49 protein-coding genes, 1 tRNA gene and 1 rRNA gene (1 of these 51 running past the window's edge) are annotated in these 57671 nt (G+C 47.7%); 40 read left to right on the top strand and 11 right to left on the bottom strand.

Going from position 1 to position 57671, the window contains the following annotated elements; genetic code table 11:
- From rrf to BUA34_RS15110, 10 genes are all read left to right on the top strand, one after another.
- A 5S ribosomal RNA gene (rrf, locus tag BUA34_RS15060) occupies positions 1 to 90 on the top strand; the annotation flags it as partial.
- A 202-nt stretch (positions 91 to 292) separates the two neighbouring features.
- Positions 293 to 1129 carry a hypothetical protein gene (locus BUA34_RS15070; RefSeq protein WP_072831041.1) on the top strand — a complete coding sequence of 279 codons (837 nt, stop codon included), beginning with the start codon at positions 293 to 295 and terminating at the stop codon, positions 1127 to 1129.
- Between the two features lie 99 nt (positions 1130 to 1228).
- Positions 1229 to 2104, top strand: coding sequence for a hypothetical protein (locus tag BUA34_RS15075; RefSeq protein ID WP_139255964.1), 876 nt, complete (start codon positions 1229 to 1231; stop codon positions 2102 to 2104).
- Between the two features lie 22 nt (positions 2105 to 2126).
- Entirely contained in the window at positions 2127 to 3983 is a 1857-nt protein-coding gene (locus BUA34_RS15080) for a polysaccharide deacetylase family protein (RefSeq protein ID WP_072831044.1), read from the top strand.
- 3 nt (positions 3984 to 3986) lie between these two features.
- Positions 3987 to 4673 (top strand): hypothetical protein, encoded by a 687-nt coding sequence (locus BUA34_RS15085; RefSeq protein WP_072831046.1) that lies wholly within the window; start codon positions 3987 to 3989, stop codon positions 4671 to 4673.
- A 16-nt stretch (positions 4674 to 4689) separates the two neighbouring features.
- Positions 4690 to 5349, top strand: a complete 660-nt coding sequence (locus tag BUA34_RS15090; protein WP_072831048.1) for a lytic transglycosylase domain-containing protein — start codon at positions 4690 to 4692, stop codon at positions 5347 to 5349.
- Between the two features lie 71 nt (positions 5350 to 5420).
- Entirely contained in the window at positions 5421 to 6797 is a 1377-nt protein-coding gene (locus BUA34_RS15095) for a TolC family protein (RefSeq protein ID WP_254794520.1), read from the top strand.
- 18 nt (positions 6798 to 6815) lie between these two features.
- Positions 6816 to 7394: an MlaC/ttg2D family ABC transporter substrate-binding protein gene (locus tag BUA34_RS15100; RefSeq protein WP_072831052.1), complete on the top strand. Its 579-nt coding sequence runs from the start codon at positions 6816 to 6818 to the stop codon at positions 7392 to 7394.
- The gene (locus tag BUA34_RS16135) at positions 7395 to 8495 is read left to right on the top strand and encodes a hypothetical protein (RefSeq protein WP_072831054.1); all 1101 of its coding nucleotides are present in this window, start codon (positions 7395 to 7397) and stop codon (positions 8493 to 8495) included.
- Positions 8495 to 9199, top strand: coding sequence for a pseudouridine synthase (locus BUA34_RS15110; protein WP_083579817.1), 705 nt, complete (start codon positions 8495 to 8497; stop codon positions 9197 to 9199). The genes BUA34_RS16135 and BUA34_RS15110 overlap by 1 nt, the downstream gene beginning before the upstream one ends.
- Positions 9200 to 9304: 105 nt before the next feature.
- Here the strand turns inward: BUA34_RS15110 and BUA34_RS15115 are convergent, their stop codons facing one another.
- Positions 9305 to 9679, bottom strand: coding sequence for an HU family DNA-binding protein (locus BUA34_RS15115; protein WP_072831056.1), 375 nt, complete (start codon positions 9677 to 9679; stop codon positions 9305 to 9307).
- Positions 9680 to 9784: 105 nt separating this feature from the next.
- Between BUA34_RS15115 and BUA34_RS15120 the strand changes: the two genes are divergently transcribed.
- The 6 genes from BUA34_RS15120 to BUA34_RS15145 all read left to right on the top strand — a co-directional run bounded on the left by BUA34_RS15120 (position 9785) and on the right by BUA34_RS15145 (position 18116).
- Positions 9785 to 10963 carry a tRNA dihydrouridine synthase gene (locus BUA34_RS15120; RefSeq protein ID WP_072831058.1) on the top strand — a complete coding sequence of 393 codons (1179 nt, stop codon included), beginning with the start codon at positions 9785 to 9787 and terminating at the stop codon, positions 10961 to 10963.
- 274 nt (positions 10964 to 11237) lie between these two features.
- On the top strand, positions 11238 to 12065 hold the full coding sequence (locus BUA34_RS15125) for a TIGR02147 family protein (protein ID WP_072831060.1): 828 nt from the start codon (positions 11238 to 11240) through the stop codon (positions 12063 to 12065).
- A 12-nt stretch (positions 12066 to 12077) separates the two neighbouring features.
- Positions 12078 to 13034, top strand: a complete 957-nt coding sequence (locus tag BUA34_RS15130) for a hypothetical protein (RefSeq protein ID WP_175545471.1) — start codon at positions 12078 to 12080, stop codon at positions 13032 to 13034.
- 145 nt (positions 13035 to 13179) lie between these two features.
- Positions 13180 to 15066: an HD-GYP domain-containing protein gene (locus BUA34_RS15135; protein ID WP_072831064.1), complete on the top strand. Its 1887-nt coding sequence runs from the start codon at positions 13180 to 13182 to the stop codon at positions 15064 to 15066.
- A gap of 336 nt (positions 15067 to 15402) precedes the next feature.
- Complete coding sequence (locus tag BUA34_RS15140; protein ID WP_072831066.1) at positions 15403 to 16695, top strand: aminotransferase class I/II-fold pyridoxal phosphate-dependent enzyme; 1293 nt, start codon at positions 15403 to 15405, stop codon at positions 16693 to 16695.
- 131 nt (positions 16696 to 16826) lie between these two features.
- On the top strand, positions 16827 to 18116 hold the full coding sequence (locus BUA34_RS15145) for a citrate synthase (protein WP_072831068.1): 1290 nt from the start codon (positions 16827 to 16829) through the stop codon (positions 18114 to 18116).
- A gap of 107 nt (positions 18117 to 18223) precedes the next feature.
- Here the strand turns inward: BUA34_RS15145 and BUA34_RS15150 are convergent, their stop codons facing one another.
- Entirely contained in the window at positions 18224 to 20605 is a 2382-nt protein-coding gene (locus tag BUA34_RS15150; protein WP_072831070.1) for an HD domain-containing phosphohydrolase, read from the bottom strand.
- A 186-nt stretch (positions 20606 to 20791) separates the two neighbouring features.
- Positions 20792 to 21748, bottom strand: a complete 957-nt coding sequence (gene argF / locus BUA34_RS15155) for an ornithine carbamoyltransferase (RefSeq protein WP_072831072.1) — start codon at positions 21746 to 21748, stop codon at positions 20792 to 20794.
- A gap of 101 nt (positions 21749 to 21849) precedes the next feature.
- On the opposite strand from argF, the gene BUA34_RS15980 reads away from it, so the two are divergent.
- Entirely contained in the window at positions 21850 to 22038 is a 189-nt protein-coding gene (locus tag BUA34_RS15980; protein WP_173474617.1) for a hypothetical protein, read from the top strand.
- Positions 22039 to 22108: 70 nt separating this feature from the next.
- Here BUA34_RS15980 and dusA read toward each other — a convergent pair whose 3' ends face one another.
- From dusA to BUA34_RS15170, 3 genes are read right to left on the bottom strand one after another with little or no spacing between them, the layout of a single operon-like run.
- Entirely contained in the window at positions 22109 to 23137 is a 1029-nt protein-coding gene (gene dusA / locus BUA34_RS15160; RefSeq protein ID WP_072831074.1) for a tRNA dihydrouridine(20/20a) synthase DusA, read from the bottom strand.
- Positions 23138 to 23155: 18 nt separating this feature from the next.
- The gene (locus tag BUA34_RS15165; RefSeq protein ID WP_072831076.1) at positions 23156 to 24847 is read right to left on the bottom strand and encodes a sensor domain-containing diguanylate cyclase; all 1692 of its coding nucleotides are present in this window, start codon (positions 24845 to 24847) and stop codon (positions 23156 to 23158) included.
- Positions 24848 to 24895: 48 nt separating this feature from the next.
- Positions 24896 to 26446, bottom strand: coding sequence for a sugar ABC transporter substrate-binding protein (locus BUA34_RS15170; protein WP_072831078.1), 1551 nt, complete (start codon positions 26444 to 26446; stop codon positions 24896 to 24898).
- A gap of 38 nt (positions 26447 to 26484) precedes the next feature.
- Here BUA34_RS15170 and BUA34_RS15175 point away from each other — a divergent pair, with 38 nt between their 5' ends.
- The 7 genes from BUA34_RS15175 to BUA34_RS15205 all read left to right on the top strand — a co-directional run bounded on the left by BUA34_RS15175 (position 26485) and on the right by BUA34_RS15205 (position 32609).
- Positions 26485 to 26928 (top strand): NUDIX domain-containing protein, encoded by a 444-nt coding sequence (locus tag BUA34_RS15175; protein WP_254794521.1) that lies wholly within the window; start codon positions 26485 to 26487, stop codon positions 26926 to 26928.
- A 112-nt stretch (positions 26929 to 27040) separates the two neighbouring features.
- Positions 27041 to 27472, top strand: a complete 432-nt coding sequence (locus tag BUA34_RS15180; RefSeq protein WP_072831134.1) for a DUF3332 family protein — start codon at positions 27041 to 27043, stop codon at positions 27470 to 27472.
- A gap of 120 nt (positions 27473 to 27592) precedes the next feature.
- Positions 27593 to 28267, top strand: a complete 675-nt coding sequence (locus BUA34_RS15185; RefSeq protein ID WP_254794522.1) for a tetratricopeptide repeat protein — start codon at positions 27593 to 27595, stop codon at positions 28265 to 28267.
- Positions 28264 to 29436, top strand: a complete 1173-nt coding sequence (locus BUA34_RS15190; RefSeq protein WP_072831082.1) for a serine/threonine protein kinase — start codon at positions 28264 to 28266, stop codon at positions 29434 to 29436. Before BUA34_RS15185 ends, BUA34_RS15190 begins: the two co-directional genes overlap by 4 nt.
- Positions 29437 to 29460: 24 nt before the next feature.
- Positions 29461 to 30915: a sigma-54 interaction domain-containing protein gene (locus BUA34_RS15195; protein ID WP_072831084.1), complete on the top strand. Its 1455-nt coding sequence runs from the start codon at positions 29461 to 29463 to the stop codon at positions 30913 to 30915.
- 38 nt (positions 30916 to 30953) lie between these two features.
- The gene (locus BUA34_RS15200) at positions 30954 to 31454 is read left to right on the top strand and encodes a hypothetical protein (protein ID WP_083579818.1); all 501 of its coding nucleotides are present in this window, start codon (positions 30954 to 30956) and stop codon (positions 31452 to 31454) included.
- Entirely contained in the window at positions 31455 to 32609 is a 1155-nt protein-coding gene (locus tag BUA34_RS15205) for a hypothetical protein (protein WP_072831088.1), read from the top strand.
- 36 nt (positions 32610 to 32645) lie between these two features.
- On the opposite strand, the gene BUA34_RS15210 is transcribed toward BUA34_RS15205, so the two are convergent.
- Positions 32646 to 32718: transfer RNA gene (locus BUA34_RS15210), tRNA-Ala, on the bottom strand.
- Positions 32719 to 32834: 116 nt separating this feature from the next.
- Entirely contained in the window at positions 32835 to 34211 is a 1377-nt protein-coding gene (locus BUA34_RS15215) for an FISUMP domain-containing protein (protein WP_072831091.1), read from the bottom strand.
- A gap of 140 nt (positions 34212 to 34351) precedes the next feature.
- On the opposite strand from BUA34_RS15215, the gene BUA34_RS15220 reads away from it, so the two are divergent.
- The 8 genes from BUA34_RS15220 (at position 34352) to BUA34_RS15985 (ending at position 45677) form a co-directional block, all read left to right on the top strand.
- Positions 34352 to 34948 (top strand): hypothetical protein, encoded by a 597-nt coding sequence (locus BUA34_RS15220; RefSeq protein ID WP_139255965.1) that lies wholly within the window; start codon positions 34352 to 34354, stop codon positions 34946 to 34948.
- Positions 34945 to 35298, top strand: coding sequence for a hypothetical protein (locus BUA34_RS15225; protein WP_072831094.1), 354 nt, complete (start codon positions 34945 to 34947; stop codon positions 35296 to 35298). The genes BUA34_RS15220 and BUA34_RS15225 overlap by 4 nt, the downstream gene beginning before the upstream one ends.
- A gap of 49 nt (positions 35299 to 35347) precedes the next feature.
- Entirely contained in the window at positions 35348 to 35710 is a 363-nt protein-coding gene (locus BUA34_RS15230) for a hypothetical protein (protein ID WP_139255966.1), read from the top strand.
- 33 nt (positions 35711 to 35743) lie between these two features.
- Complete coding sequence (gene uvrA / locus BUA34_RS15235) at positions 35744 to 41038, top strand: excinuclease ABC subunit UvrA (RefSeq protein ID WP_072831098.1); 5295 nt, start codon at positions 35744 to 35746, stop codon at positions 41036 to 41038.
- A 63-nt stretch (positions 41039 to 41101) separates the two neighbouring features.
- On the top strand, positions 41102 to 43531 hold the full coding sequence (locus BUA34_RS15240) for a formylglycine-generating enzyme family protein (RefSeq protein WP_072831100.1): 2430 nt from the start codon (positions 41102 to 41104) through the stop codon (positions 43529 to 43531).
- A gap of 1 nt (position 43532) precedes the next feature.
- Positions 43533 to 44114: a hypothetical protein gene (locus BUA34_RS15245; protein WP_072831102.1), complete on the top strand. Its 582-nt coding sequence runs from the start codon at positions 43533 to 43535 to the stop codon at positions 44112 to 44114.
- A gap of 404 nt (positions 44115 to 44518) precedes the next feature.
- Complete coding sequence (locus tag BUA34_RS15250) at positions 44519 to 45511, top strand: hypothetical protein (RefSeq protein ID WP_072831104.1); 993 nt, start codon at positions 44519 to 44521, stop codon at positions 45509 to 45511.
- Between the two features lie 13 nt (positions 45512 to 45524).
- Positions 45525 to 45677 carry a hypothetical protein gene (locus BUA34_RS15985; protein ID WP_175545472.1) on the top strand — a complete coding sequence of 51 codons (153 nt, stop codon included), beginning with the start codon at positions 45525 to 45527 and terminating at the stop codon, positions 45675 to 45677.
- Positions 45678 to 45907: 230 nt separating this feature from the next.
- On the opposite strand, the gene ychF is transcribed toward BUA34_RS15985, so the two are convergent.
- Positions 45908 to 47005 carry a redox-regulated ATPase YchF gene (gene ychF / locus BUA34_RS15255; RefSeq protein ID WP_072831106.1) on the bottom strand — a complete coding sequence of 366 codons (1098 nt, stop codon included), beginning with the start codon at positions 47003 to 47005 and terminating at the stop codon, positions 45908 to 45910.
- A gap of 119 nt (positions 47006 to 47124) precedes the next feature.
- On the opposite strand from ychF, the gene BUA34_RS15260 reads away from it, so the two are divergent.
- Complete coding sequence (locus BUA34_RS15260; protein ID WP_072831108.1) at positions 47125 to 48483, top strand: MATE family efflux transporter; 1359 nt, start codon at positions 47125 to 47127, stop codon at positions 48481 to 48483.
- A gap of 400 nt (positions 48484 to 48883) precedes the next feature.
- Here the strand turns inward: BUA34_RS15260 and BUA34_RS15265 are convergent, their stop codons facing one another.
- On the bottom strand, positions 48884 to 50425 hold the full coding sequence (locus BUA34_RS15265; RefSeq protein ID WP_072831110.1) for a hypothetical protein: 1542 nt from the start codon (positions 50423 to 50425) through the stop codon (positions 48884 to 48886).
- A gap of 1 nt (position 50426) precedes the next feature.
- Complete coding sequence (locus BUA34_RS15270; RefSeq protein ID WP_072831112.1) at positions 50427 to 51257, bottom strand: DUF4423 domain-containing protein; 831 nt, start codon at positions 51255 to 51257, stop codon at positions 50427 to 50429.
- A gap of 151 nt (positions 51258 to 51408) precedes the next feature.
- On the opposite strand from BUA34_RS15270, the gene BUA34_RS15275 reads away from it, so the two are divergent.
- The 7 genes from BUA34_RS15275 to BUA34_RS15310 all read left to right on the top strand — a co-directional run.
- Positions 51409 to 52422 (top strand): tetratricopeptide repeat protein, encoded by a 1014-nt coding sequence (locus BUA34_RS15275; protein WP_072831114.1) that lies wholly within the window; start codon positions 51409 to 51411, stop codon positions 52420 to 52422.
- 20 nt (positions 52423 to 52442) lie between these two features.
- Positions 52443 to 53447 carry an asparaginase gene (locus BUA34_RS15280; protein WP_254794523.1) on the top strand — a complete coding sequence of 335 codons (1005 nt, stop codon included), beginning with the start codon at positions 52443 to 52445 and terminating at the stop codon, positions 53445 to 53447.
- Positions 53448 to 53686: 239 nt separating this feature from the next.
- Positions 53687 to 54124 (top strand): D-aminoacyl-tRNA deacylase, encoded by a 438-nt coding sequence (dtd, locus tag BUA34_RS15290; protein WP_072831118.1) that lies wholly within the window; start codon positions 53687 to 53689, stop codon positions 54122 to 54124.
- A 191-nt stretch (positions 54125 to 54315) separates the two neighbouring features.
- Positions 54316 to 55149 (top strand): hypothetical protein, encoded by an 834-nt coding sequence (locus BUA34_RS15295; protein ID WP_072831120.1) that lies wholly within the window; start codon positions 54316 to 54318, stop codon positions 55147 to 55149.
- A 111-nt stretch (positions 55150 to 55260) separates the two neighbouring features.
- Positions 55261 to 56115: an archaetidylserine decarboxylase gene (asd, locus tag BUA34_RS15300; RefSeq protein ID WP_072831122.1), complete on the top strand. Its 855-nt coding sequence runs from the start codon at positions 55261 to 55263 to the stop codon at positions 56113 to 56115.
- The gene (locus tag BUA34_RS15305) at positions 56116 to 56946 is read left to right on the top strand and encodes a hypothetical protein (protein ID WP_072831124.1); all 831 of its coding nucleotides are present in this window, start codon (positions 56116 to 56118) and stop codon (positions 56944 to 56946) included.
- A 3-nt stretch (positions 56947 to 56949) separates the two neighbouring features.
- Positions 56950 to 57671, top strand: partial view of a hypothetical protein gene (locus BUA34_RS15310; RefSeq protein ID WP_072831126.1) — the 5' portion only. 163 nt of this gene lie beyond the right edge of the window; the window shows 722 of its 885 coding nt (coding positions 1–722); the start codon lies at positions 56950 to 56952; the stop codon falls past the right edge of the window.

Genomic DNA, 57671 nt, shown 5'->3' on the forward strand with positions numbered 1-57671 from the left:
CACCCGTTCCCATCCCGAACACGGAAGTTAAGCCTCAGATCGCCGATGGTACCTGGCCCCCGGGCCCGGGAGAGTAGGTCGCCGCTGGATTCACGCCCCGCTTGCCGAAACACGGCGAGCGGGGCTTTTTCTTTTTGTGCGCCCGCCCGCGCGAATCTTGCGGGGACGTTTCCGCGGCGGCTTATGCAAGACTATTTTTGTATATTCCATACAAATGACTAGACTTTCCGCGTACATCCTATTTTTCTCCCTTTTCCTCTTTGCATCTTGCGACTGCGCCAAAAAGGATTTCATGACCCCGAAACAGGGGGAGGTTGTTATAGATGTCAATACCGAAGAGTATTCGTTGAACGGGATCGTTATCGGTAAGACTGCCTTCGATATTATGTTGAATGTGGATTTGCTAATTGAGCCTCTCGATAATGAATTGCAAGAGATTCGAAGGGTTGAACAAGAAGAGGCTTTAAGGAAGGGAATTCCTGCCGATGAATCAAATGCTAGGCTTCATATCGATGAAAACCTTTCGTATGACGTTTTTTATAAAGTTATCGCTACGATGGGGTTCAGTGGATATGTATCAATTCAATATGTGATCGGCTCTAATTTCAGGGAACCGCTTGATATGAATTTGCCGGAAAGAAGTTCGTACCCTTTTTCAGATGAGGACATAAATCCTTATTCATGCCAACGAGCAAAAAAACGGAGGCAAATGGATAAGTTATCAGTAATGACTCCCCAAGAATTTAAAAGGATTATAACTGATGAAAAATTTCTGTATAGGCGTACTAATAGGCGTATTAAGGATACAGAATTGCTTGTAAAGTGTGCTCAAAAATTTATTGATTTATCCTTAGCTATAAAATCCAATGGAAATGGAGTTTCCTATGTAGTAAGCTTGAATGAATCTGGTTTGATTGATGGGGCAAAATTCTATACCTATGAAAATATAGATGATGTATGGAAATTTATAGAAGACATTCGTCTTAGACGGGAATTGCAAGATAAAGAAGATTGCGATCAGATATTTGTAGTTCTTGAAAGAGACATGATGGTCAAAAATCTTGCACCAGTAGCAAAAAAATTAAAAACTTTGGGTTATAAGATTCGATTGTATTTGGATTTGGAATAGTATGAGGAATAATGCATACAAATGTCCAGACTTTCCGCATACATCCTGTTCCTCTCCCTTTTCCTCCTTGCGGCCTGCGACAGCGCGAAGAAGGACTTTATGACTCCGAATCCGAACGAACCTGTTCTGGATGTTGGTCTCGATGAATATTCGCTGAACGGAAATGTTATCGGTAAGACCGCTACCGATGTTTCCGCTAATCAAGAGCTCTTGATTGTGCCTCTTGATGATGGGCTAAAAAAGATAAGAGTGTTTGAACAAGAGGAAGCTTTAAAAAACAACCAACCGGTTGATGAATGTATTAAAGCCAAGTTACATGTCGATGAAAATCTTTCTTTCGGTGATTTTTATAAAACTTTTGCGACAATGCATTTTGCTGGTTATTCAAATATAAAGTATGCTATCGGAACAAATTTTAAAGAAATTTATGATTTGAAATTACCCACGCGTTCTCGCCCGTGTTTGCACGTTAATCCCTTTTATATTTCTCCTCCTTTAAGGTATAAGTATATGCGTAATCGTCAAAAGTTGTCACTTGATGAAATATTAGCTCGATTAAAAATCAAGGATGCTTATAAGTTAGTTTGTTTTGTAGATTATTTTAAAGATTATAATTCTCTGGACTTGATGCTAAGCTTTTATCGTGAAAATGACAACATTGTTTATGCTATTAGCTTGAATGAAGGGGCTTTGAAAGCAAATCCCTCGTTTGATGGATTTTCATTCTATTCTTTTAATAATCTAGCGGATTTGTGGAAATTCATTGCTGATATTCGTTCTAAAGAAAAATTACAAAATGATAGTAATGATGTAAAAAGCTTTGTTGCAAAATGCACCTCTGACTTATTTGGAAAACATGCTTCCTTAATTTTTGAGAACGACGAGCTGATGAAGGATATCGCTCCATTGCTCAAAGGATTAAAGGCATACGGATATAATGGGGATAGGATTGCATTTTCGGTAGCGCTTTGGTGAAAAAAAAGCTATTCTTTGTCTCATGAATCCTAGAATATCCTTTGTATTGCAGATGTCGCCATCGACCTCGTATGAAAACCTTGAGGCGGTCGCGCGTAACTTGCTCGAAGGGATGAATGTTCTTCTGAATTCGGAACAGGTAAAGTGCTCCATCTTTTTGGATGGCCCGGTAATTGAGTCGCTTTACAATGTGGCAAAGCCGTTGATGTTCGGCAAGATTCAGAATGCGATTCGCAATGGGGTTCTCGAATTTTTGGGCGGTGGCTATTATGATCCTATGTTGCCGCTTTTTCCGGAAGATTTGCAGACGATGCAGCTGGAGTTGCATCGCGACTACTTGAAGAAGGTGCTTGGCGCAGAACCGCAGGGGTATTTCAATTCCTCGCTGGTGTGGGAGCCGGGCATGGCCGATGTTCTGGAACGCTCTCGTTTTGATTATGCACTTGTGACGGAAGCGGCTGTGCAAGATGCGCTTGGTCGCTCGACGCCTGTATCTGGCTGGTTTACGCTTGAAGATCGTGGTGCGCTTATCCGCATTGTGCCTGTGTCCGAGGTGCTTTCGAAGGCGATTGCCGAAGACAATCTTGCTTGGCGCAGCATTGCTGAACCATATTGCCGCGATGGAAAGTCTGCGGTGGCTCTTTTGGATATTCCGTCGGAACCAGCCCAGATTGTAGATTTTTTTGGACGTTTTGTAGATTTTGTCGAGACGAACGAAGTTCAGACTAGAACTGTCGGTTTTGCGGTGGATCAGCTTGAAACTTGTGGAACGATTAGCTTCCTTGTTTCGGCGGGTCGCAGGCTTGGGCTTCCTTCGACGGCGCGCACTTGTCGTGAACTTTTAATCCGTCGTCCAGAAATTAATATGCACCACAAGTCTTTCCTGAATTTGTACAGGAGAGCTCGCAGTGTGCTTTCGGGCAAGAAATGGCTCGAATTTTGCCATGCGCTTTTGCCGGCGATGGCTCCGCTTTATTTTAGGGACATGTTCAATCGTTCGGGTATGCGTTCCATGATGGTTCGCAAGCGCTCGAATCGTTTGTTGCTTTCGGCTTCGCAGATTCTTGATGATCTTACCGGTTTTTCTGGGCTTCGCGTGGATGTGTGCGACTTTTTGCTCAGGGGTAAAAAAATTCTGTTCTGCGAAAATCCGGAGTCCTCTTATTTGCTGGATTATCGCTTTGGCGGTGCGCTCCGTGCCTTGAATTATAAGGGCGGAAAAATCAATTTGGTGAATACCTGGCGCGACGATGGCGAGCCTTCTTTTGCCTTCTTGGATTGCCTTTTGCCGAATGTAGACTTTACGCCGGTTAAGTTGGAACAGATGCTTTATGACCGTAAACATCTGCTTGCGGATCCTTATGATTACCGCATTCTTCGTTCGGACTCGGGTACTGAGATTATGCTTGACGAAGAACAAGGTTTTGCAAGCGAAGAACGCAAGGCTTTGTTCAAGATAAAGAAGGTATTTACGTTCCAGGGCGATGCGGCCAAGTTTACGGTTTCGTATACAATCGACAATCTTGCCTACGTGAATACGAAGGGCTTTTTCGGGACCATTCTTGAACTTGGACTTTTGTCACGAGGTGATGTCAACAAGGTCGTGATTGACGGAATGAATGTCAAGTGGAACATGGTGGAACCGCTTTTGTATCCGGATGGAAAGTTGCTTGAAATCCGCGATGAAAAGGATGGCTGTGTTTTCCGAATGGCTTTTGATCGACCGACATCTATTTTTGTCGGCTCCATTTTTGGAGCGACATCGTCGGCTGCTCCGCAGGCGTTCCAGGGCATTCGCGTGTTCCCGTTCTGGAATGCGCCGTTCAATGTGCTTGACCGCAAGGCGTTTAAAATTTCAGTGTCGGTGACCAAGAGGTAAAGAATGCGAGCCGACTTGATTGATATCCAGGTTGAAGACCGCGGCGAAGAAGTTGAAATTTCACTGTATGGTATTCTCGGTGAATACCAGCTGTCGGCTGTTCGCGAAAAGCTGGAAATGCTTGTTCGCGGTCCGGGTATCTTTTTCTTTGTGAATCTTCAAAATGCTCGCTTTACGACGGATGCATATCGCGGCTTGTTCCTCGAAATTCTGAATTTGGTGAAGCAACAGAAAGCTTCGCTTATTTTGATTTTTAACAGCGACGAATTGCACGCCTATTTTGAGCGTTACAAGAACATTTTTGAAATTTACAGGAGTCGCGAGGAGTACCGTAAGTCGGGGCTTTCTAAGCAGGCTCACTTGGTCGGCCTTCATTACGAAAAGAGGTCTATCAGTCTCTCTCCTGGCTTTGCTGTTTCGGTCGCGCTTTTCCTTATTGGTTGGGCAATTACGTTGTTTGTTATTATTGTTGGACAAGGACGTGAAATTTCGGATAAGCAAGCTCAAATTACGGTTTTGGAAAGCCAAAAGGCGCGATACATCCGCGAAATTGATCGCCTTGAATCTGCAATTGGCCCGATGCGCAAACTTGGTGTTGTTCAGGATACGACTTTGCTAAGTTCCTTTGGTGCCATTCAAGATTGGGTCTCTTATCTCGAATACCTGGAGAAAACACGGCGTGAAAAGTAGAGTTCGGCTCTCTTCAATGAGCGTTAGCGTCTTGTTTATCATTGGTTTCGCCGTCTTGTTTTTTTTTGCGAGCGAATGGTATTCTAACAGGCTGAAACTTGAAAATTTAGCCAACCGCGAGCGAATTCTTCACAATGACCTTGAACATTTGGAAGTGGTGGGCAAGTGGACGCTGGATTACTTGAAAATCGAAAAGGCGCTCACGTATATGTTGGGGGATCGCATTTCTGAGGTCAGTTCTCGCATTTTGGCGGAACACTTGTGGCAGATTTCCCAATCGTATTCGCTGGATCCTTTGATTGTTCTTGCCGTGGTTGCACAGGAAAGTCGTGGAAACCCGCTTGCACGTGGACGTTTCCAGACCGGTAAATTCTCGGGGGCGCTGGGGCTGATGCAGATTAAGCTGGAAACCGCAAAAAAAATTGGTAGCAGGTTCGGTCTTATTATTGAAGGCGAAGACGACTTGATGCGCCCGGAAGTGAACGTGGTTGTAGGTTCGGCCTACTTGATTCGCTTGATTGGAAAGTACGGTAATTTGAGGGAGGCGCTAGTGGCTTACAACTTGGGCCATACTGCTGTCGATAAGCTCCTTGAAAAGAATGCTCCGCTCCCGACTTCTTACTATGAAGGTGTTGTGAGGCGATACAAGGACTTGGTAAACCACTGTTCCTTTTAAATGCCACTTTTATAAATAGCAACCCGTTTGTTATTTATTCTTTTTTCTAAATTCTAGCTGTGATTAGGAATTTGTTTTTTATTCTTGCAATGACGGGGATCGCCTTGGCGGGCGAAGTCCGTTATGACTGTTTGCGCTTTGTGGAGCAGGGGCTTGCGAGTGACCCGCAGATGGAAGAACTGCGTTATGGCACCGAAGCCAAGAAAAATAAGATTAACGCGCTCAAGTCCGAAGTCATTTTGCCGACTTTCTACGTGTCTATGATGGTGGGGCCTGCGCCGGGTCTCAAGGAATACAACGATTACTATTTCAATGATTCCGGAGATACCTTGGGTATTGAAAAAGCTGAAAAGTATGATTTTTCCAGAATGGGACCTTTCTGGGGTGTTGAAGCCAAGTTTATCCAACCATTAAATTTGGGCCAGTACCGCACGGGTAAGCTTGCTTTGGAAGCCGATTTGCAGCAAAAGACTTTTGAAATCGAAAACTCGACGCTCAAGAAAGAAGTTGAACTCCAGAGCTATTATTACAACTATCTCCTTGCCCTTGAAATGAAGCGCATAGCCGCTGATGCCCAGAAGCAAGTGGACAAGGCGTACGACCAGCTCGAAGAGGCTTTGGACGAAGATGAACCGACGGTTTCGCAGACGGACCTTTTGAATTTGAAGGCTAAAATGCATACGGTCAAGGAAGGCGTCATCGAGGCTGACCTTGGCATGAAGCGCGTGCAACTTGCTATCCGTTTTGCGTTAGGCTTGCAGGAAGGCGAGACTTTTGCTGCCGAAGATACAATCCTTGCGATTCGACCGGAACCGCTGCCGACAGAGGAACAGGTTCGCGAATGGACCCTCATGCATAATCCGGAACTCAAACAGCTCGATGCTGGTTTACGTGCTCGTCGATTCCAGATGGATTTGGCAGAGGCAAAACTTGCTCCCGAGTTCTTTGTCATGGGACAGTTCGAATACGTGAAGAGCTGGGCCGGAAACCGCAATGTAGTCCAGAAAAACGCATTTGCACAAGATGCCGTGAACAAAATTTCGGGGCTTATCGGTGTTGGCTTAAGGTATCGTTTGAATTTCTGGAAGAGCTGGGAAGATTTCCGCCAGGCGAGAACGGAATACCGAGGTCTTAAACTGAAGGAAAATTACGCTTCGAAAGGGCTTGTGGCTAAGGCTGTTGAACAGTATTATCAGGTCGTGGCAGCCAAGGGAAAGCTCGATGCTTTGCGTGAAAGTCTGCGTGCAACGGAATCGCTTTTGAAAGATGCCGCCATGAAATATGACCTCGATAAATCCCAAACTAGCGCTCTTGTATCGGCTTATACGCAGAATATAACCATGCAAAAAGATTATTATTTCGCAGTTTGCCGATATAATGTCGAATTTGCCGGATTAGTGGCAAAGATGGGGTTGTCTCTTAGCGACTATAAAACGTATTTTAAGTAAAAAAGAGGAGATTTAAAGATGTTTAAGAAAATTTTGATCGCTATTGCCTGTGCTTCGCTCTTGTCTTTTGCTGCTGAAGATCCAGTCTCTGTTGTGAAGAGCAAGGACGTTGAACTGCAGAACATCATCAAGAAGTCCAAGCGTACCGCCAAGGAAACGGAACGCGTCAAGAACCTTTTGAATGATTCCTTTGACTTTGCGCTCTTGGCCAAGAAGTCCTTGGCTGCTAGCGATTGGAAGGCTCAGGACGAAGCTTCTCAGCAGAAGTTCGTGGCGGAATTCCAGCGCATGGTCCGCAACTCTAGTGCAAATCGCCTTGAACTTTATCGTGCCGATTCCACGATTTATGAACCGGCCAAGATGAAGGGCTCGGACGACGCTCGCGTTATCGCTCACTTGTGGAACAAGGGCAAGGAATCGGTGCTCGAATACAAGATGACGATTGTGAACGGCAAGTGGAAGGCTTGGGACTTGGTCATCGACGACCTTTCGACGGCCCGCAACTACAAGGAACAGTTCAGCAAAATCTTGAAAGACAAGAGCTTTGCCGAATTGATCGATATTATCAGTAAAAAGGCCGACGAAGCCGAAAAGTAAATGGGCTTTTTTTCCTGGCTCCTTTGTTCTATTCTCGTTGTAGCGCTTGTGCTACTGCTTTTCCCGTTTTCTGTTCGAATTGAATTTGAAGCCGGGGAGCGCGGTGCGCGGGCGCTGTTCTTTTTTTTCAAGAAAAAGGTTTACGAGTACGAAAAAAAGTGGGGGAAGGAACAAGTAGGCAGTAGGAAGTCGGAAGTAGAAAGTGAAGAAAACGTAAAGGCTTCGACGAAGGATAAAAAGTCTGAAGATACTCAGAGTAGCGCAACAACACCTGTAAAGAGCGAAACGAAATCTTCCGAAAAGAAAGAACAAACAGTTGAATCGCCTGAGAAGACTAAATCGGTCGAGGCGGGGGCTGTCGAGGCTGTCGCGAAACATCCTGAAGTAACGACCGCAGAGAAAAAGGCAATGGATCCTATCGAGGCCAAGCCTCTCCAGGATGACTATAGTGAGCCTGCCGCAAAATCGGAGCCGGAAGAAAAGAAAACAGCGGATGTTAAGGATGCTGCGAAGCCAGCGCTTGTAAGCGAACCGATTTCTACGGAACCTGCTTCGAAGTCAGAAAAAGTAAAGTCTAATGATTCGAAATCGGATGATTCGGAATTGTCGAAAGCAGAAAAGCCCGAAAAAAAGAAACCAAAAAAAGAAAAGCGCAAGCTTTCGGACCGTGAATTTTGGACCATCATTTTGACGCCGGATTTTGATGCTAGGGCCTTTAGGTATGTGTTGAAGATTCTTGGTGCAGTGTTTTCTTTGTTCCGCATTCGCTTTAAGGATTGCTTTGTCGAAGGTATCCAGACGGATTACCAGACCATGGGCTATATCGCGGCAGTGAACGGATTTTTGAAGGCTTACCCGTACGTTGGCGATTGGGACTTGAGAATGGACTGGTGTCGCGAAAAGGGACTTCGTGCGGCAGGAACAGTTCGATTGAGTATTACCTTGCTCCGCGTTTTCTGTTTTGTGCTTGAAACGCTTGTGCTTGCTGGAATTTTGGCGTTCAGCTTTTGGCGCCGTCGCGCCCGCGTGATTAAAACAAATGAACTTCCGGAACTGGGATTTGTTCGCAGAAAGATTCTGAATATTATTTTGGAGGACTGATGGCCGTTTTGACTTTGGAACGTTTACTGGCTTCGATGGGCTTTGGCAGCCGCAAGGATGCGCGCGCGTTAGTGCGCATGGGCCTTGTGGAACTGGATGGCAAGGTTCTCGATGATCCGTTTATGGAATTTAAGGTACGTCCAGAGTTTATTACGGTGAACGGCGAAGAAGCGCCGACGGTCGAGAAGTTGTATGTGATGCTTTACAAGCCGACGGATGTGGAATGCAGCCACAACGCTCGTGACCACAAGCCCGTGTACGATTTGCTGCCGGAACGCTTTACGGCAATGGGCATTCAATCCGTCGGGCGCTTGGATGCAGATTCTTCGGGACTCCTGCTGCTCTCGAATCAGGGTGACTTTATCCACAAGGTCGAAAGCCCGAAGAAGGGACTCTGGAAAAAGTATCGTGTGACACTTGCGCGACCGTTTACAGATGCGCAGAAGGCAGAACTCTTGGCGGGCGTGATGCTCAAGGACGAACGACGTCCAGTGCTGGCTCGCGAAATTGAAGTGAACGGTGATGCTGTAGATATTTCGATTGGCGAGGGACTGTACCATCAGGTCCGCCGCATGTTCGCTGCGGTCGGCAATCACGTGGAAACTTTGGAACGCGTTGCGATTGGACCGGTTGTTCTGGATCGTACGCTAGGCGAGGGCGGTTGGCGATTCCTCACCGAAGAAGAAGTCGCTTCGTTATCGTAGAAGGAGATGCCCGCTCGGAGGCGGGCATGACAAAGAAAAGCCGGCGTTCAAGCCGACTTTTTCGTATCAGGTGTGAAAGCCTGATTTTTGGGGTTCAACGTTCGTTTAGATGGAATCGTACTCGCTATTGACGTGAACGATTTCGTTTTCGGTTTCAAGTTCCGGCTGCACAGAGGCTTCGCCGAGAATGCCTTCGAGCGAATTGATCTTATCCTTAATGTCGTTGCTGAACTTGAATGTCGGGACCAAACGTTCGTCGATGATGACAGTTTCGCCGGTGCGGGGATTGCGTGCCGGTCGAGCCTTGCGAGGCTTGCACGCGAACGTGCCGAAACCGCGAATTTCAATAGTATTGCCTTCGATAAGCTTCTCGCCGAGGAGGTCAAGGAACTGTTCGACTACAATTTTAATATCATTGCGCACAAATCCGGTGGATTTGGCGATTTCTTGAATAAGAGATTGTTTAGTAATATTAGCCACGCACTAAATATAAGTTTAACATAGACTTAGAGTGATGGTTGATGTGAAATTAAATATCTTTTTCGGGTTCACATTGCGGAATATTTGTGAATAGTTGTGACTTAAATGTTGAAGATTGATAATTTGCCTAAAAAGGTCCGTTTTAGTCTCCGTGATAAGGAGATTTTCCCCAATACTATCTTGAGTCCGATGGACGGGGTGACCGATGCTCCGTTCCGGCGTCTTTGCCGAGTGCTTTCGGGTGATCGCATGGGACTTTTGGTTTCGGAGTTTGTTCCGACGGATGGCGATGCCGTATTCAACCCGGATGGTCACAAGCAACTGAAGTTTTTCCCCGAAGAGCGCCCGTTTGGCGTTCAGATTTTTGGTCGTTTCCCGGATCGCATGGCGGTGGCTGCCGGCAAGATTGCCGAGCGTTACCACCCGGAATTCATCGAAGTGAATGCGGGGTGTCCGGCGCCGAAGGTGGCGGGCAAGGGGAGCGGTTCTGGTCTTTTGCGGGACTTGCCGCGCTTGCAAGAGATTCTGCACGACGTGAAGGCGGTTTTGGACGCAAAGACGCCGGAGATTCCGCTCACGCTTAAGTGCCGTATTGGCTGGGACGACGATAGCATCAACGTGATGGAAACGCTCAAGATTGCCGAGAGCGAGGGCGTTGAAATGCTCACGGTTCACGGTCGCACGCGTTTGCAGGGCTATAACGGCCTCGCGAACTGGGACTGGATTGGCAAAGTCGCCGCTGCGGCAAAGATTCCCGTGATTGGCAATGGCGATGTGAATAGCGTCGAATGCGCACGCGAACGCATCAATACTTATGGTGTTTCGGGCGTGAGCATTGGGCGCGGGGCGATGCATAACCCGTGGATTTTCGGGCAGATTGCCGATGCGTGGGAAGGCCGTGAAAAGCATGTGATTACCGCGCAAGAAGCGCTTGATGTGTTCCCGCTCTATTACAAGTTCAAGATTGAAGATGGGGCGACAGAAATGAATGCGATGGGCCGCATGAAACAGCTCGCCGCGCGTTTATGTAAGGGATTTTGTTTGGACGTGAAATGTTGTCATCCTGGAGCCGAAGGCGATAGGATCCAAGAGAGCGATAACGTCGCGATGTCGGTGCGGCAGGCACTTTTGACATGCCAATCGGCTGCAGAAATGCTCGATTGCGTTGAAAAGCTCAAGGACGGGATTGCCCGTGAAATGGTCTTTGAGCCGGAACGCCTCGTGAACCTCAATGGCGCCAAAGAAACCGAACTCAAGTTCGGCGACCAGTTTAAAGGCCGTTGATATTATCAATAAATGCGTGAAAAAATAACTGTATAAGAAATTATTGTTAATCGTCGAGAGAATAAAGCGTCGGCCAAGGATGGGGAGGGTGCAGGGAGGGGCCCGTGCGGCCTTCGCAACTCCGAGCTGGGGCCCCGCCCGCATGACGTACTTTTATTATTAAAAAAATGATGAAGTGCTGATTCTTTCAGCATAAAAACAAGTACTCAAAAAAAATCTCAAAAATTTACATTTACCTCTTGATTTTGAGTCGAAATTTGAGTACATTTAAAACATGGAAAAAACAATCGACATATTTCAGTTTACTCATTTCCGCAAGTACCTGGATGAGTACCAGGCTGCTCGTGTGCAGACCGACCCTGAATTTACCAGGGCGGGGGCCTGCGCTTTGCTTGGCCTCCCCAAGACTCGCAGTTATTATAACGATATTGTCAAAGGCAAAAAGCTCACCGGGCGCATGATTCCCAAGTTCGTGGAGGTCCTTGGACTCAACAAAAAAGAAGCCAAGTACTTTGAAACGATGGTGAATTTTGACCAAGCGAAAACGACGACGGAACGTAATGCATTTTTTGATGAACTTATCAAGCAACATCCGGATCCGCACCACATTTTGAATGAAGATGCGTACGAGTATTACAATCACTGGTACAATAGCGTGTTGTTTACTGCGTTAGATGTGATGGATATTTCGGATGACCTTGAACCGATTCAAAAGCGCATTTTCCCCAAGGTTTCCGTGGGAACATTAAAACGTTCGCTCGAACTGTTGGAACGCATTGGCTTTGTACGCAAGAACGAAGACGGCTTTTGGAAAAGCTCGCGCGATTCGGTAAGTAGCGGGGCTTACAACAATAACGACTTGGTGCGTCAATACCAATTGCAGTGCTTTGAACTTTCGAAGCAGGCGCTGCTTGCTGATGATGACAATCCGTCGGATATGGGAACGTTCACGTTCAGCGTTTCGGATGACGCCTATAAAGAAATTGCCTTGGAAATTCAGAACTTGAAAGCCAAGGTGCGTAAAATTATTACGCAAGACAAGAAAGATGCGACTGGTGTACACCAGTTGAATATTCACTTGTTCACGAATTTAAAAAAATAAAAACGAGGAGGAATGATTATGTTTACATATAAGATTGCAAAAATGGGTGCCGCCGTGGCTATGCTTGGTCTTGGATTGCTTGCCGCTTGCAGTGGTAGCGATGTTGCGTCGTCGTACAGCGAAACGCAGACGGGAAAGCCTGTGATTATGCCAGGAACGCCTATTGCCGAACTAGATACTGCATATATCCGCAAGGTTATTGATGAAGGTCATGGTGGTTGCGGTTCACTTGCCAAGAGCGCTGCTGACGTAGAACCGGAAGTCATTGCTGACGCTGATAGCGTTGTTGAAAAAAAGCCTATTGGTTATGCCCGTTTTACTTGTAAAGCCTATGATGATATTCAATTGTATATGAATGCTCGCGTTCAGGTGGTTGATAGTGCGGGTAATCCTGTACAGGGGGCTACTGTTTATGAAGGGGCTTGTTCGTACAATAATAAAGCTTGTCAGTATACTACGGATAAGGATGGCTATATCTACATGGATAGCGTGAACTTCCTGACTTATTTGGAAACGGAATCCAAAAAAGTTGAGAATAGATATTATCCTAGTTATAAAACACTTCAGTTGCGCGTGCTTTCGGCGGATTCTAGCTTGGGTACCAATATCTATTCTAGTTTTTCGAAGGCAACGGTTGTGGAAGTTAATGGGGAGGCTGTTGCTGAATTGGAAAAGATTGTCCTAGAACCTGTGTATACGGCTAAGGTGTATTTGGATTCTCTTCACAGGTTGTCGGGAAACTTTGGTATTTGCTTGGAAATGAAATATGGAACTTCTTCGCTTTATGATGGCGAAAAACGTCCTCGTACTTTTTCTCCTTGTCAAATAGTTACTGATGAAGATAATGAAAAAGGTTATGTAATTATTTATGGCATGCCTGAGGGAACCTATGAGATTTCTTTAGGTGAGACCCAGAATGGTATTTCTGCGGGAGGCTTGTTCCCATCGTTGGTGGTGACAAAGCCATAGTCGATTGTAAGGAATACGTTAGGAGGAAAAGTTTCAGCGACTCTTCGGGGTCGCTGAAATTTTTTTACACTAGAATTGTTTTGGAAATGTATGGTAAATCACGCATTTTTTTGCAAAAAGATGAAAAATATTCTATATACAGAATGTGAAAAGTTTTATTTCTGCCCATAAGCTCATTCAGATTGTTATCCTGATTATTCTCGGTATTGTCGTCAACCGATTGCTTGCCGATTTGGTTATCCAATTAGAATTGCCGCTGTACTTGGATAGCGTGGGTACGATTGTCGTTGCTGTGATTGGTGGGTTTAGCCCTGGTGCAATTGTTGGATTCTTGACAAACTTCATTGGCGGTTTTGTCGATTCTTCGACATTTTACTACGGCACGATTAACGTGATGATTGCTGTGTGCGCGGGGATTGCAGCTAGGCGTGGAGCGTTTGATAAGATTACCCGTTTGCCGGTATTGCTTGGGATGTTGATGATTCTGAGCATTCCGTGCTCGGTGCTTTCGTATTTTCTTTTTGACTTCAATATTGCAGAAAATGTGGTAACTCCGATTGCAACGGCGCTTCATGATCGTGGGCTGCCTGTTTTGCTTTCTCAGATTTTGGCGGACTTCTGCACGGAAATTCCGGATAAGTCCATAACGATTATTATTGCGTATGTCGTGATTCGCTTGACGCCACGTTGGTTTATCAAGGCGTTTGATTCTGTTTCGGGCCGTTCGCACGAAGATCGCTACCGTTCCAAGAATGAAATCCATACGCTCAAGGCGCAGGTGACGGCGCTCTTGTTCGTGTCGAGTTTTGCGCTTGCTGTGGTTGCTACGGCCGTTGCTTACAAGACTTATTCCGAAGCTGAAATCCATGAGACAACGCTTTTGGCAGAATCGGTGAACAGGCTTGTGTCGGATGCTATCCAGAATGCGGATTCGGCTACGCTTCATGATTATATTCATGACCTTAAGGGGCGGCATCCGCGCATTTTGACGATTACGCCTGGCATGCATGAGACGGGCAAGTGGGATGTCTCGATTGTCTGTACCGAGGCTCCAAATTTGGTCTGTACCAAGTTTAGTCTTGCTGCGATTCGAATCAGCGTGGTGCTGTTCTGCACGAAGATTTTCTCGACGTTGTTTGGACTTTTGCTCGCAATTGTGTTTACGGCCATCTTGATTGCAAATCGTAGGGTGGTTTATCCGATTCATGAAATGACTCTTGAAATGGATCATTTTGCATACGACAGTAGCGAAGGGCGCCGGACATCGATTGACCAGATTAAGGGTCTTGAAGTGGTGACGGATAACGAAATCGAGAATCTACATTCGGCGATTATCAAGGCTGTCGAAGAAATTGATTTGTACATCAACAAGTCCGAACACCAGGCGGCTTCGATTGCTGCGCTCCAGACGAACATCATTACGGTGCTTGGCGACATGGTTGAAAACCGCGACGAGACGACGGGTGGACATGTGCACCGTACGGCTGCGTATGCCGAACTGATTGCTCGACAGTTGCAGCGTGATGGCAAGGAACCTGAAATTAATGATGCGTTTGTTTCGACGATCGCTGTGGCGGCTCCGCTCCATGACATTGGCAAGATTAGCATTTCTGACGTGATTTTGAATAAGCCTGGTAAGCTGACGGATGAAGAGTTTGCCCAGATGAAGTTGCACACGGTCTATGGTCGCGATATGCTCGTGCGTGCATCTAAGAACTTGGGTGAGACATCTTACCTTAAGATGGCAAAGGAAATTGCTTATTGCCACCACGAATGGTGGGATGGCTCGCGAGGCTATCCGGAACGCTTGAAAGGGACCGAAATTCCTCTTTCTGCGCGTATTATGGCGGTCGCGGACGTGTTTGACGCTTTGGTGTCGGAACGCCCTTACAAGAAGCCTTTCTCGGTGGATGAGGCTTTCCGCATTATCACTGAGGAAAGCGGCACGCACTTTGACCCGGAAATTGTCGATGCGTTCGTGAAAAACCGCGAAACCATCGAAAAAATCATGAAAACCAAGTTTGAAGATTAAAATCTTACATCTTTTTTCACAGCGTGTAGTTGTTTCAAAAAATGTATAACGATTTATCGTTGTGAGTGCAAAAGCGTCGGCCACAACCTTAAAAGGCGAACGCAGCGGGGCTGCTTGCTGCCCCATTGCTGAGTCGTAAGGTTGGCGCTTGCGCCAGGATGGGTAAAAAACTCCGAGCTGGGGCCCCGCCCGCCGCGTGACGTGCATTTTTATTTTTCAAAAAGAATTATTGGCGAAGAGCCATTATTAATTCTTTTTTGATGTCCTTTTAATCTTGCGACAGGGCCACAATTTTTCTAAATTGCCCCGCGGAAATTTCAAAACAGGACATTGAGAATGAACTACAATCCTCTCGCTCAATCTTTGAACGCAGAACTCTCCGCAAACGGTTGCTGCGTTCTTGATATGCTCTCTGAACAGGGCAAGGCCATTTTCTTCCCGCGCAAGGGTATTCTTGGCCAGGGTGCCGAAGCCAAGGGCTCCGACATCAATGCGACAATCGGTACAGCTCTCGAAGATGACGGCTCTCCGCTCGTTTTGGACTGCGTTCTCAAGTCTCTGAATCTCCCGAAGCAGTCCTTCCTCTATGCTCCGAGCTTCGGTAATCCGGACCTCCGCAAGGAATGGAAGGCTCAGGTCATTAAGAAAAACCCGACGCTTGCTTCCAAGAATTTCAGCAATCCGGTGGTGACCTGCGCTTTGACGCACGCCATTAGCTGCGCTGGTTACCTTTTCCTCGACGCTGGCGACGAAGTCATCATCCCGGACCTCTACTGGGACAACTACGAGCTCGTGTTCGAAAACGCCCGTGGCGCAAAGATCAAGACGTTCAACACCTTCAAGAACGGTGGCTTTGATACGGAAGCCTTGAAGGCCGCCCTCGCCGAAAGCAAGAGCAACAAGAAAGTCGTTCTCCTCAACTTCCCGAACAACCCGACTGGCTACACCGCAACAGAAGTGGAAGCTGTCGAAATTGCAAAGATTCTTACGGAATGCGCTGCTGCCGGCAACAAGGTCGTGGCTCTCCTCGACGATGCTTACTTTGGACTCGTCTATGAAGATGGCGTGACGAAGGAATCCCTCTTCGTGAAGCTTGTCGATGCTCACGAAAACCTCCTCGCTGTGAAGCTCGATGGCCCGACCAAGGAAGACTACGTTTGGGGCTTCCGCGTTGGCTTTATGAGCTTTGGTTTCAAGGGCGCTACCGAAGCCCAGCTCAAGGCTCTCGAAGACAAGGCTGCCGGTACGGTTCGTGGAAACATCTCTAACGGCCCGTCCATTAGCCAGAAGATTTTGCTCGCCGCTTACCAGAGTGCCGAATACGCTCAGCAGAAGGCCGAAAAGTACGCCACCTTGAAGAAGCGTTACGACATCATCAAGGAAGTCTTGGCCGCACATCCGGAATACAAGGAAGCCTTTGACCCGATGCCGTGCAACAGCGGTTACTTTATGTGCATCAAGCCGAAGGGCGTTGACGCCGAAGAACTCCGCCAGAAGCTCATCAAGGATTACAGCACGGGCACGATTATGCTCTCGGGCCTTATCCGCATTGCTTTCAGCGCAGTTCCGACCGAAAAGCTCGGCAAGCTCTTTGAAAATATCTATAATTGCATCAAGGAAATGAAATAGGTATTAGGGATTAGGTATTAGGGTTTAGTTGAAATAATCGTGGCGAAGCCACCCATAAAACGACGCACGAAGTGCGCAATACTTAATCCTAAAACCTGTAACCTATAACCTAAAACCTAACCGGAGAATCCATGTCCAATAACGCAACCTTAAACTACAACGGAAAAAGCTACGAACTCCCCGTCGTTGATGGCACTGAAGGCGAGCACGGTCTCGATATCAGCGCGCTTCGCAAGAGTTCTGGCCTTGTCACGCTGGATTACGGTTACTTGAACACCGGTAGCACTAAAAGCTCTATCACGTTCGTCGATGGCGAACATGGTGTGCTGCGCTACCGAGGATACTCCATTGAAGATCTTGCAGAAAAGGCGACTTTCCCGGAAACCGCTTGGCTCCTGATTTACGGTGAACTCCCGAATCAGGAACAGTTGAGCCATTTCCGCACGCTCTTGACCGAAAACGCTCTCTTGCACGAGAACTTGCTGCACTTCTTCCGCGAAATGCCGCCGGGAGCTCACCCGATGGGTATTCTCTCGTCTGTGGTGAATGCCGTGGGTCTTTTCACGCCGCGTTTCTATGACGATGAAAACATCGCAAGCGCATTCGAACTCACGACCGCAGGCCTCATTTCGAAGATTCGCACGATTGCCGCATTTGCTTACAAGGCAAGTATCGGTGAACCGTTCGTGTATCCGGAAGCAGAACGCAGCTACTGCAGCAACTTCCTCAACATGATGTTCAGCAGTAAGGCTCGCCCGTACCACCCGGATCCGATTATGGAAAAGGCGCTCAACACGCTCCTCATTGTCCATGCGGACCACGAACAGAACTGCTCCACTTCGACCGTTCGTATGGTGGGCAGCTCTCAGGCTAACCTTTACGCTAGCATTTGCGCCGGCATTTGCGCCTTGTGGGGCCCGCTCCACGGTGGTGCAAACCAGGCTGTGCTCGAAACGCTTCTCCGCATCCAGCAGAGCGGCATGACGATTGAACAGGTGATGGATAAGGCCAAGGACAAGAACGATCCGTTCCGTCTTTCTGGTTTTGGTCACCGTGTTTACAAGAGCTATGACCCGCGCGCCAAGGTGCTGAAAAAGCTCATGTACCAGGTGTTCGAACGCGAACATGTGCACGATCCGCTTTTGGATGTGGCAATCAAGCTCGAAGAAGCTGCCCTCAAGGACGATTACTTCATTGCACGTAAGCTCTATCCGAATGTGGACTTCTACTCTGGCATTCTCTACCGCGCCATGGGCATCCCGACGAACATGCTCACGGTGATGTTTGCGATTGGTCGTTTGCCGGGTTGGATTGCTCACTGGAAGGAAATGCACGACGATCCGCAGAGCAAGATTAACCGTCCTCGCCAGATTTACACCGGCAAGACGGAACGCCCGTGGATTGATCGCGATAAACGATAAGTTTTCAAGTCCCTGGCAACTGCGCCGGGGGCTTTTAGCTTTACGAAAAAAGCGAACCTTTTCGGGTTCGCTTTTTCTATAGAATCGAGCAGTTCTTATGGGCTGTCTTAGATAACTTTCGGGCGGCCGGACCGCATTGACAATAGGGAATCGACCATTTCGTTCCAATGTTCCAGCACAACCTTGCCGATGGCGGGGTCGTACATTTTGCCTAGATTCTTCTCGATTTCATTGCGGCAGTAGTCCAGCGACATGGCATCGCGGTAGACGCGCTTGCTTGTCATGGCGTCGATGGAGTCTGCAATGGCAATCACGCGGGCGCCTATTGGGATGTCTTCGCCTTTGAGACCTTCCGGGTAGCCGCGGCCATCATAGCGTTCATGGTGATGCAATACAATCTGCACCATTTCGTGCGTGTAGTTTGACTGCATTAGAATCTTTGCGCCAATGACCGGATGCTGTTTAATAATATCGAATTCTTCGTCGGTGAGTTTTCCCGGTTTTGTAAGTACGTTGTCCTGAATGCCTATCTTGCCGATATCATGCAAGTGTGCCGCATTTGTAATCAACGATATTGAACTTTCCGAAAGACCTAAGAAACGGGCAATCAGTTCTGAGTACGCTTTTACGCGGTCTGAATGGTGTGCCGTGTAAGAATCTTTTGCTTCTTCGACTGAAATTAGGCAAGAAATCAGGTCCTTGAGATTCTGGTTCTCGTTGCTTTCAGACGATTTGTGATAACGTACCTTGTCGCGATACATGTTCAAGTCGGCTTCCATTTTCCAGTCACTAATAGACTTGCGGACTCCGGTCTCGCTGCATAGGCGACTTTCGCCTACAGCAATCGACAAATGGTACAAAGCCGTCTTGTTGTATTCCTCGATTCCTCTCCTCAATTGTCTTTGCAGCTTGAACAGCGAATCAAGCGGGGCTCGCATAACAACAACAAATTCATCGCCTCCGATTCTAAAGCAATTCCCGGTGGTGCCGTAGGCTCCTTTGATTGCGTTAGCAGCTGCGACGATTAGTGCATCGCCTGCCTGGTGGCCAAAGGTGTCGTTTGCATATTTTAGGCCGTTCACGTCCATCAAGAGCATGGTCCAATTGCTTGTTTTGGATTGTTCTTGATTGATTGTGTCTAGAAGTGCATCGAATGCAAGTCTGTTTTCGAGGCCCGTTAAGCTGTCTGTCGTAGCAACATCTTGCAAGTGTTCGTTCATTACGCGTAACTTGCTGTTAATCTGTTCTAGTTCAAAAGATGTTTCGCTAATGAATGTTGCCATGCGGGCTGCAAGCGGCAGACGTGTAGACTTTTCCGAAATATGTTCTATTTTTTTGTCTTCGTTTCTTACTATTGGGCCTTCACGCATCGAAGCGATAACAAGCGTGATGTTATGTTGGTTCAAATGTCCTTTTTCACGCAAAAATTCGCCATGCGAGAAAAATCCAGTGCTGGTGGCTAGATTCTTGAATGGTGTAATTTCATAGGTCGGTTCATGCTGCGACCAGAACGCTTTTCGTGCAGCGCATGAGAAAATATGCATGACTTCTGGGGCGAAAAGTTCGGCGCTTTCGCTTTCGGCCCTGATTTTTTCGACAATCAACTGAGGTTCGCCATACGACAGGCGGACTATCGAGCCTTCGTCTATATCCGAAGACATGGTGAGTGAACCGTCTGGATTACTTGCGCCTGCTGCACGTACAATTGAAATGCCGTTATGCTCGTAGAGCATCGGGAATTCAAGAGCGTTATAAAAGAAATTATTGTCGTTCTTGATGTTCAGGTACTTGTTGTACACTTCGTAGGCTGGAAGGCTGCTCAATTCATAAAGGACGTTGCCTTTGGAACGGGTAACGTGGAAGTTACGACCGATGGGTTTCCAGCCGCTAATCTTGCGTGATTCAACAAAGAACTCTTCGCCGCCATAGAACACGACCAAAAGACCGGTCTTGGTGTAGCCGCCTACTGACGAAAAAACACAGGATTCCGGACTTGTGATATCGGGGGAACAAACGATACCGCCAAAAATCTGGATGTGCGGTGCTAAGGAGTCGAGGCCCTCGCAAAGATGCGTTGTAGAAAAAGGTGCAATGCAATGATAAATTTCAACGGCCTTCACCCAGGGGTTATGGTTGGCCTCTTTTACAATTTCGTTTGCAATGTCCTTGATTGATTTTTGGGAGAAATCGTACTGATGAATCTTAAATTTTGTTGTCGGCTTTTCAAATATGATGGCGGACACCGAAATATCGCCAGTTTTTTCGCAGTTAACAATGTTTCCGCTAGTCGAGTTGCCGAACCATGGAACATCGGGAAAAACTTTTTCCAAGATGTCCCAAACAGGCTTCAGTTTTTCCGGATCCAATATTGCAGAATGAATCTGGAAACATACGGTAGGCGAACCGTTTTCCTTGCACCAGTTGCTAAACTGGACAAGTTCTTTTTCGAATGCCCCCGCATCGTTAAAAGCAAAAAATCTGTTTTTCATTTAGAGTTCCCCTTCTTATTACAGCTAGGCCGTAATTAGACTTTAAAAATATATCATATCTAAATGGAATATGGCTAGGGAAAAGTCTAAATTTTTGCCGATAATCGCAAAAAATAGCCTTTTTATGCAAAAAAGCCATCCACGGGAGTGGATGGCGTAAAGCGTTTTGCTGTTTATTTGACAAAATTAAGCAAACGGAGTCATAACCTGCCAGAGCACGGCCTTGTGAGCGTGCAGGCGGTTTTCTGCTTCTTCGAAGCTCATGTTCACGTCGAGATTGTCCATCACGGAGTCCGTGATTTCTTCGCCGCGGTGAGCCGGGAGGCAGTGAGAAACCTTGCAGTGAGCCGGAGCGAGCTTCAAGAGTTCATCGTTGATCTGGAACGGCAAGAAGTGAGACTGCTTTGTAGCCTTTTCGCCTTCCTGACCCATGGAGACCCAAACATCGCTATAGAGAATGTCGGCGTCCTTGACGGCATCCTTCGGGTCGTTGAATACGCGGTACTGGCAGCCATGCTTCTTGAGGAGCGGCAATGCTTCTTCGACAACCTTGGAAGGCTGTTCAAAACCCTTCGGGCAGGCGAGCGTGAAGTTCATACCGATCTTGGCGGCAAGGGCGAGGAAGGAGTTTGCAACGTTGTTGCCGTCACCGATGAAGGCGACTGTCTTCGGCTTGCCATCGGCGTTCATGAAACCACCGAGGTTTTCGTTAATCATCTGGGCAAAAGCGATGGCCTGGCACGGATGATAGTCGTCGGTCAATGCGTTCACGACCGGAATGGAACCGTATTCAGCAAGTTCTTCGACGAGCTGCTGCTTGAAGCAACGGACTACAATGGCGTTTACCCAGCGGCTGAGGCAGCGGGCAACGTCCTTGACGCTTTCGCGCTTGCCAAGCCCGATAGAATCCGGGGAGAGGAGCACGGCGTGGCCGCCGAGCTGGTTCATGCCCACCTGGAAAGTTGTAATAGTTCGCAGAGACGGTTTTTCGAAGAACATGCCGATGTTCTGGCCGTGGAGACGGTCAGAGACTTTGCCCGCGTGGACTTCTTTCTTGAGCTGCGAGGCGATGGCGACGGTTTCGAGAATACGTTCTTCACTCCAGTCCATGAGGCGGAGGAAGTGTTTGTTGCGATCGATCATTTCTATTCCTTTGGGCGAAACCCTATTATACCATTGATTAAAAAATCATCCGGTTCTTATTGTATTTCGTGATTTCCGAGCGTTTTCCTAGGCTTTACTAAATGAAAAACGAAAAAAACGGAGCTTTTACACTCCGTCTTACAGGAAATCACAAGAAAATGCTAACGGATATTAGCGAAGTTTCTTTTTGTGACGGTCACGACGACGGCGTTTCTTACGCTTGTGAGTCGCAATCTTCCTGCGCTTTCTTTTCTTTCCGCAAGGCATATTGTATCTCCGTTAAAGGTTAAACATAAAAATACGCCACCAAATAGAGAAAAAAAATTCTCGTTTGTCAAGGGGTGGGCTTAAGTTTTAACACTATTCCGCAACCATCTCCATTGCTTTTCGGATGAGGGCGGCGGCGCCTCCGTAAAGGTGCGCGCGGGGGCTTTCGTTGCTCAGCATGGCACGGAATTTACGGGCTCCCGGGAGGCCTGCAAAAAGTCCGTAGAGGTGCTTCACGAGAATCGTTGCAGGGCAGCCTTCGGCAGTCTGTTTTTCGACGTAGGGGAGGTAAGCTTCGAGGAGCGCCTTTCGTGTGGCGGGGATTGCATTCCCGGCGATAATTTCTGCCGGGTCGTTACTTTCGGGGCGGACATCCCCGAAAATTCTCGCATCGGCATCGTGCAAAAACCACGGATTCTCGTAGGCTTCGCGACCGACCATCACGCCATCCAAATCCTGGAGTTGCTCTTCGATCTGGTCGAGCGTCTTGATTCCGCCGTTGATGCTCAAGTTGAGCTCGGGCATTTCGGCCTTGAGGCGGTGGACGAACTCGTAATGGAGCGGTGGCACTTCGCGATTTTCTTTAGGCGAAAGGCCTTTGAGCCATGCCTTGCGTGCGTGTACGATAAAGATTTTGCAACCGGCATCCTTAATAGTTTGGATAAAGTCTGTGAAAAATTCCCAGCTGTCCATGTCATCAACGCCAATGCGGCACTTGATAGAAACCGGAATCGAAACGGCGTCTTGCATGGCCTTGAAACAGTCGGCGACAACTTGCTTTTCTTTCATGAGGCATGCACCGAAGTTCCCGTTTTGCACACGGTCCGAAGGGCAACCGCAATTCAAGTTGACTTCGCTAAAGCCTGCGGCTTCGACAAGCTTTGAAGCTGCGGCAAGGTCTGCGGGGTTGCTACCGCCGAGTTGCAATACGGCGGGATGTTCAAAAGGTTCATGACCGAGGAATAAGTCTTTGTTTTCGCAGTGCAAAAGCCCCGTGGACACGACCATTTCGCTATAGAGCAAAATGTGCTTGGAAAGCAAACGCAAAAAATAGCGTTCGTGGCGGTCCGTGCAGTCGAGCATCGGAGCGATAGAAAGTCTACGATTAAAGTCGATATTCATGCACGTAAAAATAGAATTTTACGTTTGCGTATTTTCCATGGGCTGGTCGTTGTTCCAAAGAATGACTTTGTTACGGCCGTGTTCCTTGCCTTCGTAAAGAGCCTTGTCTGCAAGCTGGATGCACTTTTCGGCGCCTTGAGTGCTATCGAATTGAGCGACACCCAATGTGATCGTGACCTTGATTTCTTTACCGCCAAAGAAGATAGTTTGGTTTTCAATCTGCTTGCGGAATCGTTCGGCAACGTGTGCGGCGTCTTTCAGCTCTGTTTCGGGGAGGAGCGTCAAGAATTCTTCACCGCCATATCGAGCGAGAACGTCGTATTTGCGGAGAAGCCCGCGGATGGTACTTGCGACGGACTTGAGCACGGCATCGCCTGCGGCATGGCCGTATGTGTCGTTTACGTTCTTGAAATGGTCGATATCGATAAAGATAATGCTGAAAGCCTTTCTGAATCGGTTTGCGCGTTCGACTTCCTTTTCGATAGTCCTGTGCATGTCGCGACGGTTCGGCAGTTGCGTGAGTTCGTCCGTTCTTGAAATCAAGTCGAGTTTTTTGTTAGCTTGTTCTAGCTCGTACGTACGTTCCTTGACTTCTTTTTCAAGAATCTCTCTATGCGCGTTCAGTTCCTGAATTTGCCGTTTTATAGTGGCGTGCATCTGGTTAAAGACTTTTGCAAGTCTGCCGATTTCGTCTTGGCTGCTCTTTGCCTTGAATTCCTCGATGTTGAGGTTTCCTTCGGTAATTTGCGAAATATGGTCAATCAAGTTGTTCAATGGCTTACACACAATCAATATTTGCCAGAGAGAAACGAGCAAAATGGCGATAATGGAACTGTACAAAATAATTCGGCTAACATGCTGGACCGATGAAACTTGGGCGTCAATTTCAGTCTTGGGCTGGAGAGCGATAAGACCGAGATCGTAAGTCGGGTTGAAAGTCCTGTTGATGAGGTAGGATTTTCCTTTGTCCAGCTTTACGAAACGAATGGAATTATCGTTGTCCTGCTTGATGTTCATGTCGCCAAGTCCGAGTTCGGAAATCTTGTGGACTCCGTCAAGCCAAGTTCTCATATCCGGGTGGTAAAGGATTTCGCCTTGGCCATTGCATGCGATGAGAATGCCGTTTTGCCCGACTTTGTATTCCGAAAAGTATTTCCAGAGTCGGCGAATCGAAAAGTTTGATATCAGTCTTCCATCACCCATGGCTCTGTCCGAAACGACAACGCCAAAGGCTCGCTTGGGAGTGCCGTCTGCATCGCGGTACCATGGAGATATGGTGGGCCTGTGAGGTGAAATTCTATTGAACTCGATAGGGTAGGTTATCTTGGTTGAGCCTAGCATGGAGTTGTTGCAGACAAGATTGTAGCTACGGTCAAAGAGCGATATGGATTCGCCCGAAATGAATAGCGACGATATGTTGAAGCTTTTGAGGTAACCGGCCGCTATGAGCTTGTCCATGCTTTGAATTTCGGAAGTCTTTGCCAACAAAGTCAGACGACTTGCAAACTGCTCCATTTCGTTGTTGACCGTGTTTGCGAGTTGCTGTAACTGGGTTTCGTTGGTATCGTAACTCAGTTTAAGCGTGGTCTTCATTTGCCTCTGGGTGAAAACGTAAGTTCCAATCATCACGATGACAAGCATTGAGACAATCAAGAGCAGTAAACTCTTGATGATGATGCTGTTTGTGAGATTGGAAACTTTTAAACCCATAGTTCTTTGCGTCTTTTCTTGAAATATAACTAACGAATTTGCAACTGGTTAGTGTTTTTTCCTACGGGTGAACGCAAAAATGAACCCGAAGAGCACGGCGATGGCGAAAATCCACGGGGTACGGCTGAAACCGGAATCGTTTTCTTCGGTCGGCTTTGTTTTTTCTTCGATACCCTTGTTCTGGTTTCCGTCCTTGATGCCCAGGGCCTTGTGCCAGGTTTCGCGGAATTCTGCAAATGTGAGGTCTCCGGAAATCGGGTGGTTCAGGAGCTTGTTTATGTTGTTTGAATAATTCGCGAGGATTTCATAAATCTTTTCTTCGGAGTAAAGCGCCGGGATTTCGAGATGGTCCCAAATGGCGCTGAACATGGATCCGAGAATCTGTTCAATATCACCCCATTCTGGAATGGCTGTGTAGGCACGCCCTGTGCCGAGCATAGGAACAAGCGTCTTGTAGTCGTCGTCCTTGGACCAGTTGGCAAGAACCTTCTTCGATGCGGGGAGCATGCCTATTTGCTTTGTATATGCATCCAAGTTTTCATCGTTGGTGAGATAAAGTAAAAGATCCAAAGATTCTTGCTTTTTGTTGCCTGTCGGGATGGCGAGGTTACTGCCGCCGATGAAGCTGACGGAGCCTTCCGTGCCCTTCGGTATGGGAAGAGCCATGACGCTGTCGTTACCGATTCTCGTGTTCAAAAGGCCGCCTTTTTCGCCTTCGATTCGCGTCTGCATGATGACTTCGGATGTGTTTACGATAAAGGCGAGTTCACCCGCATTAAAGTGTTGTACAATTTGAGCCGTGTTCATCTGCAAGGCGTCGGTGCTGACGAGGGTGTCGAGTACAAAACTCAAATACTTGGCGATACCATAAATGGTCTTTGGGGTGAGGATACTCGCTTTCCATTTGCCATTAGCGTCTTTTTCGATGAAATTGCCGCCATTGCTCCAGATCCACGGGGCGAAGTTGTGCGGGATATTCCAGTCGTTCTTTCCCGGGAATGCAAATGCGCGGACCTTGGTGCCGTCGTCGAGCACTTCGTGGCTGTTGTTCACCTTGCGGATGGCTTTAACGAATCCATCAAATGTAGAGACATCGTCAGGATTGATGTCGTTCTTCTTGAGAATGCGTTTGTTGGCCAAAATTGGGCGGATATCGATGAACCACGGAACGGAATAGACGGTCGTGTCGGAGTCGATATGAGTCGTGTTCCAGCTGACGGGAACGAACCTCGTGGAATCAATTTGTGTGAGCCATTCGTTCAAAGGCTTGATTTCGCCGCGGGAAGCAAAGTACGGGACCCATGTTGTGCCGAGCTGTAATACGTCTGGTGCGTCTATGCCGGTGGCAAGTGCCGTCGTGATGCGGTTCCAGGCTACACCCCAGTCCAGAACGGTGACTTTTGTCTTGATTCCTGTTTTCTTTGTGAAAAGGTTAAGCCTTTGTTCTAGTTTTTCCTGAGGCGAAGCACCGTTTGGCATAATCCAGACCGTTAGGGCTTCTTGTTTAGGTTTGGGCTTTGCTACAGGTGCCTTTGCTGCAAAAATGGACGATACGGCAATCGTTGTTACGATGCCTACAATTTTCGTAATAGCTTTCATGGTACACCTCCTTTTCCAAAACGTCAAATGTATCAAGTATGTATGATATTTGTAGATTTATTAAAAAAATAAAAGAAATGCAAGAAAAAAATTTTGAAGCATGCTCAATGAGGGGTAAAATGTTGGCTGTTTGCGGTATAGTCAAGAAAAATGGTCGAATTTTGATGTGCAAAAGGGCTGCCGGGGTGCCTTTCCAAGGGTATTGGGAACTGCCGACCGAAATTTTGGAGGAGGATGAACCTGCCGAAAATGCTCTGGAAAGGGTCTTTTTTGAGCGCTTGACCGCAAAAACACGATTTTTGCAGCGTGTAGGGGCGGTTGATTTTTCGTATGGCGAAGGTTACCGGATTTTGGCGTACGGGGTGGAACTCGAGAAGAATTTTATCCATATATATGGGTATGATGATTTCCGGTGGGTGAAACCGTGTCATTTAAGGACACTTCGTGTACTTGAACCTCATGTGACTTTGCTCACTAGATGAATCATGGATTGTAAATTTATGATACACGTAAGGCGTTCCTCTAGCAAATATTATGGTTCTTTCTTATATTTTTGCAAAAACAAAAACACTTAAATATAAGGAGTTTGTAATTATGAAGAAGGCTTTCCTCGCTCTTGCTTGCGCAGGTATGATCGTTCTCTCTGGCTGCTATGGTAGCTATGGCTCTACCAAGTGGCTCCATGGTGCCATTGGCAAGATTTCCAACAAGTGGGCTAAGTCCTTGGTTCACTTCCTTGCTACTCCGGCCTACGTCCTCTGCTTTGGCTTTGTTGACTTCCTCTTCGTCAACACCATTGAATTCTGGACGGGCTCCAATCCGTTTGCAGCTGGCGATTCCTACTATGAAAAGGACGCTCAGGGCAACTCCGTTGCTGCTGTGAAGAACGAAGATGGTTCTCTCTCTGTGCAGCTCACCACTGCTAAGGGCGAAGTTTCCAACCTCACTCTCCAGCGTGATGAAAACGTTGTCCGCGCATTCGACGCTCAGGGCGACCTCGTTGCCCAGTACGAAATCGAAAAGTAATCGACAAACAAATTTCGTCATTAGAACGCTCTCTGGATATCCGGAGGGCGTTTTTTTATATATACTTCTAGCATGCAATGTCGGGTTGTTCAAAATCGTTTGTTTAACCCTTTCGGGGCTTTGTTCGCGATTCTTTTCGCGGCAGTCCTTTGTGCGTGCAACGGAAACGATTTGTCGCGTGGCGATGAGGCGCTCCGCATTGGTGATTATGAACGTGCGGTCATGAATTTTTCGAAGGTCCTGGATTTGGAGCCTGCGAACAGGGATGCTCGATATGGGCTTGCTATTGCCTACTATGCGATTGCCGAAGACAGGGAACGCCTAAAGGAAAGTACGCTTTCGTATTGGGAACGTACGGTTCGCGAATTCAAGATTTTATCTGTGGTCGATACGGGTGAAAAGTCTAAACCCATGTATTCGACGTCGTTATTTTATCTTGCTCGTGCAAAGCTTGCCGAAAATGCCCAGGCAAAGGTGATGTCGCTTTTGGACAAGTCTATCCAGCTTGATCCGGAAAATTACTTTAGTTACAATCTCAAGGCTTTGATTCTTGCCGGCCAGGGCGATACCGAAGGTGCCAAGAAAATTTATGCCTACATCGTGACGAAGCAGCCGAAATTTGCATCGGCTTACGTGAACCTCGGCAACCTCTACTGGAACGTGCACGATTACGAATCTGCATGGGATATTTGGTCGATGGGGCACGAGGCGTTACCAGAGGATGCTGTACTCGCCAAGTGGACTCGCGTGGCGGAAGATTCGCTCAAGGCTATGGTTTATTCGGGTAAACTATGAGAAAATCCGAAAAATCGCTTTTGGACTCCGTGACGGGAGGCTATTTGCTGCATCGAGGCGGCGAGGCTTCTATTTATCTTTTGAATATCGGTGGCGCACCGCATGTGCTCAAGTGGTACAACGAAGGTTTTTCTGTTGACGAAAATATTGTAGACCGTGCGAGCAAAGTACATGTTCCTGGTTTGTACCGCATTGAAGAATGGGGTAAACGCAATGGAACTCCGTATCTGATTTACGATTATATTGCAGGTGTTTCTTCGGATGGACTCGGACGGCTCCCGGTGACCGCCTCGCTTGTGGCTTTGCGTCAGGTCGTTTCTACGCTTGCGGCTTTGCGGAAACAGGGCGTGTCGCATGGGGACTTGAGCCCCGCGAATGTGATTTTTGCTGCTGGGGAATCCGATGCGTCAGATCGCTCGAAATCTGCGGGCCTGGGACTGCGCGCGGTGTTGATTGATTGCGGCATTGTTGGGCCGGGTGCGCTTGCGTATGCCGCTCCGGAACGTTTTCAGGGCAAGCCTGCCGACGAAAAGAGCGACCTCTTTAGCCTTGGTCTTTTGCTGTACCGTTGGATTGCGGGCGAGGATTTAGTAGTCGCCGATGGCTATGAGCAGTTTGCCGAGCAGATGGCAAATGTAGAGTCCTTGAACATTGTCGAAAAGCTTTACTCGACGCTCGCCTTTGAAACGCCGGAAGGGGCGGTCCAGTTAAAGGCGCTAGAAGCCCTGTGGGCAGGGCTTCTCTGTTCCGACCCGTCGGAACGCGTCGAGGATTTTGATGAACTTGACGAACTTTTGGAGATTGCTCTCGATAAAGTTTCTAATGGAGAAGTTGCGCTTGCGACGCTTGTGTCGCAGTTTGTGGAATCGAATTTGAAATCCGAGAATGTGGTACTAAAAGTTCCAAACGACCTCGAAAACGGCCTCCCATTTGCTGTTCGTAAGAAAAATAATTGGCTAAAATGGAGCGTTTTGGGCATCTTGGTACTTATATTAGCTTTGATAGTTCTGTTGCTTTCGGGTGGAACAATGCGTTTCGGTATCGATGCAACGGGGGACCAGCTGTTGAAGCGGTCGAGGAGCATGGAGACGTCTACGGAAAGCGAAAAAACGCCCGATTTGAAGGTGGATAGTTTGCTTTTGGAACTCCCTGTACCTGCCGCTGAATAATAGCGCAAACTATAGGGCTTTGTTATGAAATCGGAATCTATGCTCGCCACAGAAAAGATGCTTGATGTGGTCAAGACTCTTTTAGATGAAGAGCAGCCTGAGGCTCTTTTCCCGAAAATTCTGGAAGTTGCCAAGGATGTTTTGCACGCCGATGCCGCTGTCTTGGACATCGGTGGCGAGGAACCGCTCCATTTTTCGAACCCTGAAAAAGTTTCAATTTCTATTTCGGCAATCAAGCTCGCGAAAAATGAAAAGCGTGCTGTAGTGTGGAACCAGCTCGATGACGAATCGGCGGACTTGTCCAAGTCGATTGTGCAGAACCAGCTCACGAGCATTATGGTATCTCCGTTTCGCACGCCCGATTCCGAGGCGGGGTACCTCTATTTGCAACGTGCAGCCCGCAAGGAACCGTTTACCGAAGAAGATAGCGCGCTCTTTGATTCTTTTGTGGCGGTCTGTGAAAAGTTTGCTTTTGCCGCATACGACCGCTTGCGTGACAAGGAATCGCTTGATACGCTCAAGAATGTTGTCCGCAAGGATGGGATTGTTTATTCTTCCAAGCCGATGGTCGATGTGATAGCCATGGCCGATAAGCTTTCTCCGCTCCCGCTCCCGGTGATTATTCGCGGCGAGACGGGAACGGGCAAGGAAGTGATGGCGCGTTATATCCACAAGCATAGCCCTCGTGCCGAAAAACCGTTCATTGCGGTGAACTGTGGCGCTATTCCGGAACACTTGATGGAATCGCTCATGTTTGGACATGCGAAGGGTTCTTTTACGGGCGCTATCGAAAACAAGAAAGGCTTTTTCGAAGAAGCTGATGGCGGTACGATTTTCCTCGATGAAATTGGCGAACTTCCGCTCAATATGCAGGTAAAACTCTTGCGCGTGTTGCAAGAAAAGCATATTACGCGTGTGGGCGACAATCGCGAAATTCCGGTGAACGTGCGCGTGATTAGTGCAACGCATGTGGACTTGGAAGAGGCCGTGCGCGAAAAGCGATTCCGTGAAGATTTGTATTTCCGCATTCAGGTGTTGCCGCTTGAACTCCCGCCGCTCCGCGATCGCGGTCAGGATGTGGTTTTGCTGGCTGAAAGTTTTATACAACGTTACGGTGCCGAATATGGCCGTGGAAAATTCCACTTGAGCCGCAATGCAGAAAAGGCTCTGCTGGGCTACCACTGGCCGGGCAATGTGCGTGAACTTGAAAACCGCGTGCAAAAAGGCTTGGTGCAGGCCGTTCATGGCGTGATTCAGCCCAAGGATTTGGGCCTTGACGATATGCAAGTACAGGCAAAGGAATCTCCGCGTACGCTCAAGGAAGCCCGCGAAGCGGTCGAACGCGAAGTTATTTCGCGCGCCCTCAAGGACACGAATGCGAACTTGACGCTTGCATCGACGATTCTTGGCATTGACCGTAAGGTGCTGCGTGAAATCATGGAGCGTTTGAACTTGAAAAAAGAAGACTTTAAGGTATAGGGATGCTTGGTAACATGTTAAAATTAAGGAGTGTGGTTATGAAAAAAATCGTAGTGGCGTCTGCAGTGGTGGCAGCGACAGCCATGGCTAGCGATTTGGGTTCTCGCCCGGAAGCAAGCGTCCCGACGCCTGTTGAAGCTCGAGAGGCTGTAGACAAAATTCCGAACATGTCGGAAAAAGAGAATGTGGATTGGCAGAAATTGCGCGAAGAACGTCGTGCCGCCCGTCAACAGATTCTTGAAAGTCTGAGGAATAAAACGGCTGTCGAGAAGAACGAATTGCGCGGGGCCGCTGTAAGTGCTCCTGTTCTCGAAAAGCCTGTCGAAAAGAACTTCGAGCCTAAGGATAAACCGAAGGACGAACTTATTCGTGAAAATAAAAAGGATGAAATGGAACCGCCAAAGGGACCGTTTGAAGGTTTCCCGTTTGATCCTGGTCACATGGTACCGAAGCGCCCGTTTACGCCGCATCCGATAGAACGTAATCCATGGCAACAACAAAATCCGCGTGATTGGAAAGGACCGAATCAGAGAAAGTAAATGAGGGCTTTGTTTGGTTTAATTTTGCTAGTGCTTGCCACTGCGCTCTTTGCCGAGACGCAGGAGGAAGCGTATTATCGCGCGTTGAAGTTCGAAGAAGCGGGCGATATTTCTGCGGCACTCCAAGCGTTTGAAGAGGCTGCCGCATTGCCGGGTGAATACACCGAAGAAATTCAGGGAATCATTCGCGATTATAAGGCTGCGCTTGGAAAGTCCGAAGTATGCGATACCATAAGCGTTAGCTTTTGGGATGCTCTCCATGTTGCTGGAGAACTTGGACTCTATGGATTGCACTACAAAGAAACCGGTATGGATAAAGGCGAAATGGGTGGAGACCTTTTCCTGAATGTAAATCCGTATCTGGATTATATTTCTGGAGATTGGGCTCATACGTTTGCGGCTTCGGTGCAGGGCGATTACTTCTTGAATAACAACAATATGCCGGTGCTCGATACCAATGATTGGAATATTGTCCTTGGCCTTGAATATACGTTGCTCGGAAAATCGATGCTTTTGGATTTGGGCTATGATTTCAATATCGAAGGTAAAAGCCTTTCGTCGGATTTTTACGTTTGGTTTGAAAAGGAATTGTTCCGCTTTGAAAAACAGCGCGTGGGAGCCGTGGCTTGGGCATACTACCAGACTTCGGGCCCGATGTCACTTGCGTTGTATGGATCGTGGCATAGGACAGCGGCGGAAGGCTTGAATGGGACAGTCTATGTGGGCGCAAAGTACGAAGCGGATTCCGTCTTTGATTATAAAGCCTACTTCCATTCATACGATAATGTCATAAACGATACAACGGGAACGTTGACTGCAGATGATTTGATGTTCCGATATGCTCTAGGAAAATGGCTTGGCCCGATTTTCCGTTCTAGAATTTCGTACAAGTTTAAGAATCGCATTACGGTTGAAGGAAAATTGAATTTGTACTACCGCTTTGCGGTTGGCGGTCCGGATAGTGAGTTTGAAAAAATCAGGAAGTTTAGCGGCACATGGGGTGCAACTGTTTCTTGGAAACATTGGAAGTTGAACTATTACTTGGGCGTTGACCGCAGGTACACTCGCCTTTATTTACCGCGCTTTTACAAGAAAATTTATACCGAAAGTTCTACGCTTACACAGCTGAAACTCGGCGTCAAGTGGGACTTTTAAAAACAAAAGAGGCAAGCGGTGCTTGCCTCTTTTGCGTGGAGATAGTGGGAGTCGAACCCATGACCTACAGATTGCGAACCTGTCGCTCTACCAACTGAGCTATATCCCCATAGCTATTTGTTAGCGGGGAGAATATAGCTAAACCATATATATTTGGCAAGTGACTCAGTCGTCTAGACCGCTATGGGAGGTTCTTATTTTTTACAAATAAATATTAATTCAGCCTTAAGGCGTGTCTTGGATGCAGCGAACAGAATACATAATATCTTTTCCAAAGCTGCCGCCGTAATGTGCTATGTTATCGTCATTCACCACAAGAATGGAATAAGCACTGCCGTCGCTGATCTCCGTGGAACTCCAGAAATAGGCGGCTTCGCCATTGAATTTGAACTTGGATTCATCGGCGCTGTACTGGCCACTAGGCAATGCGGTAAAGCCGGAGGTGTTATCGCCCGCTCCACTTTGAGTTACCTTGTTTTGATCCTTATAATCAATCCACAAATCAGAATTAGCCTTAAGGTGTAAACCGGCATCATTTTTTTCTGGGTCTGTTGACGTATTTACTACGTTGATCAGGATTTCCAATTCCGCCTGCGATGGCAGATGCCAGCCATCAGGGCATATTCCCTGAACTCTAGAGGCTAGATTACATTTCTTACCATTACCGCACAGACTATTGCTCATGCCCACTGCGTCTGCCCAGTGATAAAGACGACCATACTTGGAGCAATCTCCTTCTTCTGTTCCGTTTCCACCACCGCACTTGCTTTCTAGAGTTGGGGTGCTCAAGTTATTTGCCATCCAGGTTTGTTGTCCTATCTTAACCATCTTATAGATTCCATCAACAACAATGCTTTTCTTCGCGCAGAATTCATTTTCAGGATTGTATTCTTTACCTTTACAAAGGCTAACAACCTGTTTGTTGTCAAAACAGAAATGTGTCTCTGGATCGTAAGGTGTTTCGCCACAAAAAGCCTTATAGAGTTTTTTAATCAGAATGTACTCGCCTTCGGTGCAATTAAGCGTAATGACTCCGTCCTTGTCGTCTGTAATTTTGCAGTCATCACTTGCGTTTGTGCCATTAGTTCCGTTATGAACTACGACCGGTTCCGAATTACCACAAGTAATTTCAACGCCGTTTTCCACCGACTTGGCTGTGCAACCTTCACCGAATTCACCCTTTAGCGATTTAAGCCATTCGGTTTCTGTTCCCTTGAAACCGTTCTCTTTTGCAATTTCGTAAGCGGACTTGCCGTCGTTGCCGTTTTTGCCGTCCTTGCCGTTGTCACCATTTTTTCCATTGGTGCCATCTTTGCCGTCTGCGCCATCCTTTCCATCGGCTCCGTTTTTCCCATCCTTACCGTCTTTGCCGTCGTTGCCGTTTATATCATTCCATTTCTTGTCGGAACACAGATAAACTGCACCGGAATCCTTTACAAAGACCATTTCACCATCATTCTTGTCTTCGCATTTCGCGAGATTCTCATAAGCATTCACCGATTCAATTCCAGTTTTCGTGATTTCGGTAATGTCATCGCCACAAGCCGTAAGGGAGGCGGCAGTCGCCAAAGCAAGGGACGAATGCCATAACAATTTGTTCATGTGATTCTCCATATTAAAAGGATTAAAATTCTATAAAGGATTCCAGGACTTCAAGTCTTGGAATAGCGGTAGAAAAATAAAAATATATTCCTAAAACGATTCAGAAATTTATTTTTGTATATTCTGCTTGCTGTATGCAAATGATTGAAAAAGTATCTCAAGCGATTGAATGTTTTAAAAAGAAAGATTTGTGGGCCAAAATAGCCTTTACCATAATCTTTCTTTCGTATTTGTCTTTTTGTCACACCTGTTTTAATCCAATAGCGGGGGATACTTATCCCGTTTATGAGAATAATTATCCGGGGGATTTGTTTGGCTTTCGGGCGAAAAATAAAGGCGCAAAGCAATGCAAGTTGGATGGCAAGAAACTTTTTCTAGAACGGGAAACTCAGAACGAATCATTTTGGTATGACTTCTTTGTTGATTCTAGGGCTCTTTATGTTTGGCATCTCCAATATCAGGATGTGGATAATGTCAAAAAAAATATTTTGACATACAGGTTTGAACCGCGTGGAGGTATTGGGGCTGTTGTTCAGGGGACGGGTATTGGGATTGATGAACGGCAAGATTCTATCGTAATTTTTTATGATGCTGAACCATTTGATGGCTTTACAATTGAGCCTAGCCCGTTTAGCGATAAAATCGTACTTCAGAAAAGTGCTCCGTTCGACGTTAAAAAAAGAGCTCCGGGCAAGGATGTCATTTCAGCTCATTGCGCTAAGGAGTGGTCCAATTGATCAAGAAATTGATAAATAAACTCTTTACTTTGACAGCCTTTATTGCTGCGGTCTGCTTGGCCATTCATTATACGCCAACGTTCTTGATTACAGGAAACATGGATTCTGTAGACAACGTGCCGTTTCGCATAATTGCTTTGCTGTTTACTTTATTGATGCTTGTGTCGGCTGTTTTGTTGTTGCTTGATTTGTTCTCGCTGAAAATCAAAATTGTACAAAATAAAGTTTGGATGTTTTTTGCGGCGATTGGTGTTGTTCCGATTTTGCCTTATGCCTCTTTTTGGTTAATCTATTTCGTGTGCTTCATCTTCCACTATGCAAAGCGATTGTGGGGATTTTTAGTCGGATAGTTTTAAGTGAAGGTTTTCTCCTGATACTAGGCGCGGAAAACGCAATTTGTTGAATCTGCTGAATGATATGCTCGAAGGGCAGATTCCGCAAAAGATTAAGGATGTGGCCTCGCAACAGCCGGAACTCAATGATTCCGGTAGTAAGGCGTCAAAATCTTCAATTCTTGATTTGCATTGTCGTGACGAGCGGGATAACAAGTGGTTGTTCATACTTGAATGTTTTAGAAAAAGCCCAGTAGATTCATTTAAAAAGGTTCAGATAAAGAGTATGGTTTTGACGGAAGAAGAACAGGATTACCTCGCCTGGATCAAGATGAAAGGTGTTAAACAAGGAGCGGAAGAAAAAGCGCGCGAGATGGCAAAGAAAATGCTTGTCAAAGGCTTTTCTATCCAAATGTTCACTAACTTTTAGACAATTAGACGGTCTTTTTCTATATTCTGGCGCATGACGAAATCCATAGTTATCCGCGATGCTCATGAACACAACCTCCGCCATGTCGATTTGACGATTCCCCGCGACTCGATTGTCGTGGTCACAGGCGTTTCGGGCTCGGGCAAGTCGAGCCTTGCCTTTGATACGGTGTTCCAGGAAGGGCAACGCCGCTTTGTGGAGTCGCTTTCGGCGTATGCGCGCCAGTTCATCGGCCGCATGAAGCATCCGGATGTGGAAAGCGTTCGCGGAATTTCGCCGACGATTTCGATTGACCAGAAGACGGTGAACCGTAACCCGCGCAGTACGGTGGGTACGGTGGTCGAGATTTTGGACCATTACCGTTTGATGTTTGCGCGCCTCGGCGTTCCGCATTGCCCCAAGTGCGGCAAGGTGATCCAGGCGCAGTCGGTGGACCAGATTGTCGATAACTTGTACGCGAGCGACGAGAATAAAAAGATTTTGGTGATGGCGCCGATTGTGCAGGAGCGCAAGGGCGAATACCGCAAGGAACTCGCGGAGCTCAAGGAAAATGGATTTGTCCGCGTGCGTGTGGACGGGACGATTTACAGGCTCGAAGAAGTGCCGCTATTGGTGCGTTACGAGAAGCATACGATTGAAGTGGTGATTGACCGCTTGACGCTTGAACGCAAGAACATGAGCCGTTTGCGCGAGGCGATTGAAGGTGCGCTCAAGCTCACGGACGGAAAGCTCGTATCGTTCTTGCTGACTTCTCCGGAGGTGGGCGCGGATGGTGCCGCAAAGGAAGAATACCGCTTGCAGGGTACGCAGCTCGCTTGCCCGAAGTGCGGAATTTCTATCCCGGAACTCGAACCGCGATTCTTTAGCTTTAACGACCCGAAGGGGCAATGCCCCGCCTGCAAGGGCCTTGGCGAAAGCTGCAAATTTGATATTAACTTGATTGTGCCGAATCCGAATTTGTCTTTGAAAGAGGGCTGTCTTGCTCCGCAAAAGAAAGACGACGGCTGCATCATCTTTAGCGATTTTGGCTGGCGCAATTTGCGCACGATTGCAAATGAAATGCACTTTTCGCTCGATACGCCGTGGAATAAGCTCAAGAAGGCGCAACAGGATGCCGTGCTTTATGGAACTCCGAGCGGGAGCGAACGCGGCGTGGTCTCGATTATGCAGGAACTTTGGGATATGTGGCATATTTACCACTTCCGAAAGTACATGCAGATTGGTGTTTGTCCGGAATGTCACGGCACGCGAATCAACCGCATTGCCGCTGCTGTCGATTTCCACGGTCATAATATTTGCGAGATGACGGAATGGTCCGTTGAAAAGTCTGTCGAATTTTTTGACAAGCTCAAGTTGAGCCCCAAGGAACAGCGCATCGGCCGCGAAGTGCTCAAGGAAATCCGCGGGCGCCTTGGATTCTTGAAGGCGGTGGGCCTTGGCTATTTGGACATTAGCCGCAAGGCTTCGACGCTTTCGGGCGGTGAGGCGCAGCGTATCAGGCTTGCAAGCGCCGTGGGTGCGGGCTTGCAGGGCGTGCTTTATGTGCTTGATGAACCGAGCATTGGGCTGCACCCACGTGACAACGATAAGTTGCTCGAGATGCTCGAGCGCTTGCGAGCCCAAGGCAACAGCCTTCTCATCGTGGAACACGATGAGGATACGATGCGTCATGCGGACTGCGTGATTGACGTGGGCCCTGGCGCGGGTGTCGAGGGCGGTCGCATTTTGGCGGCAGGCACGGTCGACGAACTCGAAAAGAACAAGTCTTCGCTCACGGGCGCGTATTTGAGCGGTCGCAAGTCGATTGAAATCCCGTCGCAGCGTTTGAAAATTGATGCAAAAACGCCAAAGCTCAAAATTTGCGGTGCTTGCGAAAACAATCTCAAGAATGTCGATGTCGAAATTCCGCTCGGCGGTGCGTTTACCGTAGTCACGGGTGTTTCGGGTTCGGGCAAGAGTACGCTTATCAACCAAATTTTGCGCCGCGAACTTGCTCGCGTATTCTACAATTCTGAAGAACCGGTCGGTAAGTTTGACCATTTGGAAGGTCTCGAAAACATCGACAAGGTCATTGAAATTGACCAGACTCCGATTGGGCGCACCCCGCGCAGTAACCCAGCGACTTATACGAAAATCTGGGACGATATCCGCGATTTGTTTGCGGGTATGGAAGAAAGTAAAGTGCGCGGGTACACGAAGAGCCGCTTTAGCTTTAACGTGAAGGGTGGCCGTTGTGACGCTTGCGAAGGCGCGGGCGTGAAGGTCATCGACATGCATATTTTGCCGAGTGTACAAGTCACTTGCGATGTTTGCGATGGCAAGCGCTTTAATGAAGCGACCCGTGAAGTTTATTTTAAGGGCAAGAATATTTCGGAAGTGCTCGACATGAGCATCAGCGAAGCCGCTGAATTTTTCAAGGACATTCCAAAAATTGCAGAACCGCTCAAGCTCCTTTGCGAAGTAGGCCTTGGCTACCTTACGCTTGGTCAGCCTTCGACGACTTTGAGCGGTGGCGAAGCGCAACGCGTGAAAATTGCTTCGGAACTGCGTCGCCCAGGTACGGGCAAGACGCTATACTTGCTCGATGAACCGACAACCGGTTTGCACTTTGAAGATATTCGCCGATTGCTGGAATGCTTGAATCGCTTGCGTAGTCTCGGCAACAGCGTTGTGGTGATTGAACACAATCTCGATGTGATCAAGTGCGCAGACTGGATTATCGACCTTGGCCCGGATGCGGGCGTGAATGGCGGCCGCATTATCGCGACGGGAACTCCCGAACAAATTGCCAAGTGCAAAAAGTCGGAGACGGGACGTTACTTGGCTCCTGTCTTGGCGAAAAAGCATGGCGAAAACAAGCATTTTGAACGCACGGATGAAAAGGGCGAAGATTACTCGCTCGATATCGAAGTTCACGGTGCTCGCAAGCACAACCTCAAGAACATCGATGTGACGATTCCGCGCCATAAGCTTACCGTGATTACGGGTGTTTCGGGCTCGGGCAAGTCGAGCCTTGCGTTCCATACGCTCTTTAGCGAAGGCCAGCGCCGCTTTGTTGAAACGCTCAGCACTTATGCTCGCCGCTTCTTGGGTCGCCCCGATCGCGGTAGCATCGATTCCATTTCGGGTTTGGCGCCTGCGATTGCAATTGACCAAAAGAGCGCAAGCAAGAGCCCGCGTAGTACGGTCGCAACACTCACCGAGATTTACGATTACTTCCGTATTTTGTGGGCCCGCGTAGGCACGGCGCATTGTTTGAAATGCGGAAAGCCGGTGAGCTCCTATGCCGCTGGCGACTTGATGCAGTTTGCTTTTGACCGAGACATCAACAAAATGGTGACGGTTCTTGCTCCGTTCGAAATCAAGGACGAAATTAAGTTGTCCAAGATTCTCACGGAAAAGGGTTACCGCAAGGCGTATCTCGGCAAAAAGCTTGTGGAACTCCCGCTGCCCAAAGTCCCGACACGCGAAAAGCAGTTGCTGGCTGTAGTCGATTCTGTGGTCGTCAAGGAAGAAAATCGCGCCCGTCTCGTCGAAGCGTTTGAACGCGGCTACCGCGATGGTAACGGAATTCTCTACGTGGATTGCGATGGCGAAGAACGTCTTGCTGCAAGCGAAAAGCCGGGCTGCCCAGAATGTGGCTGGTACATGGATTCCGCACTTAACCCGAAGCATTTCAGCTTTAACACGCATTGGGGCGCTTGCGAAACTTGCCTAGGCCTTGGTCATTTCAAGGATGGCGAAGAATGTCCGGATTGCCACGGCGAACGCTTGAAGCCAGAATATCTTGCTGTGCGCATCTTGGGCAAGAACATTATGGATGTGCATCACATGAGCATTGCCGAAGCTCGCGATTGGTTTGCAAAAGTCGATTTCGCAAACGAAGAAAATGCAACTTCTGCATCCATCCAAAGTAAAACGACAATTGCCTCTCCGCTCCTCCGCGAAATCATTGGCCGTTTGGACTTCTTGATTAGCGTGGGCCTTGGCTATATTGGTCTTGACCGTGCGGGCGATACGCTCTCGGGAGGTGAATCCCAGCGTATCCGCTTGGCAAGCCAAATCGGCAGCGGCCTCGAAGGCGTCTTGTATGTGCTTGACGAACCGACCGTTGGTCTCCACGAAAGCGATACTGCAAAGCTCCTCGATACGCTTTACCGCTTGCGCGATTTGGGCAATACGCTTGTGGTTGTGGAACACGACATCAAGATGATGCAAGCTGCAGACCACATTATCGATATGGGCCCTGGTGCGGGTGACTTTGGCGGTGAAGTTGTTGCCGAAGGAAGTCCAGCGGAACTTGCAAAACCGTATGCGTTGCAGCAGTTCCCGCGCAGCGAAACGGTCAAGTTCCTTACGTATTCCACGCCGGTCGCAAACCAGCTGGATCCCGTGCAAATCACGGACGATACGGAATTTTACGAATTCAAGAACCTCAAGGCAAATAACTTGAAAAATTTGTCTGTGAAATTCCCGAAGCATGCGGTCAGCGTTGTTTGCGGCGTTTCGGGATCGGGCAAGAGTTCTCTTGTTGTTGATGAAATTTTCCCGGCGCTCAAAAAGCAGTTCCAAGCGCGTGGTCGCAAAAAGCAGAGCGGCGAGGTTTTGCTTGTCGACCAGAGTCCGATTTCGGGAACGCCACGCAGTACGCCGGCAAGCTTTACAGGTGTCTTTGACGATATCCGCAAGCTGTTTGCCAAGCTCGAACAGTCCAAGATGAAGGGCTTCGATTACGGTCGCTTTAGCTATAACCTTGCGCGAGGCCGTTGCCCCGCTTGCGAGGGCCGTGGCGCCGTCGCTGTTGAAATGCACTTCCTTTCGGATATCTGGGAAACTTGTGAAGTTTGCGGTGGCAAGCGTTACAATCAAGAAACTCTTACGGTCACGTTCAAGGGCAAGAACATTGCCGACGTGCTTGACATGCGCATTGTCGAAGCCTGCGAATTCTTCAAGGACCAGCCGAAAATTTTGCCGAAACTCGAATGTCTCCGCGATGTGGGCCTCCCGTACGTGAAACTCGGTCAACCCGTGACGACGCTTTCGGGCGGTGAATCCCAGCGCTTAAAGCTTGCTGCTGAACTTTGCCGCCGTCCGGCAAATGAAATGGTCTACCTGCTCGACGAACCGACAACGGGGCTTCATTTGAAGGATATCCAGATTCTGTGGAACCTCTTGCGTAGGCTTTCGGCGCGTGGCGATACGGTCATTGTCATTGAGCACCATCCGGATATTATCCGTTTGGCGGACTGGAAGGTCGAATTGGGGCCTGTTGGCGGTGCAAAGGGCGGTTACTTGCTTGAAATGGGCGTTAATTCGTCAAAATTTTAGAACATCTTTTCTAAGAAGAAATTATTTTTCTAAACGAGAAGGTTCTAAAAGACAGGAGAGCTTATGACATTTTCCCGATTGCTTCCGCTTTTGTTGCTAGTCCCGGCGCTTACCATGGCCGATGAAGACCGCAACTTCAAATTGACTTCGGAAAATTTTAAGGTCGGTAGCCTCCTGGACGGAAGTATTGTAGAAAATGCTTCCAAGAAAGCTATTGCATTGGACAAATCTTTAGCAATCTCGCAAGCTCCGGTGTTCCCGCTGCACCCTAACACGCTTTACCTTCGCTATAAAAAATCCGCAAAGGAATATTATTGGTTTTCTGGGGAAGCAAAGCCGGAAGAATATAAAAAGCTCCATGCCTTTAACCTTAAAGATAATCATCTAGGCGTGCGCGAAGTCGCTGGCCTCCGTTTTTACGCCTCCCGCCAGTATAAAGCCTTCCAGGACGAAGCTGATATCTACTTTGATGCCGAGTACGTTTATTCCCCGCGCGTATCCAAACTCCTGTTTATGAAGAATGGCAAGTGGCAGGTCTTGGAAGAAAGCGTTCATCCGGGCATGGTGCAAATCCAGTCCGATGAAAAAAAATTGGAAGTCGTGGCCTTGAATTCAAAGATGAAAGCGGGGACGAGGACGATTTATCCGGCAGAAAATGGGGTCTACATTTTCTCCTTCAATGCGCCTGACAAATATCCGTATGTGGATGCCGCTGTGCTCAAGCCGGGCGAGGTGCTCACGTTCAATGTGAAGTTCCCGGAACCGGATTCCGTTGTCGAACTTTCGAGCTCTAGCGCCGTTCCCGAAGTTGCCGTAACTAGTTCGGGGGCTGTTCCCGTTGCAGATTCTGTATCAGTTTCTTCTAGCTCGGGTGCCGCTCCTGCTGATTCTTTGGTAATTCCTGATTTTGACGCTCCTGTTTCGAGTTCCAGTGTTGCTTCTTCGGAATCGAAATCGCCTGCGCCAGAGCTTTCCGTGACGCTTGAACAAGTGCAGGCTCTTCAAACGCTCGAAGAAACTGAAACACTTTACGATGCTTTCTCTGCTGATGTCGACAAGAATTTCACGCGTGTGGACACGACTGAATTTTCGAAATTCTATCCGCCCATCAAGCCCGCCGATTCTCTTGGACTGAATGATTCTGGAAAGGTCTATCGCAATTACGTTTCTCACTATAATTACAAACGTGCCGAAGCGCAAACGTTGTGGCGCCAAAAGAAGTTAGGTGTTGTGAGTGCTATGTACAAGGCGTTCCATGCAAAGCTTGATAGTCTTCAGGCTCTTCCGATTGATATCAACGTGAAACCTGTTGCAATCGAAAACATTTTGAAAGCTCCCGAAACCGTTACGGACTCGGCAGACACGATTAAGAATGTAACGGGGCCTGCAAAGGTGGATTCTCTGAACCTTCATTTTGGTGCGGCTCACAGCCGTGTAGAAGTTTCTTGGAAAGGCGTTGTGGAAGGTTTCTCTATGGATTCGCTTTCGTCCATGCTTGCCAATAACGATTCTACTCTCGTAACAACGTTGCACCTTGTGAACAATAAGCCGGTGTGGGTGTTCAAGGAAGGAACTCTTGTTGGCCGTTACCAGTATCGATATACCAAGATTCTTTTCCGTGTGGGCGATTCTCTCTATACCGGCAAGGGTGAATTTAGTTTGCCTAAACACATTGCAATGGAAAAAGAAGTTGAGGAATGGCTTAGGAATAAAGTGCCTGAATCGTCTTCGTCTGTAATTGCAAGTTCGTCTTCCGAAGCTGTGGTAGATACAGTCAAGGCGGACTCCTTTAATATTGTTGAACATGCAACTCGCGGTACCGTTGCCATTATTGATTCCGGCTCGTTCCGCTATCGTGGCAAGGTTGTTTCGATGTCACCGTACGCAATCCATACAACCGAAGTCACGCAGGAATTTTTCCACAAGATTATGGGGCTTCTGGATTCTGCAAAGCGCATTCCGGATAGGTCTGCATTCAAGGGCCCGCAAAAACCGGTCCAGAACATTACTTGGGAAAAAGCTCAATATGCATGTAAGGTGCTTGGCGGTGATTTGCCGACCGAAGCTCAGTGGGAATATGCTGGTCGTGCCGGTAGCAACGATGGAATTCTTTGGAATTCCGATGACGTGATGAGTGTCGGCAAGTATGCAATCTTCGCGGAAAACTCTTTTAAGAGAGGCAAAAAGAGCGACGCTTATGGTCCGCACGATGTAGCGACCAAGTCTCCGAATGCATGGGGCCTTTATGATATGTCGGGTAACGTAACCGAATGGACTCGCGATAATTACTTTGCAATCACGTTCTCTATTGAAAGCTCAAATCCGACGGGTTCTTTCTGGGGTACGGGTAAAGTAATAAAGGGCGGTTCCTGGAAGGACAAGGCAAAGAAACTGAACATGACTGAACGAGATGATGAAGATCCACGTTACTGGTCTGATTTCATCGGCTTCCGTTGCGTGTTCCCACTCGATAGAATTATTCAGGGAAAGTAAAATGAACAACGATTCCAATAAGGAAAAAAGTTTATTCAAGAAGCTTACGGCACTCCCGTATTTGCTGGTGTTCTTGGCATTGTTGATGCCATTGGCCAACGTTTCTTGCTCGGCAAAAGAGGATAGCAAGCCGATTGCCGAAATGACGTTTTATCAGGTGGCTTCTGGTGTTGACCTCGATCAATCGCTTGTGGAACCGGCGCTGGGGCAGATGCACCGCATGGTCAAGGAGAATCCGAAAGTTCTCGACCGTTTCAAAACGCAGATGCCGAACTTCCCCAAGATGGAGTCCGTTCATCATTTGTACGGAATCCTAGCGGCTGTATTCTTGGCTGCTGTATTTGCTTGGCTTGTTCCGCTTGCATCGACGGTGATGGGGCTATTGTCGATGATTTCGCTGTGGTCGCTTTTGATGAAGCTATCGCATATTAGCGAAACTCTTGGAATCCCGCTCTTGAAAGTAGAGGCGGGCATTGGGCTTTATTGCGCGAGTTTCCTGATTTTGATTGGAACGGCGATGAATATCGCGACGATGGTCCGCCCGGCTGTTATGGCGCGGCGCGCTCGCAAAAAACAAAAGTAAATAGAATCGAAGTTGTAACGCGCGGACCTGGCTTTTGCCGGGATTTACTTGATTTGAATACGTGACTTTTATCAAATGTAAGTAAATTGTAGTGAAATTTTACAAAAAAGTTATGATTTGTTGGGGTTTTCCTTTTGTTTCGAAAATTTTAAATTTTCGCGCGTTGTGGGGTTATCGTAGACACCTGTTTATGATAGCTGGATGTTTGGTACGTAACATTAAAAACCAATGATACTTGGTGATAGTATCAGACTTTTAATATTATGACAGAACAACGAAAAGTTTCTGCATCCGGTTTATCTTCGATTCCCCAAGGGAAGAATATAATCCCTATTGCTTTTTCTGCAAGCTTTTCGCTAACATCCTTGCCCCATTTAACGAACTCTATAGTTGGGAGATAGACAATGAGAAATCTGAAAGCATTTTCTGCTTTTGCTTTTGCCCTCGCCTTGACGGGAACATCATTTGCTGCCGATGGAGAAGAAATTATCGGTACGTATGGCGCCATTACGGTTAAGAAGGTTCAAAAAGAGGTCGTACAAGATTGGGAAAGTAAATCGTACAGAATTGTTGCTGTTATCGATGATGAATCTGATGAAACTCCGGTGATTACTGAAGATATCCAGGCGGATTCTGTTTATTACAATCGTGTCTTTAAGTCCAAGATTCCGTCTACAATCATGTTGCCTTTCGATGTGCCAACGTGGAAGTTATCTGGCCTTAACGCTTTTGAATTTGTAAGTGTTGTGAAGTATACGGATCATTTTGTTATCAATGTTCGTGATGCCAAATATGCTAACACTATCAAGGCAAATACTCCTTATGTCATCATGCCTGAACAGGATAAGGATACAGTCATTTCGTTCCATATGGATTATCAAACTCCAGATTATGTGACTCTCAATACGACAACGGAAAATGGGCATGGAGTTTTTTCTGCAGGCGGTTATGATTGGAATGTTATAGGGACCTATGAACGTATAGAATTCAAAAAGCCTAAGGGTGTCTATGGTTTTGCTGCTGAAGAACGCGAAAATACGAAAATAGGTGATTTCAGGAGAGCTGCTTGCAGTGAAACACGTTGTCCCTTCATCAAACCTTTTAGAGCGTATTTAAAGTGCACTTTGACCAAGGAAGAGTCTGCTTCGCAAGTGAAGGGTTTGGCTAAGGTGGCTGAAACTGCTAGCTTGGATGACTTGCCGGAAAAGGTTGCTGTTAATGTTATTTCGGATAGCACTAATAGTGGTACTACTTATATAGGAACCCTTAATACTCGTACGGGTGAATTTGTTAAGGAAGACAACCGTTGGAGCGATATGAAAGGTCGCTTGCTTCAGCATAAGCCGACTGCAAAGGGTGTCTATTACCACAATAAGAAACAGGTTATTATCAAGTAGGATTGGTTGAAAAATGAATATCAAGGTAGAAAAGAAAAAGTATATAGCCCCCTGTATGGAAGTTGTGAATTTCACGCAAGAAGCTTGTCTGCTTAGTGCTTCACAAGAAGATGATAATGGCGAAGATGTACCGGAAATCGAAACCTTTGATGGTGGATTTAACTAACAAATTTTTCCATTGAAGAAAGTTGAAAAAGGTCGCGAGTTCAGCACTCGCGACCTTTTACTTTCGTCTTTGTACAAGTACCAAATGCTAGGCTCGAAAATAGGTTTGCAAGCAACCCTGCTTTGCTCGCCTTACGCATTTGTCGTCTGTAGCCGCTATACAAAACTTGGCAACTTGTTGCCTTAGTTGCTGTTATCCACTTTGTGGAGAAGCGGCGTTCTTTCGTCTAATTACACGTTGAACAAGAAGTACATGATATCGCCATCCTGTACGAGGTATTCCTTGCCTTCGGTGCGGACAAGGCCTGCTTCCTTGGCGGCGTTCCAGCTGCCATGCTTCAAGAAATCGCTGTAGCTCAAGGTCTCAGCGCGGATGAAGCCACGTTCAAAATCCGTGTGGATGACGCCTGCGCATTGCGGAGCCTTGAAACCAGCGTGGAATGTCCAAGCGCGGCATTCCTTTTCGCCTGCGGTAAAGAACGTGCGGAGGCCAAGGATTTCATAACCTTTACGAACAACTGAATCAAGTCCGGATTCGGTCATGCCGAGTTCCTTGAGAAAGTCTGCCTTGTCGGCCGGTTCCATTGCAGAAAGTTCTTCTTCGATCTTGCCGCTGATAACAATCACGTCGTGACCATGCTTGGAAGCGTATTCCTTGAGCTGGTCTACGTATGCGTTACCCGTGAGAATGTCGTCTTCTTTGACGTTTGCGCAGTAGAAAAGCGGCTTTGCCGTGAGGAGTCCGAGGTCCTTGACGATGAGTTCCATTTCTTCGCTGTCGTGCATCACGGTGCGAGCGGCGTGGCCTTCTTCCATGCTCTTCTTCAAGAGTTCACAAGCGGCAAGGCGTGCTTTTGCTTCGGCGTTGCCGGTACGTGCAGACTTTGCTTCGGTAGCAAGGCGCTTTTCGACCGTGTCCAAGTCCTTAAGGATAAGTTCAGTTTCGATGACTTCCACATCGCGAATCGGATCTACAGAGCCGTTCACGTGGATGATGTTTTCGTCGTCAAAGCAGCGCACCACTTCCATGATGGCTTCGCATTCGCGAATGTGGGTAAGGAACTGGTTTCCGAGACCTTCGCCCTTAGAAGCGCCCTTTACAAGACCTGCAATATCGACAAATTCTGTAACGGCCGGGACGATGGATTTCGGGTTATAGACCTTCACAAGTTCATCGAGACGAGCATCCGGGACGCTCACCATGCCGACGTTTGGGTCGATAGTGCAGAACGGATAGTTTGCGGATTCTGCGCCTGCGTTGGTAATTGCGTTAAAGATGGTGCTCTTGCCCACATTGGGGAGGCCTACGATGCCACATTTAAAACCCATGATAATCTCCGATTTTTAGCGGCTGTACTTTCCGCTTGTTTTTTCGGCGTAAAGGTAGAAAAATGCCCTTGGAGTGAAGCTTACGAAAATCTAAATTTACGCCCGTTTTTAGGTGTTGTATGGCAACGGATACGTTAAAGACGAATATGGATATGTTGAACGGCCCTCTCGGAAGAAAAATCCTGAGGTTTGCCATTCCGCTTGCAGCAACGAGCATTTTGCAACAGCTGTTCAATGCGGCCGATGTTGCCGTGGTGGGGCAGTTCGCTGGTGACAAGGCGCTAGCCGCAGTCGGGGCTAATACGTTCGTCATCAACTTGCTCATCAATCTGTTCGTGGGCATTTCTGTCGGGGTGAACGTGGTGGTTGCGAATTCCATCGGGGAACGCAGCTACCGTTCTGTAACTCGCAGTGTTCACACGTCGGTGATGGTTTCGTTCTTTAGCGGAATTTTTCTTTCTTTTGTCGGAATCGTTTTTGCAAGGCCGATCCTTTCGGCGGTTTCGACGCCTGCGGACATCTTGGATATGGCGGTGCGCTACCTGCAAATCTATTTTGCAGGGATGCCGTTCGTGATGCTGTTCAACTTTATCGCGGCAATTCTGCGTGGCAAGGGCGATACAAAACGCCCGCTCTACGTGCTTATTGTAGCGGGAGCCGTGAATGTCGTCTTGAACTTGATTCTCGTGGCGGGCTTTGGCCTTGGCGTGTCGGGTGTTGCAATTGCGACTGTCCTTGCAAATGTCATTAGCGGACTTACTTTGTTCTATTTCTTGCTCCATGAAGTGGGGCCGTTCAAACTTGAATTCTGGAAGTTACGCGTGACGCCGCTTTTCTTGAGCCGTATCATGCGCGTGGGGCTACCCTCGGGGCTGCGCGGTGTTGTTTTTTCGTTTAGCAATGTGTGCTTGCAGTCCGCCATCAACAGCTTGGGCTCTTCGACGGTGGCTGCTTCTGCGGCGGCCCTCAATTACGAGTTCATCGTTTACTATTGGCTCAATTCATTCTCACAAGCCTGCGTGACTTTTGTGGGTCAAAATTACGGTGCAAAGAATATGCCTCGTTGCCGTAGCGCAGTTCGCTGGACGCTTTTGCTGGGTTGCGTTTCTACGATTGTGTTGAGCGCACTCTGCTGTATTTTTGCCCATCCGTTGCTATCCGTGTTTACGTCTGATTCCGAAATTATTGAAATCGGTTCTATCCGCATGTATGTGGTGGTGGGGCTCCTGTTTATCAATGTCTTTCTGGATGTGTTTTCGAGCGCGCTTTCGGGAATGGGGAGGTCTCTTGCGCCGGCGCTTACTTGCGTTGCTGGCGTGTGCGGAATCCGCATCCTCTGGGTGTTCTTTGTATTCCCCAATTACAAGTCGTTTGCATCTCTCATGGTTATTTACCCGATAAGCTGGGTGGTGACCATCTCTGTTCTTGCGGGGCTGTACTTCTACTACGTAACGCATACGAAATTTAAGGTTCCCTAAAATTCGTTTTTAGCTTGCAAAAGCGGCTTGATTGTTGCAATTTCGGGGATTTTTAATTGTAAATGTTTGTTTTCTGATTTGCCCGTTTTGACGGCATTGCCAATTACTTGACATTTTGTCAATGGACTGATTTGGCACTTTTGAGAGATATTTCCCAAATGAAAATATTTTTCAGGTATCCAATAAACTGCCGATTTGGGATTGGATTCGTAAGGTGTCAATTAGTGTTGGAGAATTGATGCTTCTGTATCGGGTGGAGACTTGGGTCACTCTTTTTTTATGATTGCAGCAATTTAGGTGACCAAGGCCGAACAGAGTTTCCAATCCCAAACGGCCTTTTTTGCCCCCTTTGAGGGGGCTTTTTTTATGATAGTAAGTATCCCGAAGGGTAATTAACTTGCTATAGCAAGTCGTCGAGGTTTATCCCGTACATTTTCACGTTGTCAATCCACACGTCAGAGCCGTTGTAGACGAATATCGTGAAGCGCGTAATCTTGTTGCGCGTAATATCCCAACCGTGATAGCTCTTGCCATCGGCGTTGGTGAAGTCCTTGGGGGTGACAACCACGCGAGTCCATTCTTCGTTGACACTTCCTTTGTACGAGGTCTTGTAGTTCGTGTCGGATTCTACAATTGTCTCGAGGAAAATTTCGAAATCTCCGCTACCTTTCATCCATACTTCTACGGAGTCTAGTCTGCTCAAGTCGTGCTGGTGATCTGCTATGCGGGTACCGATAACGACGTAGCGACCCAATTTATTTGCCTGGTATTGCACGTGGAGCACGTTTTTACCGAAAATTGAACTGTCGGCTTTTTCGATGCCCTTTGTCGGGTCCTTGTTCAAGTCGTTCTTGACCGTTGCGCTGTCGTGAGGCTGCACGTACCAGTCGAACTTGTTGTTCAGCGGTGCCGGAAGTGCGTTGTATTTGGTGCCGCTTTCGAAGTTCAATACGGTAACGCTATTGAGTGCGCTCACGAGCGAATCGCTGATGCCTTCCCAGACGTTCACGTCCTTGAGTTTTTCGGCTTTCTTGTCGCCCCACATGATCATCCACGGTCTGACCGTATCGGCAGCGCTTTCAACGCGGATGTTGAGTGTTGCGCTATTTAGAGTCGTATCCCAGCCGTCGATTTCAAACGGGATGAGGTTGCCGCTTCCGTCGTAAAGGCGTATGTCGCTACCGTCCTTCTCGGCATTCGAGAAGTCGAAGTTTTCTTCGGTCAAGCGCAAAACAAGAACTGTCGGGAACGTGAGCGGACGCATCCAATCCGAAATCAGTTCGGAAGGCATAAAGCGGATTGCGTTTTCAGGAACGACTTTGTTCGGGTTCTCGATGAGACCGAGGTCAATGGTGTCGTTCGTCGTAACGGTTGTAGATGTTTGGCCGATGGCGCTCAAGTCCTGTGCATCCCAAGCGCTCACGGTGAGGTTTCCGCATGGAGCCTTACGGATGACGAACTGACCGAGGGAATCAGTCTTGATAATTTCATTGGTGCCTTGGATGGCAACCCAGGCGTAATTGGCGGAGTCCGGCAAGTCAACGAGCCCCTTCACTGAACCTACGGCTTCGAGCGATGCGCTGTCGAGCGTGTACTCGTGATTGAGGTTGTTGAGCGTATATTGCAAGACAATTGAAGAATCGCCCTTGGTAAAGTTGATGATGTAAGAGCCGTTTTGGTGCCTGTCGATGTGGACCCAACCATTTGTATCGGTTTCGCCTTCGTAGGTGTATTGTACCGCGCTTGTTTCGGCAGTGTCGGCTACATACCAAGAGGGGAGCACCTGATAGCGTACTTTGGCTGCCGGTGTACCGTCGTTAAAAACACGAATGGCGATGGCGTTTTCGATTTCCGTCGTATTCCCGGCAGAGTCGTTGCCTGCACCGCAAGCAGCGAGAATTCCAAAGGGTACCAAATAAAGAAGCTTGTTAAAATTTTTCATTTTATTTTTCCTTCTTTTTATTGAGTGCGACGGGGAATAAGGCGAGGTTCAACTGCATAACGCGATCGGGCACAATGCATTTATCGACTCGAATCTGGATTTCCTTGCGGAATTCCTTGAGCATCTTTTTGAGGTCTTCGAATCCCTTGGCGTCGACGGCCATGGTGATTGTCGAAATGTCACGGTTTTCTGGCGGAATTTCATTCAAAGAACGAATGCCAAACTGCATGACCTTCGAATGGAAACTGCGGATGGCTTGAGCTTTTTCGGCGCCTTGAACCGTGATATGCGGGTCGGCGAGGCGGACTTTGCTGTTATTGTTGATCGGCTGGATAAAGCCGAGCGACTTCAAAATCTCGATGCTTTCTTGCGCCTGTTCTTCGGTAATGGGCGGAATGACGCTGTTTGCGATTTCCGGGATGTCCACATTGCCGTGTTTCACTTCGATGAGCGCTCTTACGACGATCGTCCACCAGGCGCTGAGATACTTGAGTTCGTTGTCTTTGAGCAGATGGCGCTTGACATCACGCAATTGGAAGGCCTTTTGCAGAATTTCTGCTTTGGTCTTTTCGGACTTGGTGCGTGAAGCCACAATCAGTAAGTCAAAATAAGCTGCTCCGCGCCCGTCGAGCCCGAGCATTTTTTTTGCGGCGGGAACTGCATGTACGGGGAGGTTGCGCTTTTTCTGAACTATATAATAAGCGTGACTTGAATCCAAGCCAAGCGTTTTGCCGAGAGTGCTGAAGGAATACAAGGAGTTGTGTTTCTTATGCTCCAAGTAATAATCCTTGATCATATCCCGGTAGTCATCGTAATCAAAGATTTCTGCCATAACCAAACCTATACTAAATATACTTTAAAAATTGTGGGAGGGGGGCTTGTGAGTAATTAGTAAGTAGGTATTTGGCCGGTTGAGGGGCTAAATTGGTGCTTTTTGAATGTATAATTACTAGAATTACATGGGAATCTTTTTTGGAATGAATATGGCTCAGAAGAAAAAAAATTGGATTAGGCGCGTTGTTGGCCTTTTGCTGATGTATGTTCTTTTATTCGTGGGGTACGAGTATTGGCAAAAAAAAGTCGAAGAACGTTTTCTATATGAAGACATGATTCATGCAACGAATGAGTGCATCCGAGTAGGTGACTGGAAATGTGCCGAGAAAAATGTTCAGGAACTTTTAAAGTCGGAACCGAACGATACGAATTTACAGATGCACATGGCGGGGATTCTCTTTGAACAGGAACGTTATCAGGAATGTATCAGCTATATTGAATCGCTGAATTTTAAACACAAGGATTTAGATTATCTTGTTGAAAAGTCGAATGCTTTGGAACAGGAATTAAAAAATCTCGGCGTTGAAAAGTCCATGCATTTCCGCCTGGAATTTGATGGCGGCCCTTCCAAGAAAGACGTGATGGAAGCGCTTGCCGTTTTGGAAGTTGCATACGATTCGATTAGTAATTTGTTCGACTTTTTGCCCGAAAATAAAATGTGCTTGGTGTTGTACCAAGATAAGGAATTTCAAGGGGTGGGGCCGCGCCCGGATTGGGTGGGTGCCGTGTTTGATGGAAAATTGCGCGTGCCTGTGAACATGATGGCGTATCGTGAAGTTTATCGTCCGGTGCTGTTTCATGAACTGACGCATTCATTTGTTCGTGCGATGACGCATGCGAATGTGCCGTGTTGGATGAATGAAGGAATTGCACAGGTGATTGACGGCTCACATAACAATGAAGAACGCCCGGCGGGAGCCTATCCGAGCATAGAATCGCTAAGAAAATCTTTTGTGAAAGAGACAGATTCGAAAAAAGTGCAAAAACTTTATTGGTACTCGCGGAGAATGGTCGAAGAACTTTTGTGGCGTGATGGTGGCGGTCCGGAAGCTTTCCGCAAGTTTGCCAAGTGCTTGCAGGACTTGCGTGGACTCGGAACGGATAAAGCTCTGCAAAAGTATTACGGAGTAACTGCTCAAGATTTGTTAGAAACGATTCGATGAGCGTTGTGGTGGATTGTACGATGGATACAGCAATGAAAAATATCGTGATTCTCGCGACGGGCGGTACTATTGCTGGCGCGGGCGAGCAAGGTAAGGATATTGGGTACAAGTCGGGCTCAATCAAGGCGCAAACGCTGATTGATGCGATTCCGGAATTGAAAAATGTGGCGAACATTTTTGTGGAACAGGTTTGCAATATCAATTCGGACGATATCACTTCTGAAATTTGGATTTCGCTTGCGTTGCGGATAAAAGAACTGTTTGAAAATGGGTTTGGCGATTCGCATGAACTTGTCGATGGTATCGTGATTATGCACGGAACCGATACGATGGAAGAAACGGCTTTCTTCTTGAGCTTAGTTTTAAATGTTGCGAAACCTGTGATTTTGACCGGCTCGATGCGCCCTGCAACTGCTGCCGAACCCGACGGCCCCGCGAACCTGTTGTTTGCCGTAAAATGTGCCGTTGAACAGTCGTTGCAGCGCCCTGAGCGTGCCGAAGGAACCATCCTGAGCAACGCCGAAGGATCTAGTGATAGTCCCGTCCGCATCGCATTCGCAGGCAAGCTTATGGACTCCCGCACTGTGCAAAAAATCCACGCGAACGACCTTGACGCCTTCGCCGAAATAGGGACCGCGCAGTCCTCCCGGCCCACGTTCGACATTTCCTCCCTGCGTTCCCTCCCGAAAGTCACCGTTCTTTACTTTAACGCCGATGCCGATGCCGACCTTGTGCGTTATGCCGCAGAACGTTCTGCGGGCCTTGTCATTGCAGGTGCGGGCGCCGGAGAATTTTCGCAATCATGGATGAACGCGATTGGCGATGTTGTTGCAAAATCGAATGTCCCGGTGGTCATTTCAACGCGAATCAATCGCGGTTCCATTGTCCCGGAACAATTGCTTGTGCCCGGAACCATTGCTGCATACAGCTTGCCTCCCGCCAAAGCCGCCGTCCTCTTGCGCCTAGCATTAACCATCACGAATGACCCTGCGGCCATTCAAAAGTTCTATCAGAGGTATACATAGTAAGCGAGATGAGTGGTTGAATAATTTAAGGATAATGAAGGAACGTCGAGAGAATGGTGGCGTCGGCCAAGGAATACCTTCGCAAAAGTCTGCAAGGTGAGTGTCGCGACGGGCTGCTTGCAGACCGGCATGACCGAACCGCAGCAACGGACGCCGTAGGCGTCAACTCCGAGCTGGGGCCCCGCCCGCATGACGTACTTTTTGCGTTTCAAAAACAATTAATTCTAGAGTAATTAAAAATGAAATTTTTAATACAGCGAGTCACTAAGGCTCAAGTCGATATTGAAGGTCAAATCGTCGGAAAAATTGACGGCAAGGGATTCCTTGTTCTAATTGGAGTCGGTGAAGGCGATACCCGCGAAATAGCCGACCGTTTTATCAAGAAAATGCTTGCACTCCGCATCTTTGCCGACGAAAATGGCAAAACGAATCTCTCCATTAAAGATGTGGGCGGTTCGCTGTTGCTCGTTTCGCAATTTACGCTTTATGCCAATTGCAACAAAGGCAATCGTCCGACATTCAATGGGGCCGGTAATCCAACGCTTGCAAATGAACTTTACGAGTATATTATTGAACAGTGCAAAAAGGAAATTGCGGTTGTCGAAACAGGAAAGTTCGGCGCAGACATGCAAGTAAGCCTAGTCAACGACGGCCCATTTACTATAATGTTGGAATAGCACGTAACCGATTATTCTTGTCATTCCCGGTTTAATCGGGAATCTCCATAAAGGCGAATGCTGCGAAAATGCTTGCATTTTCATAGCTGAGCCGAATGGAGTGGGCTATAGCCCCATCTCCTTCTTGTAAAAATGAAAGGGAGATGCCTGCTCGGTGGCAGGCATGACAAGCAGAATATTAGGAGTATTTTATGAAGTTTTTGCAATTTATGTTATTGTGTGCCTCGACACTATTCATTGCCTGCGCGGGTTCGCGAGATTCCACGTCAGAAGGCTCTGCCGATGACATGGCCGATGCTCCGTGCACAGAATGTGGTACGCGAGGTGAAATTGAACTGAAAATTACAGACGAAAAATTTTATCGCGAATGGAATTCCGCTGCGTTTAGCCGCATCGATTCGAATGCGGTTGTCGGTGTTTTCCCTGCGCTCAAGGTCACTGCAAACCGTCCTGAAAGTTGCAAAATGTGCCATAGCTATAGCGCAGATGCTCTTGACTTTGACTTGGCGCGTGTCGAAGATTCTTTGTTTGTAAAAGCTTTCCCGAAAATGACTCGTGAACTCATGCTCCCGGGCATGCGCGTTCCTGATGCCGATTCCGCTTACATGGATACGTTGTCTGCAAAGCTTCTCAAGATGAAATTTGTCGAAGGCAAACGACTTGATGATGTGACTCCATGGAAAGAACGTGATGGCGTTGAACAAACGTTGACACGTCAATTACCGTTTGAGCTTTCGGATTTGCTCAATAAAATCGCAAGCCGCTATGAACTTCGCTATTTGACAATTCCACTCCTTATGGACGTCACAATGGATCCTGACTTGGGCAAGAAAGGCGGATTCAAATGGGAGATTGTTTGGAGCATGTGGGATGCCCGCTACGGCGAACTCGTTTGCCTTACGTATTCCTCGTTTACCGCAGCAACGACAACCCGTGTGGCGCCTGAAAAAGAATGGGCGACCCCGTTCGCCTCTAGACTCTGGAAATTATTCAACACCGACGTTGCGCATTTCGAAAACCACTAATTTAGTTACTAGTTCTTAGTCATTAGTTATTAGATTAATTTTTGGCGCCTTCGGCGCGATTATAAATAACTACAGACCATTGACTAAAGACTAATTACTACTTTTTAAGTTATGAACACTCCTTTCTACGTTTTTATGAAGCTTTTGCCGAAGAACGCTGCAAGTCGCGTCTTTGGTGCGTTTACGCGTTTGCGTATCCCGTTCTTGAGCAAGTTCGCTCGTAACGCTTTCGCTAGCTACTATAAGCTGGACATGGCTGAGGCTGAATATCCGCTGAGCCATTACAAGAACATTGGCGAACTTTTCATCCGTAGGCTCAAACCGGGCATGCGTCCTGTTGCCGATGCCGAAATCGTAAGTCCGGTCGATGGTGTGCTTTCGCAGACGGGAACATTCGATGGTGACGAACAAAATTTGATTCAGGCAAAGGGCAAAACATACACGCTCAAGAGCTTGTTGCGCAGTGCTGAACTCGCAGAACGCTTCAAGGGCGGCGCCTTTGCAACAATTTATTTGGCCCCGTTTAATTACCACCGCATCCACAGCCCTGTTAGGGGAAACCTCGTGCTTTCAAGCTACTGCCCGGGTACGCTTTGGCCGGTGAATGTCGGGAGCGTCGAACGTGTCGAAGGTCTTTTCAGCATCAACGAACGCTTGACTAGCCAACTGCGTTTGGCGGACGGTTCCGAAGTGCTCGTGGTCAAGGTCGGTGCAACGAACGTTGGCCGCATTGGCGTTGTGTATAACGATTCTATCTTGACGAATGCAGGCAAGCTCCCTCGCGATAAAAAACGTTTGGATTGGGTTCCAAATAAAGAATTTCCGTTTGAACGTGGCGATGAACTTGGACGCTTTGAAATGGGCAGTACTGTGATTCTCGTGGTCGATAAAAAAATCCGCGAACGCCATCCGGACTTGTTCAAGTCTCGTCTTGGTCAGGCTGTAAAGGTGGGCGAGGCGCTATAGTTGGTCTCGGTAAAGCGGTTCATTCACGACGAGCCTGCGCTATTCAAGGCTTCAAAGGCTTTTGTCGCGCAGCTTTTTCGCTGTGCCGACCCGATAGTTTACGTTGCGTGCAAACTATCGGATAAAAATGAACAAATTGCATGGACTTTGCTTGGGAGCGCTCTTTTTCAGGAACGCTCCTATCCCGAAATTTTGCGGTTGATGTTGGCCTTGCACGAACGGTTTCCGGGCGATAAACTTTGGTCGCTCCCCGTACCAAAGGGCGGCGAAATCGAAGAGGTCGTGGAACAGACGTTCAATAGCCGCAATTGGTCTGTGTTCGAAAATGTTGCCGGAATTTTCTGGAGTGTAGGGCTTTTTGTCCGTCATCATCCCGATCTGGTTGCTTGGATGCGCGAACGCACTCCCGAAGAAATGTGGCGCGACTTGGGCGAAATCTATTTCATGGGGCGTTCTAACCCGCGTCCGAAGGCTTGCGCTGCGATTTACCGTCTGATTGCGCCTGCTCCGCTCGGGCTCGGGCTTGCTTACCGTGAATGTGCAAAGATGCCTCCGCTGCCGCTTACGATGGGTGCCCGCCGCTTTCTTGCCATGCTAGGCCCTGCTAAGGAAGATAACTTTTCCGAGTTGGATCCCAAAGAAAAACAAAAACTGGCAAATGAGTTTTTTGTCGCGCTAGCTCCCGAAAATCCCTACTTTGCAGCCCATTCGTTGCAGTTCTTTCTTGAAAACGGAACGAACGGTTTTATTTGTCGTGAACTGACTGCGAATTGTTCCGAGTGTCCTCTTTATGAGTATTGCAATTACGCCGAAGTCCGCAAACGTTATTGATGTATGCTAAATTTTATTCGTATGAATCGATTCCCGTTCAAAAAGCATAAGACTACGGCGCTATTTAGGAGCCTGCTTGGTGCTGCACTTTGTGTTTCCTTGCTTGCATGCGAACAGAAAGTTGATGAAACGGTCGATTACACGCTGATGTGCTACAACGATATTTGGCCGATGGATGAAATCCATATAAACGACGGCTCAAACTACGACATCAAGGCGCTTGAGAAAAAAATCGATTTGCGTTACCCGATGATGCTTGGCGACACGCTCGACGTGACGATTCTTGAATTTAAGAGTGACGTCTATGCGCTGGACTATTACATCAATAGCGGGCGCTTCCAGGGAATTGTGCCTATTTTGCGCGGAGCGTTCTTGGAACAAAGTATTCGTTCTGGTGCGCGTATTTTCGTTTTCAAGCACGACAGCTTCCGCCGTTACGAACGTAGCGACCTCGAAAGTTACGTCCGCCGTTACCCGAATCCGCGTCATGGCGGTTTCCCGCAAGAATTCCTGAGCCTCCCGTTTGAACATCGTGAACCGGGGCACACGTCTATCCAGACCAAGTATTTCATTGGTGTCAAGGCGTATTTCCCTGTGCTGGCGCAGAGCTACCGCGATGCGGACTTGCAGTGGAATGTGGCTCGCAGTTGGGACCTTGTAGACGAAAATGATTTTATCGCCTGGGGGCGTCAACTGAATATTGTGCATCCGAAGGGAATTTATCG

Origin of the sequence: Fibrobacter sp. UWB12, assembly GCF_900142485.1 — a bacterium.
Lineage (GTDB): Bacteria > Fibrobacterota > Fibrobacteria > Fibrobacterales > Fibrobacteraceae > Fibrobacter.

Coding starts and splice junctions, on each gene's coding strand:
- BUA34_RS15070 (WP_072831041.1), top strand. CDS start 293: ATGACCCCGAAACAGGGGGAGGTTGTTATAGATGTCAATACCGAAGAG.
- BUA34_RS15075 (WP_139255964.1), top strand. CDS start 1,229: ATGACTCCGAATCCGAACGAACCTGTTCTGGATGTTGGTCTCGATGAA.
- BUA34_RS15080 (WP_072831044.1), top strand. CDS start 2,127: ATGAATCCTAGAATATCCTTTGTATTGCAGATGTCGCCATCGACCTCG.
- BUA34_RS15085 (WP_072831046.1), top strand. CDS start 3,987: ATGCGAGCCGACTTGATTGATATCCAGGTTGAAGACCGCGGCGAAGAA.
- BUA34_RS15090 (WP_072831048.1), top strand. CDS start 4,690: ATGAGCGTTAGCGTCTTGTTTATCATTGGTTTCGCCGTCTTGTTTTTT.
- BUA34_RS15100 (WP_072831052.1), top strand. CDS start 6,816: ATGTTTAAGAAAATTTTGATCGCTATTGCCTGTGCTTCGCTCTTGTCT.
- BUA34_RS16135 (WP_072831054.1), top strand. CDS start 7,395: ATGGGCTTTTTTTCCTGGCTCCTTTGTTCTATTCTCGTTGTAGCGCTT.
- BUA34_RS15110 (WP_083579817.1), top strand. CDS start 8,495: ATGGCCGTTTTGACTTTGGAACGTTTACTGGCTTCGATGGGCTTTGGC.
- BUA34_RS15120 (WP_072831058.1), top strand. CDS start 9,785: ATGTTGAAGATTGATAATTTGCCTAAAAAGGTCCGTTTTAGTCTCCGT.
- BUA34_RS15125 (WP_072831060.1), top strand. CDS start 11,238: ATGGAAAAAACAATCGACATATTTCAGTTTACTCATTTCCGCAAGTAC.
- BUA34_RS15130 (WP_175545471.1), top strand. CDS start 12,078: ATGATTATGTTTACATATAAGATTGCAAAAATGGGTGCCGCCGTGGCT.
- BUA34_RS15140 (WP_072831066.1), top strand. CDS start 15,403: ATGAACTACAATCCTCTCGCTCAATCTTTGAACGCAGAACTCTCCGCA.
- BUA34_RS15145 (WP_072831068.1), top strand. CDS start 16,827: ATGTCCAATAACGCAACCTTAAACTACAACGGAAAAAGCTACGAACTC.
- BUA34_RS15150 (WP_072831070.1), bottom strand. CDS start 20,605: ATGAAAAACAGATTTTTTGCTTTTAACGATGCGGGGGCATTCGAAAAA.
- argF (WP_072831072.1), bottom strand. CDS start 21,748: ATGATCGATCGCAACAAACACTTCCTCCGCCTCATGGACTGGAGTGAA.
- BUA34_RS15980 (WP_173474617.1), top strand. CDS start 21,850: ATGAAAAACGAAAAAAACGGAGCTTTTACACTCCGTCTTACAGGAAAT.
- dusA (WP_072831074.1), bottom strand. CDS start 23,137: ATGAATATCGACTTTAATCGTAGACTTTCTATCGCTCCGATGCTCGAC.
- BUA34_RS15165 (WP_072831076.1), bottom strand. CDS start 24,847: ATGGGTTTAAAAGTTTCCAATCTCACAAACAGCATCATCATCAAGAGT.
- BUA34_RS15170 (WP_072831078.1), bottom strand. CDS start 26,446: ATGAAAGCTATTACGAAAATTGTAGGCATCGTAACAACGATTGCCGTA.
- BUA34_RS15175 (WP_254794521.1), top strand. CDS start 26,485: ATGTATGATATTTGTAGATTTATTAAAAAAATAAAAGAAATGCAAGAA.
- BUA34_RS15180 (WP_072831134.1), top strand. CDS start 27,041: ATGAAGAAGGCTTTCCTCGCTCTTGCTTGCGCAGGTATGATCGTTCTC.
- BUA34_RS15190 (WP_072831082.1), top strand. CDS start 28,264: ATGAGAAAATCCGAAAAATCGCTTTTGGACTCCGTGACGGGAGGCTAT.
- BUA34_RS15195 (WP_072831084.1), top strand. CDS start 29,461: ATGAAATCGGAATCTATGCTCGCCACAGAAAAGATGCTTGATGTGGTC.
- BUA34_RS15200 (WP_083579818.1), top strand. CDS start 30,954: ATGAAAAAAATCGTAGTGGCGTCTGCAGTGGTGGCAGCGACAGCCATG.
- BUA34_RS15205 (WP_072831088.1), top strand. CDS start 31,455: ATGAGGGCTTTGTTTGGTTTAATTTTGCTAGTGCTTGCCACTGCGCTC.
- BUA34_RS15215 (WP_072831091.1), bottom strand. CDS start 34,211: ATGAACAAATTGTTATGGCATTCGTCCCTTGCTTTGGCGACTGCCGCC.
- BUA34_RS15220 (WP_139255965.1), top strand. CDS start 34,352: ATGATTGAAAAAGTATCTCAAGCGATTGAATGTTTTAAAAAGAAAGAT.
- uvrA (WP_072831098.1), top strand. CDS start 35,744: ATGACGAAATCCATAGTTATCCGCGATGCTCATGAACACAACCTCCGC.
- BUA34_RS15240 (WP_072831100.1), top strand. CDS start 41,102: ATGACATTTTCCCGATTGCTTCCGCTTTTGTTGCTAGTCCCGGCGCTT.
- BUA34_RS15245 (WP_072831102.1), top strand. CDS start 43,533: ATGAACAACGATTCCAATAAGGAAAAAAGTTTATTCAAGAAGCTTACG.
- BUA34_RS15250 (WP_072831104.1), top strand. CDS start 44,519: ATGAGAAATCTGAAAGCATTTTCTGCTTTTGCTTTTGCCCTCGCCTTG.
- BUA34_RS15985 (WP_175545472.1), top strand. CDS start 45,525: ATGAATATCAAGGTAGAAAAGAAAAAGTATATAGCCCCCTGTATGGAA.
- ychF (WP_072831106.1), bottom strand. CDS start 47,005: ATGGGTTTTAAATGTGGCATCGTAGGCCTCCCCAATGTGGGCAAGAGC.
- BUA34_RS15260 (WP_072831108.1), top strand. CDS start 47,125: ATGGCAACGGATACGTTAAAGACGAATATGGATATGTTGAACGGCCCT.
- BUA34_RS15265 (WP_072831110.1), bottom strand. CDS start 50,425: ATGAAAAATTTTAACAAGCTTCTTTATTTGGTACCCTTTGGAATTCTC.
- BUA34_RS15270 (WP_072831112.1), bottom strand. CDS start 51,257: ATGGCAGAAATCTTTGATTACGATGACTACCGGGATATGATCAAGGAT.
- BUA34_RS15275 (WP_072831114.1), top strand. CDS start 51,409: ATGGCTCAGAAGAAAAAAAATTGGATTAGGCGCGTTGTTGGCCTTTTG.
- BUA34_RS15280 (WP_254794523.1), top strand. CDS start 52,443: ATGGATACAGCAATGAAAAATATCGTGATTCTCGCGACGGGCGGTACT.
- dtd (WP_072831118.1), top strand. CDS start 53,687: ATGAAATTTTTAATACAGCGAGTCACTAAGGCTCAAGTCGATATTGAA.
- BUA34_RS15295 (WP_072831120.1), top strand. CDS start 54,316: ATGAAGTTTTTGCAATTTATGTTATTGTGTGCCTCGACACTATTCATT.
- asd (WP_072831122.1), top strand. CDS start 55,261: ATGAACACTCCTTTCTACGTTTTTATGAAGCTTTTGCCGAAGAACGCT.